54 protein-coding genes and 3 pseudogenes (1 of these 57 only partly in view) are annotated in these 55,571 nt (G+C 68.9%); 29 read left to right on the top strand and 28 right to left on the bottom strand.

Going from position 1 to position 55,571, the window contains the following annotated elements; translation table 11 throughout:
• Positions 1 to 17: 17 nt before the first annotated feature.
• The 4 genes from ABZ707_RS06385 to ABZ707_RS06400 all read right to left on the bottom strand — a co-directional run bounded on the left by ABZ707_RS06385 (position 18) and on the right by ABZ707_RS06400 (position 4,205).
• The gene (locus ABZ707_RS06385) at positions 18 to 1,130 is read right to left on the bottom strand and encodes a pyridoxal phosphate-dependent aminotransferase (RefSeq protein WP_360168715.1); all 1,113 of its coding nucleotides are present in this window, start codon (positions 1,128 to 1,130) and stop codon (positions 18 to 20) included.
• Positions 1,127 to 2,059 carry a diaminopimelate epimerase gene (gene dapF, locus ABZ707_RS06390; RefSeq protein ID WP_360168718.1) on the bottom strand — a complete coding sequence of 311 codons (933 nt, stop codon included), beginning with the start codon at positions 2,057 to 2,059 and terminating at the stop codon, positions 1,127 to 1,129. Before dapF ends, ABZ707_RS06385 begins: the two co-directional genes overlap by 4 nt.
• Positions 2,060 to 2,319: 260 nt before the next feature.
• Positions 2,320 to 3,024, bottom strand: a complete 705-nt coding sequence (locus ABZ707_RS06395; protein WP_360168721.1) for a 2OG-Fe dioxygenase family protein — start codon at positions 3,022 to 3,024, stop codon at positions 2,320 to 2,322.
• Between the two features lie 131 nt (positions 3,025 to 3,155).
• Positions 3,156 to 4,205 carry an iron-containing redox enzyme family protein gene (locus ABZ707_RS06400; RefSeq protein ID WP_360168724.1) on the bottom strand — a complete coding sequence of 350 codons (1,050 nt, stop codon included), beginning with the start codon at positions 4,203 to 4,205 and terminating at the stop codon, positions 3,156 to 3,158.
• Between the two features lie 287 nt (positions 4,206 to 4,492).
• Between ABZ707_RS06400 and ABZ707_RS06405 the strand changes: the two genes are divergently transcribed.
• Entirely contained in the window at positions 4,493 to 6,316 is a 1,824-nt protein-coding gene (locus tag ABZ707_RS06405) for a BTAD domain-containing putative transcriptional regulator (RefSeq protein WP_360168727.1), read from the top strand.
• A gap of 86 nt (positions 6,317 to 6,402) precedes the next feature.
• On the opposite strand, the gene ABZ707_RS06410 is transcribed toward ABZ707_RS06405, so the two are convergent.
• Entirely contained in the window at positions 6,403 to 7,089 is a 687-nt protein-coding gene (locus ABZ707_RS06410) for a VOC family protein (protein ID WP_360168730.1), read from the bottom strand.
• 48 nt (positions 7,090 to 7,137) lie between these two features.
• Here ABZ707_RS06410 and ABZ707_RS06415 point away from each other — a divergent pair, with 48 nt between their 5' ends.
• Positions 7,138 to 8,052: a LysR family transcriptional regulator gene (locus ABZ707_RS06415; RefSeq protein WP_360168733.1), complete on the top strand. Its 915-nt coding sequence runs from the start codon at positions 7,138 to 7,140 to the stop codon at positions 8,050 to 8,052.
• 181 nt (positions 8,053 to 8,233) lie between these two features.
• Here ABZ707_RS06415 and ABZ707_RS06420 read toward each other — a convergent pair whose 3' ends face one another.
• On the bottom strand, positions 8,234 to 9,103 hold the full coding sequence (locus tag ABZ707_RS06420; RefSeq protein ID WP_360168736.1) for an SDR family NAD(P)-dependent oxidoreductase: 870 nt from the start codon (positions 9,101 to 9,103) through the stop codon (positions 8,234 to 8,236).
• A 57-nt stretch (positions 9,104 to 9,160) separates the two neighbouring features.
• Between ABZ707_RS06420 and ABZ707_RS06425 the strand changes: the two genes are divergently transcribed.
• Together ABZ707_RS06425 and ABZ707_RS06430 are read left to right on the top strand one after the other, a co-directional pair.
• Positions 9,161 to 9,613, top strand: a complete 453-nt coding sequence (locus ABZ707_RS06425; RefSeq protein ID WP_360168739.1) for a MarR family transcriptional regulator — start codon at positions 9,161 to 9,163, stop codon at positions 9,611 to 9,613.
• Positions 9,614 to 10,037: 424 nt separating this feature from the next.
• On the top strand, positions 10,038 to 10,736 hold the full coding sequence (locus ABZ707_RS06430; protein WP_360168742.1) for a hypothetical protein: 699 nt from the start codon (positions 10,038 to 10,040) through the stop codon (positions 10,734 to 10,736).
• 193 nt (positions 10,737 to 10,929) lie between these two features.
• Here ABZ707_RS06430 and ABZ707_RS06435 read toward each other — a convergent pair whose 3' ends face one another.
• Positions 10,930 to 11,952 carry a DUF4331 family protein gene (locus ABZ707_RS06435; RefSeq protein ID WP_360168745.1) on the bottom strand — a complete coding sequence of 341 codons (1,023 nt, stop codon included), beginning with the start codon at positions 11,950 to 11,952 and terminating at the stop codon, positions 10,930 to 10,932.
• 53 nt (positions 11,953 to 12,005) lie between these two features.
• Between ABZ707_RS06435 and ABZ707_RS06440 the strand changes: the two genes are divergently transcribed.
• Positions 12,006 to 12,329 carry a hypothetical protein gene (locus ABZ707_RS06440; RefSeq protein ID WP_360168747.1) on the top strand — a complete coding sequence of 108 codons (324 nt, stop codon included), beginning with the start codon at positions 12,006 to 12,008 and terminating at the stop codon, positions 12,327 to 12,329.
• A gap of 395 nt (positions 12,330 to 12,724) precedes the next feature.
• Positions 12,725 to 14,377: a ribosomal protection-like ABC-F family protein gene (gene abc-f, locus ABZ707_RS06445; RefSeq protein WP_360168750.1), complete on the top strand. Its 1,653-nt coding sequence runs from the start codon at positions 12,725 to 12,727 to the stop codon at positions 14,375 to 14,377.
• 315 nt (positions 14,378 to 14,692) lie between these two features.
• On the opposite strand, the gene ABZ707_RS06450 is transcribed toward abc-f, so the two are convergent.
• The 5 genes from ABZ707_RS06450 to ABZ707_RS06470 form a co-directional block, all read right to left on the bottom strand.
• Positions 14,693 to 15,124, bottom strand: coding sequence for a multidrug efflux SMR transporter (locus ABZ707_RS06450; protein ID WP_360168753.1), 432 nt, complete (start codon positions 15,122 to 15,124; stop codon positions 14,693 to 14,695).
• A gap of 47 nt (positions 15,125 to 15,171) precedes the next feature.
• Entirely contained in the window at positions 15,172 to 15,492 is a 321-nt protein-coding gene (locus tag ABZ707_RS06455; protein WP_360168756.1) for a multidrug efflux SMR transporter, read from the bottom strand.
• A gap of 300 nt (positions 15,493 to 15,792) precedes the next feature.
• Positions 15,793 to 16,449, bottom strand: a complete 657-nt coding sequence (locus ABZ707_RS06460; RefSeq protein ID WP_360168759.1) for a DsbA family protein — start codon at positions 16,447 to 16,449, stop codon at positions 15,793 to 15,795.
• On the bottom strand, positions 16,446 to 16,934 hold the full coding sequence (locus tag ABZ707_RS06465; protein ID WP_360168762.1) for a nucleoside deaminase: 489 nt from the start codon (positions 16,932 to 16,934) through the stop codon (positions 16,446 to 16,448). The genes ABZ707_RS06460 and ABZ707_RS06465 overlap by 4 nt, the downstream gene beginning before the upstream one ends.
• Before the next feature lie 14 nt (positions 16,935 to 16,948).
• Positions 16,949 to 17,095, bottom strand: a complete 147-nt coding sequence (locus ABZ707_RS06470) for a hypothetical protein (protein ID WP_360168764.1) — start codon at positions 17,093 to 17,095, stop codon at positions 16,949 to 16,951.
• Positions 17,096 to 17,234: 139 nt separating this feature from the next.
• Between ABZ707_RS06470 and ABZ707_RS06475 the strand changes: the two genes are divergently transcribed.
• From ABZ707_RS06475 to ABZ707_RS06510, 8 genes are all read left to right on the top strand, one after another.
• On the top strand, positions 17,235 to 17,681 hold the full coding sequence (locus ABZ707_RS06475; protein WP_360168767.1) for a MarR family transcriptional regulator: 447 nt from the start codon (positions 17,235 to 17,237) through the stop codon (positions 17,679 to 17,681).
• 262 nt (positions 17,682 to 17,943) lie between these two features.
• The gene (locus ABZ707_RS06480) at positions 17,944 to 18,159 is read left to right on the top strand and encodes a hypothetical protein (protein WP_360169933.1); all 216 of its coding nucleotides are present in this window, start codon (positions 17,944 to 17,946) and stop codon (positions 18,157 to 18,159) included.
• Positions 18,102 to 19,607 (top strand): AMP-binding protein, encoded by a 1,506-nt coding sequence (locus tag ABZ707_RS06485; RefSeq protein WP_360168770.1) that lies wholly within the window; start codon positions 18,102 to 18,104, stop codon positions 19,605 to 19,607. The genes ABZ707_RS06480 and ABZ707_RS06485 overlap by 58 nt, the downstream gene beginning before the upstream one ends.
• The gene (locus ABZ707_RS06490; RefSeq protein WP_360168773.1) at positions 19,604 to 19,861 is read left to right on the top strand and encodes an acyl carrier protein; all 258 of its coding nucleotides are present in this window, start codon (positions 19,604 to 19,606) and stop codon (positions 19,859 to 19,861) included. The genes ABZ707_RS06485 and ABZ707_RS06490 overlap by 4 nt, the downstream gene beginning before the upstream one ends.
• A gap of 113 nt (positions 19,862 to 19,974) precedes the next feature.
• Entirely contained in the window at positions 19,975 to 20,349 is a 375-nt protein-coding gene (locus ABZ707_RS06495; protein ID WP_360168776.1) for an ectoine synthase, read from the top strand.
• Between the two features lie 82 nt (positions 20,350 to 20,431).
• Positions 20,432 to 21,586: an acyl-CoA dehydrogenase family protein gene (locus tag ABZ707_RS06500; protein WP_360168779.1), complete on the top strand. Its 1,155-nt coding sequence runs from the start codon at positions 20,432 to 20,434 to the stop codon at positions 21,584 to 21,586.
• A gap of 25 nt (positions 21,587 to 21,611) precedes the next feature.
• On the top strand, positions 21,612 to 22,298 hold the full coding sequence (locus tag ABZ707_RS06505; protein WP_360168782.1) for a transglutaminase-like domain-containing protein: 687 nt from the start codon (positions 21,612 to 21,614) through the stop codon (positions 22,296 to 22,298).
• Between the two features lie 28 nt (positions 22,299 to 22,326).
• Entirely contained in the window at positions 22,327 to 23,136 is an 810-nt protein-coding gene (locus ABZ707_RS06510) for a maleate cis-trans isomerase (protein WP_360168785.1), read from the top strand.
• A gap of 430 nt (positions 23,137 to 23,566) precedes the next feature.
• Here the strand turns inward: ABZ707_RS06510 and ABZ707_RS06515 are convergent, their stop codons facing one another.
• Positions 23,567 to 23,968, bottom strand: a complete 402-nt coding sequence (locus ABZ707_RS06515; RefSeq protein ID WP_360168787.1) for a MerR family transcriptional regulator — start codon at positions 23,966 to 23,968, stop codon at positions 23,567 to 23,569.
• 120 nt (positions 23,969 to 24,088) lie between these two features.
• On the opposite strand from ABZ707_RS06515, the gene ABZ707_RS06520 reads away from it, so the two are divergent.
• From ABZ707_RS06520 to ABZ707_RS06550, 7 genes are all read left to right on the top strand, one after another.
• Positions 24,089 to 24,802, top strand: a complete 714-nt coding sequence (locus ABZ707_RS06520; RefSeq protein ID WP_360168790.1) for an SDR family oxidoreductase — start codon at positions 24,089 to 24,091, stop codon at positions 24,800 to 24,802.
• 447 nt (positions 24,803 to 25,249) lie between these two features.
• Positions 25,250 to 25,693, top strand: coding sequence for an SRPBCC family protein (locus ABZ707_RS06525; RefSeq protein ID WP_360168793.1), 444 nt, complete (start codon positions 25,250 to 25,252; stop codon positions 25,691 to 25,693).
• A gap of 138 nt (positions 25,694 to 25,831) precedes the next feature.
• Positions 25,832 to 26,548 carry a MerR family transcriptional regulator gene (locus tag ABZ707_RS06530; RefSeq protein ID WP_360168796.1) on the top strand — a complete coding sequence of 239 codons (717 nt, stop codon included), beginning with the start codon at positions 25,832 to 25,834 and terminating at the stop codon, positions 26,546 to 26,548.
• A 208-nt stretch (positions 26,549 to 26,756) separates the two neighbouring features.
• Complete coding sequence (locus ABZ707_RS06535; RefSeq protein WP_360168799.1) at positions 26,757 to 28,211, top strand: alpha/beta hydrolase; 1,455 nt, start codon at positions 26,757 to 26,759, stop codon at positions 28,209 to 28,211.
• A 184-nt stretch (positions 28,212 to 28,395) separates the two neighbouring features.
• A complete protein-coding gene (locus ABZ707_RS06540) occupies positions 28,396 to 29,283 on the top strand; it encodes a helix-turn-helix domain-containing protein (protein WP_360168801.1) in 888 nt (295 codons plus the stop codon).
• A 364-nt stretch (positions 29,284 to 29,647) separates the two neighbouring features.
• Positions 29,648 to 30,019 (top strand): hypothetical protein, encoded by a 372-nt coding sequence (locus ABZ707_RS06545; RefSeq protein ID WP_360168804.1) that lies wholly within the window; start codon positions 29,648 to 29,650, stop codon positions 30,017 to 30,019.
• A gap of 40 nt (positions 30,020 to 30,059) precedes the next feature.
• Positions 30,060 to 30,464 carry a hypothetical protein gene (locus ABZ707_RS06550; protein ID WP_360168807.1) on the top strand — a complete coding sequence of 135 codons (405 nt, stop codon included), beginning with the start codon at positions 30,060 to 30,062 and terminating at the stop codon, positions 30,462 to 30,464.
• Positions 30,465 to 30,601: 137 nt separating this feature from the next.
• Here ABZ707_RS06550 and ABZ707_RS06555 read toward each other — a convergent pair whose 3' ends face one another.
• Positions 30,602 to 31,690: a PrsW family intramembrane metalloprotease gene (locus ABZ707_RS06555; RefSeq protein WP_360168810.1), complete on the bottom strand. Its 1,089-nt coding sequence runs from the start codon at positions 31,688 to 31,690 to the stop codon at positions 30,602 to 30,604.
• Positions 31,691 to 31,863: 173 nt separating this feature from the next.
• On the opposite strand from ABZ707_RS06555, the gene ABZ707_RS06560 reads away from it, so the two are divergent.
• From ABZ707_RS06560 to ABZ707_RS06570, 3 genes are all read left to right on the top strand, one after another.
• A complete protein-coding gene (locus ABZ707_RS06560) occupies positions 31,864 to 32,589 on the top strand; it encodes a MerR family transcriptional regulator (protein WP_360168813.1) in 726 nt (241 codons plus the stop codon).
• A 271-nt stretch (positions 32,590 to 32,860) separates the two neighbouring features.
• The gene (locus ABZ707_RS06565) at positions 32,861 to 33,661 is read left to right on the top strand and encodes a hypothetical protein (protein ID WP_360168816.1); all 801 of its coding nucleotides are present in this window, start codon (positions 32,861 to 32,863) and stop codon (positions 33,659 to 33,661) included.
• A gap of 412 nt (positions 33,662 to 34,073) precedes the next feature.
• Complete coding sequence (locus tag ABZ707_RS06570; protein WP_360168819.1) at positions 34,074 to 34,820, top strand: maleylpyruvate isomerase family mycothiol-dependent enzyme; 747 nt, start codon at positions 34,074 to 34,076, stop codon at positions 34,818 to 34,820.
• 90 nt (positions 34,821 to 34,910) lie between these two features.
• On the opposite strand, the pseudogene ABZ707_RS06575 reads toward ABZ707_RS06570, so the two are convergent.
• The 3 genes and pseudogenes from ABZ707_RS06575 to ABZ707_RS06585 form a co-directional block, all read right to left on the bottom strand.
• Positions 34,911 to 35,021, bottom strand: a pseudogene (locus ABZ707_RS06575) (GNAT family N-acetyltransferase); the annotation flags it as partial.
• 6 nt (positions 35,022 to 35,027) lie between these two features.
• Positions 35,028 to 35,295, bottom strand: a pseudogene (locus ABZ707_RS06580) (TetR/AcrR family transcriptional regulator); the annotation flags it as partial.
• A gap of 106 nt (positions 35,296 to 35,401) precedes the next feature.
• On the bottom strand, positions 35,402 to 36,175 hold the full coding sequence (locus ABZ707_RS06585; RefSeq protein ID WP_360168822.1) for an SDR family oxidoreductase: 774 nt from the start codon (positions 36,173 to 36,175) through the stop codon (positions 35,402 to 35,404).
• Between the two features lie 82 nt (positions 36,176 to 36,257).
• Between ABZ707_RS06585 and ABZ707_RS06590 the strand changes: the two genes are divergently transcribed.
• A complete protein-coding gene (locus ABZ707_RS06590) occupies positions 36,258 to 36,830 on the top strand; it encodes a TetR/AcrR family transcriptional regulator (RefSeq protein WP_360168825.1) in 573 nt (190 codons plus the stop codon).
• A gap of 178 nt (positions 36,831 to 37,008) precedes the next feature.
• Positions 37,009 to 37,347 (top strand): YciI family protein, encoded by a 339-nt coding sequence (locus tag ABZ707_RS06595; RefSeq protein WP_360168828.1) that lies wholly within the window; start codon positions 37,009 to 37,011, stop codon positions 37,345 to 37,347.
• Between the two features lie 381 nt (positions 37,348 to 37,728).
• Here the strand turns inward: ABZ707_RS06595 and ABZ707_RS06600 are convergent, their stop codons facing one another.
• Together ABZ707_RS06600 and ABZ707_RS06605 are read right to left on the bottom strand one after the other, a co-directional pair.
• The gene (locus ABZ707_RS06600; RefSeq protein WP_360168831.1) at positions 37,729 to 38,589 is read right to left on the bottom strand and encodes a hypothetical protein; all 861 of its coding nucleotides are present in this window, start codon (positions 38,587 to 38,589) and stop codon (positions 37,729 to 37,731) included.
• A 220-nt stretch (positions 38,590 to 38,809) separates the two neighbouring features.
• Positions 38,810 to 39,403: a hypothetical protein gene (locus ABZ707_RS06605; RefSeq protein ID WP_360169862.1), complete on the bottom strand. Its 594-nt coding sequence runs from the start codon at positions 39,401 to 39,403 to the stop codon at positions 38,810 to 38,812.
• 156 nt (positions 39,404 to 39,559) lie between these two features.
• Between ABZ707_RS06605 and ABZ707_RS06610 the strand changes: the two are divergent.
• Positions 39,560 to 39,821: pseudogene (locus ABZ707_RS06610) on the top strand (Tn3 family transposase); the annotation flags it as partial.
• Positions 39,822 to 39,903: 82 nt separating this feature from the next.
• On the opposite strand, the gene ABZ707_RS06615 reads toward ABZ707_RS06610, so the two are convergent.
• Positions 39,904 to 40,488, bottom strand: coding sequence for a DinB family protein (locus ABZ707_RS06615; RefSeq protein ID WP_360168834.1), 585 nt, complete (start codon positions 40,486 to 40,488; stop codon positions 39,904 to 39,906).
• Between the two features lie 298 nt (positions 40,489 to 40,786).
• On the opposite strand from ABZ707_RS06615, the gene ABZ707_RS06620 reads away from it, so the two are divergent.
• Both ABZ707_RS06620 and ABZ707_RS06625 read left to right on the top strand, forming a co-directional pair.
• Positions 40,787 to 41,749, top strand: a complete 963-nt coding sequence (locus tag ABZ707_RS06620) for an oxidoreductase (RefSeq protein ID WP_360168837.1) — start codon at positions 40,787 to 40,789, stop codon at positions 41,747 to 41,749.
• On the top strand, positions 41,742 to 42,329 hold the full coding sequence (locus ABZ707_RS06625; RefSeq protein ID WP_360168840.1) for a helix-turn-helix domain-containing protein: 588 nt from the start codon (positions 41,742 to 41,744) through the stop codon (positions 42,327 to 42,329). Before ABZ707_RS06620 ends, ABZ707_RS06625 begins: the two co-directional genes overlap by 8 nt.
• Positions 42,330 to 42,389: 60 nt before the next feature.
• Here ABZ707_RS06625 and ABZ707_RS06630 read toward each other — a convergent pair whose 3' ends face one another.
• The 8 genes from ABZ707_RS06630 to ABZ707_RS06665 form a co-directional block, all read right to left on the bottom strand.
• Positions 42,390 to 42,569 (bottom strand): hypothetical protein, encoded by a 180-nt coding sequence (locus tag ABZ707_RS06630; RefSeq protein ID WP_360168843.1) that lies wholly within the window; start codon positions 42,567 to 42,569, stop codon positions 42,390 to 42,392.
• A gap of 228 nt (positions 42,570 to 42,797) precedes the next feature.
• A complete protein-coding gene (locus ABZ707_RS06635; RefSeq protein WP_360168846.1) occupies positions 42,798 to 43,379 on the bottom strand; it encodes a lysophospholipid acyltransferase family protein in 582 nt (193 codons plus the stop codon).
• Positions 43,380 to 43,468: 89 nt separating this feature from the next.
• Positions 43,469 to 45,046, bottom strand: a complete 1,578-nt coding sequence (locus ABZ707_RS06640) for a lactate racemase domain-containing protein (RefSeq protein ID WP_360168849.1) — start codon at positions 45,044 to 45,046, stop codon at positions 43,469 to 43,471.
• Positions 45,043 to 45,933, bottom strand: coding sequence for an HAD-IB family hydrolase (locus ABZ707_RS06645; protein ID WP_360168852.1), 891 nt, complete (start codon positions 45,931 to 45,933; stop codon positions 45,043 to 45,045). The genes ABZ707_RS06640 and ABZ707_RS06645 overlap by 4 nt, the downstream gene beginning before the upstream one ends.
• A gap of 63 nt (positions 45,934 to 45,996) precedes the next feature.
• Positions 45,997 to 47,259 carry a nickel pincer cofactor biosynthesis protein LarC gene (larC, locus tag ABZ707_RS06650; RefSeq protein WP_360168855.1) on the bottom strand — a complete coding sequence of 421 codons (1,263 nt, stop codon included), beginning with the start codon at positions 47,257 to 47,259 and terminating at the stop codon, positions 45,997 to 45,999.
• On the bottom strand, positions 47,256 to 48,035 hold the full coding sequence (gene larB, locus ABZ707_RS06655) for a nickel pincer cofactor biosynthesis protein LarB (protein WP_360168858.1): 780 nt from the start codon (positions 48,033 to 48,035) through the stop codon (positions 47,256 to 47,258). Before larB ends, larC begins: the two co-directional genes overlap by 4 nt.
• Positions 48,032 to 48,931 (bottom strand): ATP-dependent sacrificial sulfur transferase LarE, encoded by a 900-nt coding sequence (larE, locus tag ABZ707_RS06660; RefSeq protein ID WP_360168861.1) that lies wholly within the window; start codon positions 48,929 to 48,931, stop codon positions 48,032 to 48,034. Before larE ends, larB begins: the two co-directional genes overlap by 4 nt.
• A 58-nt stretch (positions 48,932 to 48,989) precedes the next feature.
• A protein-coding gene (locus tag ABZ707_RS06665; RefSeq protein WP_360168864.1) for an SDR family NAD(P)-dependent oxidoreductase crosses the window boundary here: on the bottom strand, positions 48,990 to 55,571 show its 3' portion. Its footprint extends 867 nt past the window's final position; the window shows 6,582 of its 7,449 coding nt (coding positions 868-7,449); its start codon lies off the right edge, out of view; its stop codon occupies positions 48,990 to 48,992.

Raw genomic sequence — 55,571 nt, forward strand, 5'->3', positions numbered from 1 at the left:
GGGAACGGGGAGCGTCCTCACTCGCCGGACGGGCCGGACGGCGGCCCGTCCGGCAGCAGTACGGTGTCGAGTCGCCGCAGGCCCTCCCGCACCGTGTCGGTGTCACGGGCGAAGCCGAGCCGGAAGCCTTCCCCGGAGCCCATGGTCTCCCCGGGGGTCAGCAGCAGGCCGACCTTCAGCGCCCGGCGGCACAGCGTCAACGAATCCTCCCCGGTGCGCAGTTGTATCCATCCGAAGGGCGTGCCGTCCGGCGGCACCAGGTGTACGGCGTCCGGATGGCGGGCCGCCCACTCCTCCACGAGCCGCCGGCCCGGGGCGCACAGCCGGTGGTACTCCCGTACGTAGTCCTCGTGGCGGTCCAGCGCCGAGCAGGCCAGGGCCTCACACAGCACGGAGTTGGCGATGGACGTCAGGAACTTCCGTTCCGCGCACGCCTCCGCCACCTCCGGCGCGCCGTACATCCAGCCGGTGCGCAGCCCCGGCAGGCCGTACGTCTTGGACAGACCGGAGACCGAGATCACCCGGTCCTGGCCGACGGCGGGGGAGCGCGACAGGTCGATCGCGTACTCCTCGTCGACCAGCAGATAGGCGTCCCGCTCCGCCACCAGGGCGGCCAGCGCGCGCACTTCCCGTTCGCCGACCCGCCGGCCGGTGGGATTGCAGGGCGAGTTCAGCGCGATCAGCCGCAGCCGGTCACCGGCCGCGGCGGCCACGGCGGCGGCGTCGACGGTCAGGTCCGGTCCGTACGGCAGGACCGTCACCCGCGCGCCGTGCCGGGGCGGCAGGTCCAGGAGCGGCTGCCAGCCGGGGTTGAACGCGATCACCTGGTCGCCGGGCCGCAGCAGTACGTCGAACAGCAGGAACAGCGCCTCCTGCGCGCCGTGCGTGACCGTGACCGACTCGGGCCGCCCCCCGTACAGCCCGGCGATCCGGCGGCGCAGCTCCGGTGTGCCCCGGTCGGTGCCGTAGTCGAGCCGGAGGCCGGCGGGGACCGCCAGGTCGGACAGGACGCGGCTCGGCACGTAGCTGTTGCCGAGGTCGATGTCATAGCGGCCCGCCGAGTCGACGAACGTCCAACGGGCAATGGAGTAGACCGACTTCGCCGGGGTCCCGGCGTCGACGGACGTCATGCTCCGGTCCCGTGGCCCGCCGCGACACCGGCGGCCGTGCCGGGCTCGCCGTCCGGCACGGCGGGCACGCCGAGCCGGGCGCGGAACGGTGGTGCGAGGGTGCCCGCCGCCACCTGCTCGACGGGACCGGACAGGGTGACCCCGCCCCGGGCGTCGATGGCCGTCTCCACGACTCCGCCGGGCATGAGCACCCGTACCGAGCGGTCGACCAGGCCCAGGGCATGGGCCGCGCTGACCGAGGCGCAGGCGCTGCTCCCGGAGGCCAGGGTGTAGCCGGCGCCGCGCTCCCAGATCTCGATCTCCACCGTCCGGCGGTCGAGAACCCGCATGAACTGCACGTTCGTCCGTTCGGGAAAGGCCGGATGACCCGCGATTAGGGGGCCCCACTCCTGTGCGAACGCGGCGGACACCTCGGGCAGCGGGACGACGGTGTGCGGATTGCCGTTGTTCAGACAGCTCACCCGGAGCCGTCGGCCGGCCACCTCCAGCGGCTGGTCGAGGACCTGTCCCGTCAGCTCCGGAGCGGGAACGTCAGCGGCCTCGAAGCTGGGCCGCCCCAGGTCCACCCGTACGATGCCCGCGTCGAGGTCCTCGATCCGCACCGGGGTGTCACCGGCGAGGGTACGGATGACGAACTCCCGTCCCCCCTGGTGGTATTGGGACAGGTGGAGCGCGAAGATACGCAGACCGTTGGCGCTCTTGCCGCAGACGGTGCCGTCGGAGTTGAAGATGCGCAGGACGACCGGCTCGCCGGCCCGCACGGGGCCGACCGGTCCCAGCAGCACCCCGTCGGCGCCCACGCCGAAGTGCCGGTCGCACAGCAGCCGCGCGGCCCCGGGGGTGGACGGCAGGCCGAGCAGGTCGATCCGCAGGGGATCGACGACCAGGTAGTCATTGCCCAGGGCCTGGTATTTCACGAAGTCGTGCACGTGCCACCTGCTTCCGGGAGTCATGACAGTGTCCGGCCGGCTGTCGCCCGGCCGCCGGGCCGTACGCCGACATGTGACGGTCGTACGGCGTGCGGCCCCAGGCGGTTGCGGCCCCCAGCGGGCCGTCCCGGGCGCGGTACGCCCTGAGGAGTACCGCGCCGAGCGGTCCGGCCCCCCACTGAATGTAGGGGGGCGTTCCGGCAACGCGGCGACGTGCCGCAGCCGTCGTCGCGAGCCCGCCAGGGATGACGGGACAGCCCTTACATCGCCGACGGCTCGGGCGCTTCGTTCAGGGCGGCCTCGTCGTGCTCGTCGCCGTACCACTTCTCGCTCCAGCGGGAGAAGGCGACGATGAGGATGTCCCGGTGCCCGGGACCACCGTCGGCCGAGAGCACGTCGGTGACATCGTGGGCGATGGCGCGGTCGTCCAGCAGCACGGCCTGCTGGGCCTCCAGGGTCCCGGTCCAGAACGGCTCCTCCGCGCCGGGCTCCCACAGCCGGGTCAGGCCGCCGCCGACGTTGTTGCGCCGCAGGACAGCGATCATGACGAACTCGTGCCCGTCGTGGTGCACGCCCTCCGGGGTCAGCGGACCCGACTTGTCGCCGGTCGCCCGGGTGCGGTTCTGGTGCACATTGATCTGCCAGTCGTCCCGGGTGTCCAGGGGAAAGCCCTCGGCGCCGGCCCGGATGAGCGGTGTGAAGTCCACCTCGATCGGCAGGTAGCCCCGGCGAATACCACCACCGACATTGTTGAACTTCTTGTACGCGGTGTAGTCCCGGTGCGGCAGGAGCGTGAAGGTCCAGCCGGCGTCCTCAGTGAAGCTCATGCGGTACTGCGAGAACCGCTTGTAACGGGTGCCGTTGCCCATGTACTCGTCGACCGGGCAGTTGTCGTAGCTGTCCAGCACGTCCTGCTGGACCGCCGGGATCTCGATGACCGAAAAACGCTGGGCAGTCAGTGGCATAGGGATCGCTCTTCCTTCCATGAAACTTGTTTCCGGGGGTCTTTCCAGAGGCTTCCGGGGATTCCGTGACGTCCGATACCTCTGGAGTCCGGTGGAACTACCGAAGGACTGTGGTCCGGTTCGGCCGGCACCTAACGCGCGACGGCGCGGTGCTCCGCGTTCTCACCGGAAAGGCGTTCCGACACCTCGGCCAGCCGCTCGTCGAGATAGCGCGCCGAGCTGTTGAGCCGCCACAGTGCCCCGCGGGCGATACCCAGCCGCATGAATTCCGAGGGCGCCGACGGCTTCACGATGTTGTGGAACCAGCCCGCCGCGTGCTGGGAGTCGACGGTGATGTGCAGCCGGTGGTAGACGATTCCCACGTCCGGCAGGCCGAGGCGCTCCCACGCGCTCACCACCTGGACGAAACGGTCCGGCACCAGCCATTCGGTCATGCCGAGGAAGCCCACGGCCTCCGGATACCGGTACCGATACCGGCTGAGCAACACGGCGAGATTTCCGCTCAGGAGAGCCGTGCCGGTCAGCGACTCCTCCAACTCCTTCTCGGAAACCTTGAACACATCGAAGATCTGGTTGAAGAGATGGGTGTGGACCTCCGCGGGCTTTCCGTTCCCCATCTCGTCCCAGAAGTTGGACGCGATCTCCATCTTCGCCGGGCCGCTCGTCCCCACCTGCATCAACGCCAGCAGGTCGTCGAACCGGCCGTCGACTACGGACTCCTGGATCATGTAGGTGCGTACATCCGCCTCGGTGGCGTGGTTGCGGATGAAGTCCATGTAGTACGGATGCTTGAACACACGGTGCTGCCGGGCCTGTTCCTTGAGCCAGGACAGGAACTGACCTGGCTCGGATGGCAGGTCCGCCAGCAGGGCGGGGTCCACCTGGCGGTCCTCACCGCGCAGCGTCGCCCGCTCCAGCAGCCCGGTCACCTCGTGGACCGCGAGCGAGCCCTCCGCCGTCGGGGCATCCGGGATCCGCAGGATCAGATGGTGGAGGCGGGACAGCAGGAGCTGCTGGTGATAGAAGCTCTCCGGATTTCCGGACAGCGCTTCGTCATTTAACTCATTGACCGCCGCCAGTATTCTGTCGCGTTCCTTTCCCGTGAATCCACGATCCACTTCTTCGGCCGGTTTCGAGAGCCAGCCGGATATCTCCTCGACCAGCGCGAATGAGTCGTACACGCGCTCCCACCTTCGTTCGTCGTTGTATTCCGGAAGGTACTTGCAGCGACTCCCGGCCAAGTCGTCATGACGGCCCGGGTATGGCCGCAAACGGACTTGCACCGAACAGCGATCACTGAACCCAGGAAGACTCTCAGGTGGTTGTGGCGCCTGTGTGGCTGGACGGTGGCGCGTGCGCCTGGCACCATGGATGCCGCCGGAACGCCCATTTAGTGCGGGATGTCCGCTCCGTGCTGTACGCAATGACCACAGCGGTGCTTCAACGGGACGCGAGATGGGGATGCGAGATGGCGAAACAGGCGGAAAAGCCGAATTTCTTTTTACTCGGGCCGCTGCGTGTGCTGCACGGCGGAAGGGAAGTTCCCGTACCGGCCGCGAAGTTACGGATCTTGCTGGCCTCGATGCTCCTCCAGGCCAATCAGATGGTTTCAGCGGACGAATTGGTCGCACACCTCTGGGGTGAGAACCCTCCCACGGGCGCTCACACCACACTGCGCTCGTACGTCATGCGATTACGCCGGGTCCTGCGTCAGTCCTCCGACGAGCGGTCGGAGCCGATCCAAACCCTTTCGGGCGGCTATCTCATCAACGCCGACGAATCTCAGCTGGACCTGCTGCGTTTCCACAGCACGCTGGCGACGGCCCAGCGCATGGCCGCCGAAGGCGACCAGGGACGGGAGAGCGCGCTGCTGCGCGAGGCGCTGGGCCTGTGGAGGGGGGCCGCGCTGTCGAACGTGCCCTCCGATTCCCTGCACCGCGACTTCGTCCCGGGCCTCACCGAACGCCGCCACAGCGCGCTGGAGCAGCGCATCGACCTCGATCTGGCACGCGGGGCGCACCGTGAGGTGATCGCTGAACTCCAGGACGTGGTACGGGCGTGCCCATGGCGGGAGCGCTTCTGGGCGCAGCTGATGCTGGCGCTCTACCGGCAGGGCCGGCAGGCCGAAGCGCTCGACGCGTTCCAGCAGGTCAGCGAACGGCTGCGGAACGAACTGGGTATCGCCGTCGGGTCTGAACTCCGGTCTCTGCACCGGCAGATCCTCATCAGCGACCCGGCGCTCGACCTGCCCCCGCACTCCCTGAGCACGACGGCGGCCGACGCCGTCCCCGCCGAACTACCTCTGGAGACCTGCCACTTCGTCGGCCGTCAGAAGCAGTTGAGCGAACTGCGCGACCTGCCCGCCGCCGAGACGCGGGGGGCGACCCACGCGATGGTCGGCGCGCGGGTCTGTGTCGTGGACGGGATGGCGGGCGTGGGCAAGACCGCCTTCGCGGTGCGTCTCGCCCATCAGCTCGCTCCCCGCTTCCCGGACGGGCAGCTCTTTGTCGACCTCCGCGGATTCGCCGGGCCCGAGTCCCCGGTCGAGCCGGCGACCGCGCTGGAACTCATCCTGCGGTCGCTCGGTGTGTCCGGCCCTGGACTGCCGTCGACCGAGGGCGCTCGCGCGGCGCTGTTCCGGGGCCTGACGCGGGACCGGCGGATCCTGCTGGTGCTGGACGACGCCGCCGACGAGGCACAGGTCCGGCCGCTGCTGCCGGCCGCGCCCGGCTGCCGGGTCATCGTCACCAGCCGTCGCCGACTCGCCCGTCTCGACCACGCGCGACTGCTGACCCTGGACGTCCTGGCACGGGACGAGGCCGCCCAGTTGTTCAGGGCCGTCGTCGGCCCGCGCCGCGTCGGTGCCGAGCCGACCCCACAGATCGAGTCGGTCGTCCGGCACTGCGGCGGACTGCCGCTGGCCCTCACACTCGCCGGCGCCCGGCTGCGCGCCCGTCCGGGCTGGGACCTGAGCCACCTGGCGAAAAGCCTGGCCTCGGGCGACCCCCTCGGCGCCTATGGCGTCGCCCGGTCCCTCCAGCTCTCGTATGTACGCCTGTCCGCCTCCCAGCAACGGATGCTGTGCCTCCTCGGACGGCGCGAAGGACGTGACATCGACGGTCGGGCCGCCGCACTCCTCGCCGGCATCACACCCCACGAGGCCGAGACGCTCCTGGAGGGCCTCGCCGACGCCAATCTCCTCCAGGAGCCCGCCCCCGGCCACTACCGCCTGCACCGCCTGGTCCAGGAGTTCGCGGCCGGTCGAGAAGAACCAGCGTGTGCCGGTGTATGACGGCGCTGATGCGCGAGCGCGCCGGGCCGGCCCGGAGGCCGTCGTGTCGGCGGCCTCCGCGCCGGACCGGCACAGCCTGCGTCTGATCACATGACGGGAGGCTTTCCGGCGCGCAGGTCCGCCATCGACGCCATCGTTTCGGTGTCGAACCAGAGAATTTCGGTGTGGACCCCGGTCACTGGTCGAGAATCGAAGTAAGCGAAACGGCTTCCGCCGGTGGAGAAGTTTCCGGCTTGCACGGCGGGGCCGAACTCGGCGGTCAAGTCCGCGGCCGTCGCTTCGAAGTCGTGCACCTGAAAGCCCAGATGGTGGAGGCCGCCTTCCGGCCGCTCTTCGAGGAACTCGGTGTAGAGATTGGCGTCTCCATCGCGGCGGGGGCTGATGACCTCGATATTGATGTCGCCGATGTACCCGAGGGCCATGTCGACGCGCAGGTCGATCGGCCTCCCGCGGTAGGTCGTCTCCAGCAGCGGGGCGTTTTCCATAATCCAGAATCCTGCGGGACCGTACACGCGCTCCAGTTCGGCGCACTTCGACTCCAGATCGGGGGCGACGACGCACCACTGAAGGAATCCCTGAGCCAACTGATTGTGTGCCGGGCGAGCGAGATCGAAGGGGGTGAGTTTCTGCACTGTTTCGTTCATACAGATATCGTTGCGCTGTCCGAGCCATTCGACCAGCGATAGCTTTTCATCGCAGCCATGCCACAACGGCATGGCTGCGGGACAGCCCGGGGCCGGGCACTTGCCGACGCGTACCTGTCCCGTGCGCATCCGGAGTCGTTCTTTGCCCGCCCCGCGGTTCACGCATATCGTCGGGCCATGCCGGAACTGACGCTGACGGGCCTGCGGGTCGCGCTCGAAGTCGCTCGACGCGGGTCCTTCACCGCGGCGGCCGAAGCGCTGGGCTACACGCAGTCCGCGGTGTCGCGCCAGATCATCGCCACGGAGACCGCGGTGGGGGCCCCGCTGTTCGAGAGGCACGCCCGCGGGGTCCGGGCGACGCTGTCCGGCGAGGTGCTGCTGCGGCACGCGCGCCGCATGATCGCGCATGCGGAAGCGGCGGAACTGGAGATCGCGGGGCTCCGCGACCGCCTCGCGGGTCGCCTGGCCGTCGGCGCGTACCCCACCGCGGCCGCCGCACTGGTACCCCGGGCCATCGCTCGCCTGCACACGGCACACCCGGCCCTCAGTGTGAGTCTGTGGGAAGCGGGCAGCCCCGCCCAGCTTCGCCGCCTTCGCGCGGGACGCATCGAGATGGCCGTAGTGGCAATCGGGGAAGGACTTCCCGACTACGACTTCACCGGGCTGCGCGTCGAGGTCGTACGTACCGGCGCCGGCATGGGCGTGGCCGTCCACACGGCCCACCCACTGGCATCCCGGGACGAGGTGCACGTCGACGACCTGGCACAGGAAGCGTGGATCGTGGGAGCAGGCGGGGACGGCGGGCCCCAGTTCGGGGCCTGGCCCACCATTGAAGCTCCGCGCGTGGCATACGAGGCGCGCGGCTGGCAGACGCGCCTGGGGCTCGTCGCCGCTGGACTGGGTGTCTCGGTCATGCCCGGGCTGGCCGCGGACACCGTCCCGCAGGGCGTGAAGTGGCTGCGTGTCGACGATCCCGCGCCCGTACTCAAGAGAGAGACCGTGATGGTCACGGCCGTCGACGCGTCGGCCGGGGCGAGAGCGATGCTCCAAGCCATGCGCGACGAGGCCACGGAGCGCGAATCGTCCGCGTGAAGGCCCCCGGCGTTCCTGGGGGAACTGCCGGGAGCTGTGGGTCCGGATCCACGTTGCTGACGGTGGGTCGGCAGGAGGACGGCTCCCCTGTCCGTCGGAGATAGTCATCCCACGCCTGCGTCGTCGGAGGGGCCGGGTACCCCGGTGCCGGTCGGCGCCATTCCTGGGGGAGCCGCGGGTCTTACCCCGCCGCGCGGGCGGAGAGCAGCGCCACGGTCTCCTCCCACAGCTTCTTCTGTGCACCGGCGTCGCGGCCGGGCTCGGGGCACTCCAGCGGCCGGGCGTCGCGCACCGAGAAGTAGCCTCCACTGGTGCGCGCGAACGCGGGATCTGCGGCCAGCCGGACGATGATGCCGGCGCCCTTGCGCGGGTCACCGATGCGTAGCGTGTTCAGCAGGCGCCGCAGGACCTTGGAGCCGGGTAGATCACGTCCGAGACCGGTGGCGTTGAAGCCGGGGTCGCAGCAGTTGACGGTGACCTTCGTGGCGTCCAGCCGCCGCGCCAGCTCCTGCGTCCACATGATCGTCATCAGCTTGGTCCGCCCGTACAGGGCCATCGACTCCCGGCGGGTATGGGGAGCGATGTGGCGCAGTTCCTCGGCCGGTGCGATCGTCCTGGCCTGCCGGGAGGCCTCGGAGGCAACGTTGACGATGCGCGCCGGCGCCGAGGCGAGGAGCCTGCTGGACAGGGCCTGGGTCAGCACGAACGGGCCCAGGTAGTTGACCGCGGTCATCTCCGCGAAGCCTTCGGCGGTGATGCGCTGGGAGAAGGCGTGCAGCCCGGCGTTATTGATCAAAACGTCCACACGCGGGTAGTGCGCGGCGATCGCCTGCCCGACCCGGTGGGCCTGCGAGACCAGGCCCAGGTCTGCGTGGAAGACGTCGACCTGCACGTCGTCGGCCACCGCCTTGAGTTCGCTCACCAGGACGTCGGCCCTGTCGCGGGAGCGGGCCACCACGCCGACGCGGTAGCCGCGGGCCAACAGGGCGAGGGCGGCGGCGCGGCCCAGCCCGGAGGTGGCTCCGGTGATCACTGCAACGGGACGGTCCATCGCACACTCCATTAATGAGGTACCTCATGATTGCCTTGTGGGAGGATACCCGACACCATGAGCGAGTACGAAGCGATCACCATCGACCACGGCCCCGAGCAGGTGGGACTGGCCTTTCTCGCGACCGCCTACGGCATCCGCGAAGAAGTGGACCGACAGACGCAGTCGATGGCGGGACTGTCGCTGGCCCGCACCAAGGTCCTCCAAACGCTGGCCGCCCGCGGCGCGCTGCACCAGGCCCAGTTGGCGGATGCCCTCGGGCAGGCGCCGCGTTCTGTCACACAGATCGTGGAGGGACTCGAACGCGTCGGCCTGGTCGCCCGGACCGGCGACACCGGAGACCGCCGCCGCAAGACCGTGTCCCTGACGGGCAAGGGCCGCACAACGCTGGCGATGGCGGAGCAAGCGGGGACACAGGTCCTTCGGCAGCTCTTCGGATCGCTCGATCCACAGCAGATGGCAAGCCTGAAGGCACTGCTTGCCCGCCTCGACACAGCCCTGGCGCGCTGAAGGAGCCGGGCTCATTTCCCGCACCGGTCGGTGATGTGGAGGGTTTTCGCGACGATGGGGTGGTCGTGGCCTGTGCCATGAGTTCGAGGACTTCTCGTTCGTGTGGGGTGAGCCCGTCGGGGCAGTTTCGCCGTGCGCCCGGCCCGTGCGACGGGGACGCTGCGCCGGGCGGTTCTCCTGGCGATCCCGAAAAGCTCAGGACGAGATGAGAAGGACCGGCCCGCTCGGGGCAGTTGGCGGCGGGCTCCCGGTACGGCGGCGAGAGCGGCCACACCGGACGAGGGCCGCAGGTGGGGGAGGCGTACTCCGTGCTGTCAAATATGGCGTGATCGCGCGTTATGCCCGCCCCTGAACGCCAGCTACCTTCCCACCAGCCGCCCCCCAGCGCCGCTATGTCCTGAACAGACGAGCCGGAGGGACCTTTATGCCTGACCCGTACACCGCTGACTTCCTGGCGGACCCGTCGTCGTACCTCGGGCGGCAAACATGTGTGCTGAACCTCCAGGGGGCGGACCCGGGCGGCCGGCCCGCGGTCCGGGCCGCCGCCTCGGTGGGCGCGCCGGTCCCGGGCGGCACCGCCTACACCCAGTCCCCGGGGGTCTTCCCCCGCATCAATGTCCACCCCGTGCCCACGCAGCGGCTGCCCGGTCAACCGGTACAGGCGGTCACCCTGGAGGCCGCGGATGTCGACCAGCACGTGCGCTATCTGCCGGACGCGGCCGACGCTCTCACCCAGATGACCCTTGACGCGGCGGCCGAATGGGTGTTCACCGGGCCACTGTCCGGCTGCCATGTCTACGTCGCCACGGTGGCCGGGGCCACGGTGCTGTATCACGTCAACGACAACACATCGCTGGACAACATCGGTACCAACAAGCAGATCAAGGACCGTCGGCTGAAGAACGCCCTTCCGGCCGGCACCCTGCCCACCCACCGACTGATCTGGCGGCAGTACCGCACCGTGGACACCCCGTTCGAGGCGTTCGCCTTCGGCCGGCGGGTGGGCGGCAACTGGCGGTTCTTCTATCACCGGGTGCTGCTCGACGGACCGGACACCTCCGGGGTCACCGCCGCACTGCCTCCTTTCAACCCCGCGTTGGGGGCCTACTGGGCCGCTCTGTGACCTGCTGAGCCCTGCCACCCGGTTCTGGTAAGCAGCGCGCCGCCGCCCGGTCACGGTTGCGGCGGCACGCCGGCGGCCGGGACGCCACACCGTTCCGCGGGCTCAGACATCCGCGTCGTGCCCGTGGCGCCGATGGGAGATCTTCGCGACGGCGGACGGTGCGGAGGGTGTCACGGCCTCGCGCCCCGCGCGCTCACTCCGGTACGACGTACGGGAACCGGTCGGTCTGCTGACTCTTGGTGGTGGCCGGGGTGAGTCCACTGGGGACGGCCATGTTGGTGACCAGGGACAGCATCGCCTCGGGCGCGTTGTCCCCGCGGGTGCGGCCGTTGCGGGTGGCGAAACCGAAGGACGCGGGGGTGCCGACCACATAGGGAAGGACGTCGGGGAGGAGCTGCCCCGCGACGGTCTGCCCGTAGCCCGTGGGGTCGGCCGAGGTGCCGGTGGCCGCGACCACCTTGGCAACCCGGTCGGCGATCGCCCGGCCGTCGGCGGCGACGTCCTCGGACGGGTGACGCGTGTTGGAGGGGTTCGAGAAATCCGTGTCGCCGGGCCAGAAGATCGGCCACATCATCGGATTGCCGCCGCGGTTGATCTGCCGCCAGCCGCCGGCGTCGGTTGCCAGCTTGGTCGCGCACCACACACCGGTTCGTGTCCCGGGCCGCAACTGGTCCTGGCCGTGCGGGATTTCGAGGACGATCGCTTCCACCGTGGTACCGGCGAAGGTGTTCTGCGCCTCCCGAGGGTTCCAGGAAGACAGGTCCACCGCAGTGCCCTTCCCCACCGCTCCGTTGATGATGGCGAGGAGGGACAGGTCGACGTAGAAGGCTTCCTGAACGCGCCCGGCCCACGCGCGCACACCGCCGGAGGTCACCGTCTCGCCGGTGCGGCCTTCCAGTACCGGCTCGCCCTCGGCGGAGTCCTCGCGCGCGTCGGCGCCGGTCAGGGTGTGCAGCCGCAGGGGTTGCCGGCCGTTCGCGTCGGGCTCGCCGAAGGAGAACCGATAGGTCAGGGTTTCCTGGTCGGCGCCGTCGAAATGCACCTTGATCTCATAGCGCGCCTCGTGGTGGAAGCCCGGTTCCGCGTAGACGCCGGTGATGTTGGAGTTGACGTCCATGACGAACACCGTGCTGCCCTCGCCGGGGAAGACGTAGAGGTCGTCAATGAACAGCTGGCCGTTCTGCGCCGCCAGCGGGGTGTCGAGGTGATGAGACATGGATCGTCCGTTCTCGTCGCGATCTCGGGTTGTCGGTGATTCGGCTGCGCAGGATGGACAGCGAGGCGTTGCGACGCGCTCGCCGCGCCGAAGTGCGGCTCTCGGGAACCGGCGATGTCCTGGTGGGCCCGCAGCGCGGAACCCGCACCCGGCGCGTGGTCCTGGGCGGCACCGGGCCGGTCGGCGATGCGGCCGACTCCACCGCGCTCGGCCAGGGGCGGCCGGGTCGCGGCGTCTTTGTGTTCCGCCCCTTCGGCGAACTGCGGACACCCACATGCCATGTTATATCCCATTTGATCGATATTATCGGTATGCCGGAAATGGTTGATCGAGTGATGGTCGCCGCTCGGTGGTGTCAGAGTGAGTGCCAGACGTGAGCCGGCATCAGAGCGTGCCGCGGCCAACCGCTTCGCCGGCCGGACACCACTCCCTCACACGGAACACTCCCAGGTCGCGGACCGCGTATCCGGAGGTCGGGACCCGGGAGTGCGTCAGTGTGATGGTGGCGCTCCGGGTGATGCCGAAGCCGGCCCCGACGCGGCCGCATCCACGACGACCGCGCCCCAGCCGGATCCCAACGAAAGACCCAAAAGGACGTCCCGGTGAACGAAGACGCCGCGGCTCACGGACTCGTGACGCGCATGGTTGAGGCGAGACGATCCGTCTTGTTATGGTGGGGGGTATGGCTTTCCTCTTCTTCGTCTGAGTCCGGGCACGGCCGATGCCGCCGTTTCTGCCGCCCGTAGACCCTTCGCATGCCCAGGGAACCCATATGCGCGACCGCGCCCATTCCGCCGTGCCCAGCGTCGCCCCCGCTGCCGTGGCACAGTTGTCCGTCAAGGACGTCACCAAGTCCTATGGCACCCGGACCGTCCTCGACCAGGTCTGCTTCACCGTCCGTCCGGGCGAGAAGGCCGCCGTCATCGGTGAGAACGGCTCCGGCAAGTCCACCCTGCTGCGGCTGCTCGCCGCAGCCGAGAGGCCGGACGCGGGGGAGATCACCGTCCGTTTCCCCGGTGGAACCGGCCACCTCGCCCAGACCCTCGACCTCGACGCGGACCGCACCGTGCAGGACGTCGTCGACCTCTCCCTCGTCGAACTGCGCGCCATGGAGAGTCAGTTGCGAGCGGCGGAGAAGTCCCTCGGCGAGGCGGCGGAAGAGGATCTCGCCGCGTACGGCGAACTGCTGACCGCATACGAGGAACGCGGCGGATACGGGGCGGACGCCCGTGTGGATGCCGCGATGCACGGGCTCGGGCTTGCTCAGATCGCCCGCGACCGCCTGCTCGGCTCGCTGTCCGGCGGTGAGCAGTCGCGGCTCGCGCTCGCCTGCGTCCTGGCCGCCGCCCCCGAACTGCTGCTCCTCGACGAACCGACGAACCACCTCGATGCGGCGGCCGTGCGCTGGCTGGAGGAGCACGTGCGCGCACACCGTGGCACCGTCGTCGCGGTGACCCACGACCGCGGCTTCCTGGAGCGCGTCGCCACCACGATCCTCGAAGTCGACCGGGATGCGCGGACGGTGTTCCGGTACGGCGACGGCTGGGCCGGTTACCGCGCAGCGAAGGCGGCCGCCCGGCGCGGCGCGGAGCAGCGGTACGCGGACTGGGCCGAGGAGGTGGCCCGTATGGAGGAGTTGCTTGAGGCCGCGGGGAGGCGGCTCGCCACCACCGGCCGCGACCCGAAGCAGGGTTTCGGCAAGCACCGCCGGTCCAGCGAGGCGAAGCTCGGCGGGCAGGTGCGTTCCGTCCGGGAGCGCCTGGCCCAGTTGCGGCGCGACCCGGTGCCGGAGCCGCCGGCACCGCTGCGTTTCCCAACGGCGCTGTCGGTGGCGGACGGCCCAGCCCAGGGCCCTCTTGCGGAGTACGACGGCGTACGGGTCGGCGAGCGGCTGCGTCTGGACGGGCTCCTCGCGCTCGCGCCGGGGCAGCGGCTGCTGGTCACCGGCGAGAACGGCGCGGGCAAGACGACACTGCTGCGCGTCCTGGCGGGTGACCTGGAGCCGGACGCGGGCACGGCGCGCCGCCCTGCCCGGGTCGGCTACCTTCCGCAGGAACTGCCCGCGCACTCCACACGGCTCCCGCTGGCCGCCGCGTTTGCCGCCGGGTGGCCCGGGCTGCCGGACGAGCACGCCGAACAGCTCCTGGCCCTGGGCCTGTTCCGGGAGGAGGACCTGCGCGTCCCGGTCGCCGCCCTGTCCGTGGGACAGCGGCGGCGGCTCCAGATCGCCCGCCTGGTGACCCGGCCCGCGGACCTCCTCGTCCTCGACGAGCCGACCAACCACATCGCGCTCGACCTGATCGAGGACCTTCAGGCGGCGCTCGCGGCGTACCCAGGAGCGGTGGTCGTGGTGTCGCACGACCGCGACTTCCGCGCGGGCTTCCCGGGGGAGCGGCTCCATCTGTGCGCCGGCCACAGGTGCTGACCCCGTCGGATCGGTGCGGTGCGTCGCAAGGCGGAGCATCGGCGTTGTCGGTACAGGAGGGAGCCGACGCTTCCCGTCGGCTCCCTCCTCCGCCTTGCGATCCACGGCACCGGACCCCGCTCCCTCACCCAGCCGGATCCAAACGAAAGACCCCAGCGGTGAGCGCACGTGTCACATCGAAGTCCTGCCCGGTGGGTACCCCGCCCGCGGCCCGGACCCCGACCATGGGCCCGATCGTGGACACCCCTGGCAGTGACGCGGCCCCGGCCGACCGTCGTCATGGCCGCTGATCCGGTGGACCGGGCGCAATTGCCCTCAGTACTTCGCGCCTTGGGCCTCCTGCGGCCTGGGGTCGATCCCCTCGGCGCCCTGCGGCCTGTCGACGGGCTCCTGGGTGTTCTGCGGCCTGTCGGCGAGCTTCAGCCAGACCACTCCGACAATGATGACGCCCAACCACACGGCCTGGGTCGGGGTGAGGACCTCGTCGAAGAAGACGGGACTCAGCAGGGCCGCACCGGCTGACCCGATGCCTGCCCAGACGGCATAGCCGATTCCGACGTCGATGGTGCGCAGGGCGACGCTCAGTGCCCAGAGCGTCAGAAGGAAGAACACGACGGCGACCAGCGACCAGGACAGGCGGGTGAAGCCGTGGCTTCCGCCGACGGAGAGCGCGTAGCCGACTTCGAAGGCTCCGGCAAGGAGAAGCATGAGCCAGGAGTTGGCTGAGGAGCGGTCGGTGTGGGACATGTACGCGGGTCCTTTCGTGAAGATGGGGCAGGGGACTTCGGGGATCGTCAGGCGGCACCACTGAGCTGGAGGCCGACGACCCCGGCGATGATGGCGACGATGCCGAGTGCCTTGCTCCAGTTCAGACGCTGGCCGAAGAACAGCGCTCCGAGAAGGGTGATGCCGATACCGGCGGTGGACGTCCAGATGGCGTAGCCGACGCCGACGTCGAAGGTCAGCAGCGCCTTGCTCAGGAAGTACGTCCCGATGGCACCGCTGAGCAGGGTCACGATGGTCCACTTGCGGTTCTTGAAGCCTTCGGCCTTGCCGGCCGCGATGGCGACGGCGATCTCGAAGATGACCGCGACAGCGAGGTAGAGCCACTGCATGGGAAGTCCTTTCGTTCGATGGAGGCCGGCCGGCGTTGCGGCGCCGGCCGTCGTGGAGTCCGCCGTACCGCGTGAACGGTGGTGGGCACGGCGAAGCGGTGGTCCGCCAGGACCCCGGGTGGAGTCGGGACCTCCGGCCTGGGATCAGCCGGCACGGCCCCGGATCGTCGGTACCGCCGTGCGGCGGTCGCGCGGGTCGAGCGCCGTGAACCCGATCGCGGTCGGGCGCGGCGCACTGCTGTCACCACACACACCCGCGGAAAGCGCAGGAGGTGTTGGGCAACTGACCGTCACGTGCCGTCAGCACCCGTCCGTTCCGCAGGCAGCCCCGCGGGCGACTGCCTGTTCGGCCTGGGTGTCGAGCACGGCCTTGCGGATCTGGGCCGCGGCGGGGACACCCTCTATGCGGTGGCGTTCGCCGATGACGATGGTGGGGGCGACGGAGACGCGGTACGCCTCGGCGGTCCGCAGTGCCTCCTGATGGGTCTCGGTGTAGGTGCCGGCCGTCAGAGCCTCGCTGAAACCGGCATCGTCAAGGCCCAGTTCGGATGCGATGTCGGTGAGAACGTCCAGTCGACCGATGTCCCGGTTCTCCTGGAAGAAAGCCCGCAGCACACGCGGTGTGTATTCCGCGGCCCTGCCGTGTTCGGCCGCGTACTGGTAGCCCTCGAACGCCAGCCGGGTGTAGGGCTGTGGTGAGACGGTGGGCAGGGTGATGTCCACGTTCATCCGGCGGGCCATCGGATAGACGGAGCGGGCCCAGATCGCCGGCAGGTACTCGTCCTCCGGCCGTAGTGTCGGGGTCGGGTGGGGCCGCAGCTCGAACGGCATCCACTCGATCTCGACGTCGAGGTCGCGGGTGGCCTCGTGCAGCGGGGTCTCGGCAAGCATGCAGAACGGACAGACATAGTCCGACCAGACCTTGATGCCTACTGTGCCGGCTTCCGTCTCAGTCACATCCGCCTCCGGTTTATGGCGAGGTACTCTTCGAACGGTTTCGTCCCTTCCGGGATCCGCAGCGAGGTGACCTTGATCCGCCAGGCCGCCGGGTCCTCGGCGAAGATCGAGTACGAGCCCGAGTAGTCGAAGCCGTATCGTGCGGCCGTCCGGCGGTCGACCGCGTGGACGATGTGGGTGACGTTGAAGTACAGCGACGCCATGTAGCACAGGGCGCAGGGCTCGCCGGAGGCGATCAGGGTGGCCCCGGCGACGGTGTGCAGCCCGTGCGTGGCGGCGGCTTCGCGCAGCGCGACCACCTCGGCATGCGCGGTGGGGTCGTTGTCCTCGCGCACCCGGTTGAAGCCGGTACCGAGGATACGGCCGTCATTGACCACCACGCCGGAGAACGGGATGCCGCCCTTGGCGACGTGCTCCCGGCTGATCTGTACCGCCTCACGGACGTACTCGGTCAGCTCGCTCTCTGACATCTCGGAATGGGACATCTTCGCTCCCTGACTCAGAAGGTGGTGGGACGGAGCAGGATGACGCCGCCGATGACCGAGGTGAGGGAGATCAGCCGGGAGGCGGTGATCTTCTCCTTGAGGTTGACCGCGCCCGGCCGGCCCCAGTCCCCGGCAGAGGAACCGTCGGCAGCGCGAGCCATGGTGTCGCGTAACGGGATACTTGCTTGTACGTGCATGTTTTTCGTTTCCATAGGACTCGGCGGAAGAATCGAGGGATCGGATAAAGCTTGCATGAGCATGTATCTTGGTGTCAACCGCTGCCTGAGAGGAAGCTGCCTCATGACCACGATCTCCTATGTGCCGGCCGCCTCGTCCGACCAGGCCGTGTGGGCCAGAGTCCTCACCCTGCACGCGCATGTGGAGCGCCGGCTCACCCAGGCCCTGCAGCGCAAGCACGGAATCGGGCTGTCCGAATTCCGCGCCCTGGAGTGTCTCGTGCAGGCCAAGGACGGCGAACTGCGCATGCAGGAGCTCGCCGACAAGGTCGGGCTCGGGCAGAGCTCGGCGACCCGGCTGGTCGGCCGGCTCTTCTCGGCCGGCTTCGCCTTCCGGGACCTGTGTCCCGACGACAAACGCGGTGTCTACGCCGTCGTCACCGACGAGGGCAGGCAGCGCTATGCCGACGCGCGCGGCACCTACGCCGAGGTCCTCAGTGCGGCGTTGAACACCGCCGGTGCCACTCCGGAGCTGGCCGGTACGGTCCAGGTGCTGCGCAGCGCCCTCTGAGCGGAACCATCGCCTCCGTCCGTCTCCGCGCCCGGAAACCGTCTGCCGAAAGCCGTCCCCCGGGACGGCTTTCGGCGTTTCGCTACCCAGTCGAGCATGCCCGGGTGAACGCCCGGTTCCCCGGGGCCCACTCTTCGGTAAGTGCCGCGACACCTCGATGGGATGAAAGGCGTTGCGTCAACTTGGAACACACATAGTTCATCGAGCAAGCTCGAACTGACTCCCCCTCAGTGATGTGCATCACTGAGGGGGAGTCAGTTACATGCTTGACTCTGCATGCATCGCCGGTACGGTTGGTCACGGCTCGATCACACGGGGGAGTGATGCGGGGTCGGCCGGGCAGATGGCCGCCGGGCTCCGCGAGTTCTTCTGGCGCGACTTCAAGCGCCGCCACCCTCCTTGGGGCATGGCCACTTTTGCATGGACAGGTTCACGAATGGGGGAGCTGTGCCATTACCACGCCTATGTGATGTTCTGACCGCGCATGCCCGGCGCCGGCCCGATCAGGTGGCCCTGATCCGGGGCGAGCGACAGGTGACGTACCGCCGACTGGTCGGCCTTGCCGAGGAGTTGTCGGGCGCCCTGGACGGTCTCGGGCTCGACCGGCGGCAGCCACTGTATGTACCCGCGTACAAGACGCCCGAGACGATCGCCCTGCTCATCGGCGCCTTCCGGGCCGGCTACGCGGTCCTGGCGCCCTCGCCAGAACTGGGCTCCTCCGCCCGTGCGGCGCTCGCCGCGCAGGCTCGGTGTTCCCTGGCGCTGACCGTCGACGACCAGGGGGTGCTCCACACCGCCCCGGTCGTGCCGGACGAGCAGGCCGCCAGGGATTTCGACACCGTGGACCCCGCCACCGCATCCCTGCTGCTCACCACCTCCGGCTCCACCGGTACGCCGAAGATCGTGCCCATCCCGGGTGACGCCTTCGACCGCTTCGCCGACTGGGCGACCGACCGGTTCCGCCTCACCGAGCAGGACACCCTGCTGAGTTACGCACCCCTGAACTTCGACCTCTCCCTGCTCGACGTGTGGACCGCGCTGCGGCTGGGCGCCCGAGCCGTCCTGGTCGAACAGGAACTCAGCACGGACGCACGTCACCTGCGGGACCTGGTCACCCGGCACGAGGTCAGCATTGTCCAGGGCGTCCCCATGCTGCACCGGCTGCTCACGCAGGACGGCGCCGTCCATCCGACGGTCCGCACGGTGATCTTCACCGGGGACGCGCTGCCGCAGGCGCTGCTGCGGCAGCTCGGCACGGCCTTTCCCGGCGCCGGTTTCCACAACGTCTTCGGGTGCACCGAGACCAACAACAGCTTCAGCTACGACGCCGACCCCGCGGCGGCCGGCGAGCAGACCCCCATCGGCCGGCCGCTGCCCGGGGTGCGGGCCCTGCTGCTCGACGGCGAGGGACAGGTCTTCGACGGTCCCGGCACCGGTGAACTTCTCGTGACGACGCCGTTCCAGAGCTTCGGATACCTGCAACGCTCCCGCAACGAAGGGGTGTTCGTGCCCGCACCGGACGGCGGCGACGAAGTCTTCTACCGCACCGGCGACCTCGTGACCCGGGACGCCGACGGCCTGCACTGGCTGCGGGGGCGTACCGACTTCCAGGTCAAGGTCCGCGGGGTGCGGACCAATGTGCAGGAGGTCGAGAACGTCCTGGCGGCTCACCCCGAAGTCGCCGAGGCCGCCGTTGTGGCGATCCCCGACCTTGAGGCCGGCTACCGGCTGCACGCTCAGGTGACCCGGCGGCCCGGTACCGCACTCACCTCACTGCGGCTGCGCTCGCACAGCGCCGAGCGCCTGCCACGCCATGCCATCCCGTCCTCGGTGCACGTGGGCGACGCCCCGCTGCCGCGTACGTCCACCGGAAAACCGGACCGCAACCTCATCAAGGCAGCACGACAGAAGGGAAATCCCGCATGAGCTCCCTGGCGGACGAGATTCGCGGCTATGTCGTCACCGAATTCCTCGACGGAGAGGAAACGGCGGACCTGACCGGCGAATTCGACCTCATCGACAACGGTGTCGTCGACAGTCTGGGCGTGGTCCGGATTGTCTCGCACCTTGCCCGGACCTACTCGATACAGATCGACGACATCCCGTTGATCCCGGACAACTTCCGCAGCATCGACGCCATTTCGGCGTTCGTCGAGAATACGACAAAGACCGCCGTCTGAGCCGGCGCCCGGATTTCTGCGGCAGACAGAAAATCGACAGACAGAAAAGCAGAAAGCCGGAGAAAGCTTCCCAGAGAACTGCCGGAAAACTTATCACATACAAGGAGACTGCCATGATCGTCCGTAGCATCAGCGAGCTCGTCCCCGTCGAGTGGGGCAACGGCACCAGCCACCGACTGCTCACCGAGGCTGACGGCATGGGCTTCACTGTGTGCGAGACCGTGGTCCGCAGGGGCACCATGAGCGCCCTGCAGTACCGCCGTCATCTTGAGGCCTGCTACTGCACGGGCGGCTCCGGCGAGGTCGTCACCGTGTCCGGCGAACGCTACAAGATCACGGAGGGCACGATATACGCCCTCAACGAGAACGACGCGCATTACCTCAGAGCCTCCGACTACGAAGACCTGAGACTGATCTCCGTATTCAGCCCAGCGCTGCGCGGCGACGAGCAGCACACACTGACTTCCGACGGCTTCTCCCAGTACTGAGTTCCGCGATCCGGGGCCCGCTCCGCCAACAGCGGCGCGGGCCCCGGCACCGACCAGCGACGTACCGGAAGGCAGCACACGTATGACACCCGCACTGTCCGCACCGCGGACCGCCGGCACCGGACCGGACCTGTACACCCTTGCCGCCCCCTGGGCGGACGAACTCAACCTTGACATCGAGGAGTGGGACGCCCGAGCGGAGTTCCCCTGGGAGAAGTGGAAGGCGATCCAGCGCTCGGGACTGCTCGCCGTACCGTTCGAGACCCAGTACGGCGGCCGAGGCGGCACCCTGACCGACACGATGCGCGCCCTGGAGGGCCTCGGACGCACCTGCCGCGACGCCGGCCTCAGCTTCTCCGCCTCCACGCAGATCGTCAGCGTCGGCGTCCCGCTGCAGGCGTTCGGCTCCGAGGCGCTCAAGTCCCGCTTCCTGCCCGGCGTCGTCACGGGCGATCTGATCACCGCGCACGCCATCACGGAGCCCCGCAGCGGCTCCGATGCCCTGAACATCTCCACCACCGCGACCCGGGACGGCGACGACTACGTCATCGACGGCGGCAAGATGTTCATCACCAACGCCCCGATCGCCGATCTCTTCCTGCTGTACGTACGCACAGGCAAGCCCGGTCCGTTCGGCCTGAGCGTCTTCCTGGTCGAGCGGGACGCCCCCGGCCTCCGGGTCGGTGAGCCCCTCGACAAGATGGGGCTGCGTACCTCCCCGCTGAGCGAGGTGACCTTCGAGGGTCTGCGCGTGCCCGCCACCCGGCGCATCGGCCAGGAGGGCGCCGGCTTCCTGATCCTCGACCATGTGATGAAACGGGAGATCCTCTTCTCCTTCTCCCTCACGCTCGGCGAGATGGAGCACCGTCTGGAGCGAGTGCTCAAGTACGCCAAGTCCCGCCGCCAGTTCGGCGAACCGATCGGTGCTTTCCAGGGCGTCGCGCACAAGATCGTCGACATGAAGATCGCGGTGGAGACCGCCCGCAAGTGGCTTACCGACACCGGCGCCAAGGTGGAGGCGGGCCAGGAGGCCGCGATCGATGTCGCCGCGACCAAGACCGTGGTCAGCGAGGCCAACAAGCGCACCGCGCTCGACGCCGTCCAGATCTTCGGCGGCCAGGGTTATCTCACCGCCACCGGAATGGAGCGGGAGGTCCGCAACGCGGTCGGCGGAACCATCTACTCCGGCACCAGTGAGATCCAGCGCAACCGCATCGCCTCCCTCCTGGGCCTGTGAGCCGGGAACAGACGAAAGGGTCACCATGAACACAGTCACCCCGGACGACCTCCGACGGCTCACCGCGCCCACCGACTTCCTCGACTACGAGAGCGACTCCGTCCAGTCCTTCGTCGACGAGGCGGTCACCGACCGCGGCGCGGACAAGCGCGGACTGGCCGTCGAGCTCTACTACGCCGTCCGCGACGACGTCTTCTACGAGGTGTACGGCGCCGAGCTGTCCCCACGGGGACTGCGGGCCAGCCACACCGCCTCCACCCGCAAGGGCTTCTGCCTGCACAAGTCGGCGCTGTACGCGGCGGCCTGCCGGGCCGTGGGCATCCCCGCCCGTGTCCACTACGGCGATGTGCGCAACCACCTCGCTTCCGACCGGCTGCGCGGCCACATGGGCGGGGACGTCTTCTTCCACGGCCTGAACTCCGTGTACCTGGACGGCAAGTGGGTCAAGGCCACCCCGGTCTTCAACAAGATCCTGTGCCGGCTGTACGGGATGAGTCCGCTGGAGTTCGACGGTACCGCTGACAGCCTGTACCACCCCTTCGACGACCAGGAGCGCCACAACATGGAGTTCCTGGTCGACCACGGCGGCTTCGACGACGTCCCCTACGAGTTCGTGATGGCGAACATGCGCCGCAAGCACCCCCGCTTCCTGAACGCCACCGGTACCGGCACCGTCGCCGGCGGCTCGCTGGCCGCCGAGGCGTCCGGCTGACCCGGCCCGACGACGAGGAGACACCCAGATGAGCACCATCCAGGCTCAGAAGGACGGCTGGGAGGCGCGGGCGCGCATCGGCGTGGTCGTACCGCACGCGGACGTCGGCCCGGAGTCGGAGTTCCAGGCGATCGCGCCCGAGGGCGTGTTCGTGCACGGCTCACGCGTCCACTTCGGCGCGATGCGGGCCGGCGGCGAGATGGACCCGAAGATCCCGCACGATCCGGTGCGGGCCTTTGTGCAGCCGCCGCACATCGACGACGCGGTGGAGCTGCTGGCCGCCGCCCCGCTCGACGCGATCGCGCTCGGCTTCACCAGCTCCGCCTACGTCCTCGGAGCGAGCGGCGAGAAGGGCTTGTTCGCCCGGCTCGCGCGGCACACACGGGGCCTGCCGCTCACCGGCACCACCACGGCGGCCGTGGCCGGCTTCACCGCACTCGGCGCCCGGCGGATCGCCCTTGTCAACCCGCCGTGGTTCGACGACCGGCTCTCCGGGCTCGGCGCCGACTACTTCACAGAACAGGGCTTCGATGTCGTCCACCACGGCCCGTGCGGGCTGCCCAGCAACCAGAAGCTGATCACCCCCGAGGCGCTGTCCGAGTGGATCCGCGCCACGGTCGCCGAGCACCGGCCGGACGCGGTCCTGGTGGCGGGCAACGGTATCCGCGCGGTCGGCGTCATCAGTGCCCTGGAACAGGAACTGGACTTCGCGGTCCTCACCGCCAACCAGGTCCTGTTCTGGCACGCCCTGCACCTGGCCGAAGCGGCCGAGGCGGCCCGCGCGATCACCGGATACGGCCGGCTGTTCGACACCGAGCCGCCGGGCGGCGCGGCATGAGCCCGTCGGCGGCCGACCGCGCGTGGCGACGGCGCCTCGCCACGCACCGCACCACCGTCCGCACCAGCGCCGGTGACCCCCGGCGGCCCGTGCCGCCCACCGGAGGTTCTGGCCCCGGCCCCGCGGTGTGACGGACGTTTCGTACCGCCCCGGCCCTCCACCACGTATGACGGAGGCCGGGGCGGGACGAGAAAGCTCCGGGCCGTCGCCCCCCGTCGCCGGCAAGGTCCACCTCAACCTGGCCCATGCCCTCGTTCACCTCGGTGAAGACGCCGAGGCCGCCGACGAGTACCGCTCCGCGCTCACGCTGGAAGGCCGCATGCCCTTGTCCATGGTGGAGGAGGCCCGCGCAAGCCTTGACGCCCTTGCCGCCGGCCGGCCGTTGCCGCCGACGCTCAGTACGAGCGGCTCTCTCGGAAACGCATCGGCTTCAGGCTGAGGCGGGGCCTCCAGTGAGCGCCTCGTCGAGCGAGGACGGGCACGACTCCGTGTCCGGGTGGGTGGCGAGATTGATCAGGACATCGAGCCGGCGGCCCGCGTCCTGCAACTCGGCGACCTTGGCTCTGATACGGACGCGCTCGTCGAGCACGCGCTCAAGCAACTGGGGACCGACGTGGCGGGCGTCGATGGCCGGCAGCAGGGTTGCCATCAGACGGCTGCCGAGTCCGGCCGTGTAGAGCTGCCGGATGAGTTCCACGCGGTCCACGGCCGACTCCGGGTAGACGCGCTGGCCGCTGGCCGTGCGCTGGGGACACAGCAGGCCCTGCTCCTCGTAGTAGCGCAGGGCGCGCGTGCTGACACCGGCCCTTTCGGCCAGCTCGCCGATACGCATCCGGCTCCTCCTTCTCGTGCTGTCGCCTGTCACGACTTGCCCTTCACGTTGACGTCAGGTTTTAGCGTAGGCGGCACAGGGCGGACGCAAATCTCCCACCGCCCATTGAAAGGGAAGAACATGGACATTGCCGGTTCCATCGCGCTCATAACAGGGGCCAATCGCGGGATCGGTCGGCACTTCGTCGATCAACTGCTGGTCCGGGGAGCCGCGAAGGTCTACGCCACAGCTCGGCGCCCGGAGCTGCTCGACATCTCCGACTCGCGGGTCACACCGCTGTACCTGGACCTGCTGGACGAGAAGTCGATCGTGAACGCCGCCGCGGCGGCACAGGACGTCACGTTGCTGATCAACAATGCCGGCATCGCGACCGGGGCCAACCTCGTGACCGACGACCTGGACACGATCCGGCAGGACCTGGAGACCCACCTTTTCGGCACGCTCCGGGTCATTCGCGCCTTCGCTCCGGTCCTCGCCGCCAACGGCGGAGGAGCGGTCGTGAACATCCTCTCCGTGCTGTCATGGATCGCCACTGAGGGGACGGGTGCCTACTCCGTGGCCAAGGCGGCGGAGTGGAATATGACCAATAGTGTGCGCCTTGAGCTTTCCGATCAGCAGACCCTTGTCCAGGGCGTACACCTGGCAGCCGCGGACACCGACATGATGGAGGGACGTGACGCTCCCAAGATCGCCCCGGCCGACGTCGCACGAGCCAGCCTCGACGGCGTGCAGGCCAGGGCCATCGAGGTGCTGGTCGACGACCCCAGCCGCTTCGTCAAGGCCGCCCTCTCGGGCGACCCTGCGCAGTTCTACAGCCGTCCGTCGGGGTCCTGACTCCTTCGCGGCCCTGCTCAGACCCCTGAGCAGGGCCGCGGGCAGACCACGCCCGCCAGGACCGGAAGGGCGTCACCGGGCGATGCCGTATGGGGCGATGAGCGACGTCGTCCTCAGCCGCGGTGTGTGAAGGGGGCCGAACCACCGGGCCTGCCACCCCCCGTCCGGCGCCTACGCGTGACCGCAATCTCGCGCATCTTTGTCGCCACTCTCACGCATTCCCACCAGGAGTCCCTACCGTTAATGTTTGGCACCGGCGTGCGGAAAACGGATCGGTGACACCTGCGAAATTCGCTGCTTCTCCGTCGGCCATCACGGCGAAGCCCGGCGAAATTGCAGGTGCCCACTGGCGCGAGGTGAAAGCACCGCTGCGTCGGCTCGTTTCGGCGCCATAGATTCTTGAATTGTAAGTGGTTGGGCTCTCGAAAAGTAATGGAAGTGATGAGGGTGAAGGGTTCTTACGATGTGAGGGCCGGGTCGAAGGCGCCGTCGTCGAAGGTCTGGTCCCTGCTGTTGGACGCTCATAGCTGGCCGCAGTGGGGGACCGTTGAAGCGCTCGTCCTGGAGAGGTCGGCAAATCTCTCGCCGAAGGGGCGCGACGAGGTCGGTGCCGTAAGGGCGTTTCGTACAGGACGCGTTGTCACGAGCGAGCGCATCACTGAATTGCGCCACCAGCAGGTTTTCGCCTATGAGGATGCCAGTAATCCGTTCATGAAAAACTACTCCGCGCGCATACTGCTCAACGAGGTGAGCGGGGGCGGCGTCGAAATTCGTTGGCTTGGTGAGTATGACGTGGCGTTCGGCATGCACTTCATGCTTCGTCCCCAATTGACGCGAACCATGCAGCGCATGGTCACGGGACTGGCCAGAGCTGCCGAACGTTCCTCGTGATTCTGGCAGTCGCCGACCGGATCGGGGAGGGGGCTGAGCAGAGGGGTGGTGTCCGTCGTTTTGACTGTGCCGCTGCGGCATAGTTTTAACTGGCTCTGTTGGCGCGTCCGCGTCACGGAACCGAAGCCTGGGGATGTAGTGGGTTGGAGCACTCGTCAGCTCGCTGAGCTCGCCGGAACGACACTGCGCGCGATACGGCACTACCACGACGTCGGGCTTCTCAGTGAGCCAGAACGCCGGGTCAACGGCTACAAGAGCTACAGCGTGGCCCATCTCATCCGTGTCCTGCGGATCAAACGTCTGACCGGACTTGGGCTCTCGCTGGCGCAGATCGCCGAGTTGGGTGATGCCGACGAACATCCCGATGAGGCCCTGAGGGGGTTGGATGCCGAACTCGCCGCCACCATTGAAAGGCTGCAACGAAGACGCACCGACATCGCCCAGATTTTGCGCCACGCCGCACCGATCGACCTTCCGCCCTATCTGGGCGGGGCCGTCGCCCGCGCAGGCGTCTCACCGGCCGAGCGTTCGTTGACCGTCGTCATGGCCCAAGTCCTCGGGCGGCCGGTCCTCGATGCCCATGCGGAGACGCTGCGCACGGGCGAGCCCGATCCCGCCCTGGTCGAGTTCGATCACCTGCCGGCCGACGCGGACGAGCAGACCCGCCAGGATCTGGCGGAGCGCATGCTCCTGTCGCCCGCCATCAGGAAGATGCTCACCGAGTTCCCGAGCTTTCAGTCTCTCAGCGCCGATGCGCCGCACGGAGAAGAGGTCGCCCGGCGCGCACTCGCCCTGGCCGCGTTCGAACTCTACAACCCCGCCCAGATCGACGTTTTAATCCGGATGAACTGCTGAGTGCTGTCACGTGATCCCTGGCGGGCCGGCGACGACGGCCCCGGGGCTTCGCCACGTCGTCGGAACGCTCCCTCATGCCCCGTACGAGGACGCCCCTCCGCCACCGGTTCACGATGCCTTGGCCCGTTCCCCTGCCACTTTCACCCCACACCTGCCCACCCAACCTGCGGGCCCCGGCACTCGGGTGCACTGCCTAGGAGGACGTAACGTGCGCATACCCCTGTCCCTCTCCCTCGCCGCCGCTGTAGCGGCAAGCGTGATCCCGGTCGGGTCGGTGGCGGCAGCCCCGAGCACGGTGCGTTGGGGCCCGTGCCCGGCGGATGTCACCCTGCCCGGCCTGGAGTGCTCGACGGTCGACGTCCCGCTGGACTACCGGCATCCGGACGGCAGGAAGATCAAGATCGCGATCTCCCGCCTGGCGAGCAAGAAGCCCGCGCAGCGCCGCGGCGTGCTGCTGACCAATCCGGGCGGCCCCGGAGTGGCCGGCCTGGACTTCCCCGCCATTCTGGCAGCGACCGGCCTGCCGCAGAGCGTGCGCGACACCTACGACGTGATCGGCTTCGACCCACGCGGTGTCGGTCACAGCACACCGGTGACCTGTGATGTGACGCCGGAGCAGCAGGCGCGGGGCAACTTCCCCAAGCAGGCGAACACCGGGGGCGACGTCGCGCGGGAGGCCACGTACGCGAAGACTCTCGCCAGGCAGTGCGCCACGTCGAAGACTGCGTGGATGCTGCCCCACACCACCACCGCGAACGCCGCACGTGACATGGACCGGATCCGGGCCGCACTGGGCGAGCCGACGATCTCGTACGACGGTGCGTCCTACGGCACCTACCTCGGCGCGGTGTACACGACGCTGTTCCCCGAGCGCAGCGACCGGTTCGTGCTCGACAGCAACCTGGGCCCCGACGGTTACGACGTGACGGCCATGCGGCTGTTCGCCCGCGGCCTCCAGGACAGGTTCCCCGACTTCGCGAAGTTCGCCGCCGCCCACCCCGAGTACGGCCTGGGCGCGACACCGGGGCAGGTGACCGCGAAATACTTCGACCTCGCCCTGCGACTGGACGGCAAACCGGTTCAGGGGCTCGACGGCACATTGTTCCGCGGGGCCACATTCGGGCTGCTCTACAGCGACGCGTCGTTCTCCACGTTGGCCGAGATCTGGCAGGCGCTGGACACGGACAAGCCCCTGCCGGCCGAACCCCCCGGGACGCCCGCACCGGACCTGGACAATTCCGTGTCCAGTCGTCTCTACACGCTCTGCGCCGACTCGCGCTGGCCGCGATCCATCGGGGCCTACCGGCGCGCCGTCGCCTTCGACGGGGTCCGGTATCCGATGCTCGGCGGGATGACGGCGAATATCGGGCCGTGTGCGTTCTGGCCGACCGACCCCGTCGAGCCGCCGGTGCGCATCGGTGACCGGGGCCCCTCGAACATCCTCATGGTGCAGAACCTGCGCGACCCGGGTACACCGCTGGCCGGTGCTCGAAAGCTGCGAGAGGCCCTCGGCGGCCGGGCCAGGATGGTGACTGCCGACCAGGGCGGCCATGGCGTGTATCCCTTCGGCAAGAACACCTGCGCGAACAACGCGGTGACGACATTCCTGACCACGGGACAGCGACCCGCGCACGACCTCGCCTGCGCCGCAGAACCCAACTGACCGCCGGCAGCGCCACCCGGTGCAGGAGAAGAGAGCCTCCTGCTGCCCACTCATTCCTGCACCGGGCCTGCCACCGCACTGTCGGCGTGACGTCGACGTGCTGGTGCGCAGTCGCTCGGCCGGCGCACCGCGACTCGGTCCCGACCCGTTCTTGAGCCTCCGCCGATGTCGGTAAACTCCCACTGTGTTCGATTCGCCTGACTTCGATGTGGCGCCCTACGGCGACGTTGACATGCCGCGGTATGTGCGTCGCAGCTACTGCAGTTGGCACGACGCCAACTGGCGATCGCTGCTCGTGCAGTGTTTTACGCACGCTCGCCAGGTCGAACACCTGCTGCTCCCCGGAACCTCCGACCTGCATCTCGTGTTGTGTACTGCCGGAGAAGCCATGATGCAGGTCACCTCCGGAGGGTCATTGGCCAAGCGCCGTTGGCGGGCCGGGCGGCTGGAGCTCATGGTGCCGGGCCGGCCGACAGTGCGCAGTTACGCGGCGACATCGGTCCTGTCCACCATTCAGGTGCATGTGCCGCAGGCCGTCATCAAGGTGACCGCCGATCAACTCGGCGGGCACGAACCGGACTTCGAGGCGCTGTCCGCCGGACTGGGCGCGGGCGATCCGGTCGTCGAACACCTCGTCCGGTCACTCCCGTCCCAACGGGAGGCGGGTGACTTGTATGCCGAGTCGGCTGCGGCGTTCCTCGCCGTGCACCTGTTGTCCCGGGGCGGGGTGCCACGCGTTGCGGGGAATGAGCACGCCGCCGTCCGCAAAGGCATTGCCATCATGCGGGACCGCCTGGCTGAACCGCTCACCCTCGCCGACATCGCGGCTGAAGTGCACTTGAGCGTCTACCACTTCGTACGCGTCTTCCGGAACGCCACGGGTGCGACGCCCCATCGGTTTCTCACCCGGCTTCGCATCGAGCTGGCCCAACGACTGCTGTCGGAGACCAGCCTCACCGTCGAGCAGGTCGCCCGACGGTGTGGCTTCGCCGGCCCCAGCGCCCTGTCGTCGTCGTTCCTGCGCCACGTGGGTGTCCGGCCCTCGGCCTACCGCAAGATGATCGCCGTCTAAGGGGCGTCCCGTCATCCCCGGCGGGCTCGCGGCGACGGCGACGGCCGCGGTCGCCGCGTTGTCGACGTGGGGGCAGCCCTGCCGCGTCAGATCGGTCGGACGTGGAACAACAAGCTACGGGGGTCCTCGGGTGCTCGGCGCATGCGAGGAGTGCCTCCTGAACAGCTCGCTGGTGTCGAGTCACCGAGCATCAGGAGGCCCTGGTGTCGCAGGGTATCCGGCATGGCGATCACCGGATACGACTGAAACTCACAGGGCAGAGATGACCTGATTAATGCTTCTGACGTTCGGATTCCCTCCTTAGCGTCGCAGCGATTGCCGTCGAGCGTCGCATTATGAGCCGCGACGCGTCAGAGGGGGAAAAATGAGAACTGCGCGAACGCTTGCGCGTGCCGCCTGTGCCGCCATGGCGCTGGGCGCCGCCGTCTCGCTGGGCGCCGGGGCCGCTTCCGCCGCGCCCGCCACCACCACCGCTACCTGCGCCTACCCGTACGTGTGCTTCGAGCGGTTGTCTGACGGGACCATCATCGGTCGCTTCCAGGACGTCACCTCAACCTGGCAGTCACTGCCGTCCCAGCCGAGCAACGTCAAGATCGTCAACACCCGTCGCGACGATGTCGCCTACATCCGCTACGCCAATGGATCCCAGGCCTGCGTCGCTCCGAACAGCACCCTCACCATCACAGGTTATGTGCTGACGGGCATCCGCATCTCCTCTTCCGCGACCTGCGCCTGAGCCGCGCCATCATCGACCGGGCACCGACCAAGGAGGAGACATGAAGACATTTCGTCGGACCGTCAAGCGAGTGGGGTGGGCTGCGGTAGTGGCCACCGGGCTCCTTGCCACCTCTGCGGGGACGGCGGTCGCCGCCCCCGCCGTTCCCACGGCCGCAGCCGCCCCGGCGCAGGCCGCGGCGAGCTGTGCGTACCCCTACGTATGCCTGTTCAAGGACGGCGTCAAGATCGGTCAGTTCCAGGACGTCACCTCGGGCTTCCAGAACCTCCCGTCCAGGCCTGTCGGGACATCCAGCTCACCCATTGTCGTCACCAACACCCGTCACGACGATGTCGCCTACATCCGGTTTTCCACTGGCACGACCGTGTGCCTTCCCCCGGAGTACACCACCAGCTTCACGGGAACGCTGACGGGCATCCGCATCTCCTCCTCCGCGACCTGCTGAGGTCGCTCAGGGGGTGAGTCGCAACGCGCTCGCGCGGCCGTCCAAAGGCGTCACTGCCGAGTGAAAGCCTTGGACGGCCACTCTCCCGTGTGACTGTCTTGCGATCCACCACGGATGACGGGACACGCCCTCATTATTTAGGCATCCGAAACTGCGAGAGCCCGGTGCATTTCTCTTCTGGCTGTCGCGGCTGCCTGTGCTTGTTCGTCCAGCCCCTCTCGGTTTCCGGTGGCTTGTGCGCGGGTCGCCCGGATGCCGAGCGCGCTCACCTCCGCCTGGTAGCGGCCTGTGGCGTGAGCCGCGGCCCGACCTGAGCGGCGTCGCATATGTTTCCTCCAGCGGCGGCGTTCTTTGAGATTCGCGAGGGGTGCCACTTCTTCCGGGGAGATGTGTCCGTCACGCGCGAGCAACGGCAGCGATGCGGCGATCATTCTCCCTTCGCGCTTGCGGAGCACAAGCGCGAGGATCAGCAGCGTGAGGAATACGGGGACCAGGACGGCTCCGTAGATTTTGTAAATCAGGAGTGGATCGTCTCCGGCGAGAGAGGTCCAGTCCCATACACCGTGCAGCGTGATCGCGACAAGCAGCCCTGCGAGGGCAAGTCCGACGCGCGCGGCTCCGCTGCGCCTGCCGGCCGATGCGGCGATGCCTATCCCGGACAAAGCGACCATGAGGGGGTGGAAGAACGGCACCATCACCGCGCGCAGGAAGAGGCTGATGGCGAGTACCCCGACCGCGTGTCTGTCGGACGTGTCCGATTCGGCGAAGGTGGTGACGGCGCGGCCGAGGTAGAGAATGTTTTCCGTGAAGGAGAAGCCGGCGCCGACGAGTCCCGCGTAGACGATCCCGTCGAGCAGGCCGGTGAGCTGCCTGCGGCGGTAGATCAACAGCCACACCAGAAACAGGCTCTTGAAGACTTCCTCGGTGACAGGCGTAATGACGAGCGGGCGGAACCAGTCACCGAAATCGGTGCTCACCGTGGTGTCGGCAAGGGTTTGGAGTCCTTCTTGCGACCAGATCGCGGAGAACGCAGCCACCGATCCACCCCACGCGAATGCCGAAACAAGTCGGCGCGGCCGCTCACGCGCCCAGCGGTCCAGCCACATAAAAGCACCCACGACGGGGAGGGCGAGGAGGGCGGACAGTATGAGCCCGGCAATCACCCCGTCCAGCCCGATCTGAGTGGCCACCCAGGCTATCGAGGCGATCCATGCGGCGCCGGCCACCGGGGGCCAGAGTATCCACGCCCGACTTCGTCCCGGCCTCACTGCTGTTTGCATTCTGTTCCTTCTCGGCATCTCACCACCGCCGTACGCGGTCGCTCTTCCAGGAGACACTGTGCCGTTGCGGCATACTCAAGTCAGAGATGGCCAGGAGACAGAGAGGGGCAAGGACCAGCATGGGCTGGAGCACGCGGGAGGTGGCGCAGCTCGCCGGCACGACCCTGCGCACCGTCCGGCACTACCACGAGATGGGCCTGCTCGACGAGCCGGAACGACTGTCGAACGGCTACAAGGCCTACCGTACTGAGCACCTCGTGCGAGTTCTGCAGATCCGCCGTCTCACCAGAATGGGTTTCTCGCTCGCCGCTATCGCGACCATGGAAAGCGATTCGGAGGATCTGGAGGAGACCCTGAATATGGTGGACGCGGAACTCGCCACCACGATTCAACAGCTTAAGGAGGCAAGGAAGGAGATCGCCAAGCTGCGCCGTCAACCGGTGCCGACCGACCTTCCCTTTGATATTTCCGCCGCGGCGACCAAAGCGGGATTGTCGCACGCGGACCGGTCATTGTTCGCTGTGCTGTCCCAGGTGATCGGCGGTGACAGTACACAGCACTGGGAAGCTCTTTTGCAGGACTACGAGCGAGACGATGCGACCGACGAGTTCGACAGGCTCGCGCCGGATGCCGATGAGGAAACCCGTGAACGGATCGCTCAGCGCATCAGTCCGCAGATGCTCGCCCTTGTCGAGAAGCACCCGACGCCACCGCACACCGTCGAGCACGCGGCGGCCGGTCAGCAAGCAGCAACCGACGCCGTGATCAAGGCGATGCTCGACCTCTACAACCCGGCGCAGCTCGATGTGTTCGTACGTATCTGGAAAGCGACTGGTCTGATCTGAGCCGGCTGGGACCGAGTACACAGACACGGTCACCACGTCATGGCTGCGGACGTTCGGTAAGCACGGCTGATGAGGTGGGCGCCCTTCGGCGTGTCAGCGAGATGATCGGCCGGCCGTAGACCGGGGGCATGCGGCAGGGTGCGCGCCGCTCAGCGGGCCGCCGACTGAGCGCCGGTGACGCATCACGCTGCGCGTCGTCCCACTCGTTCGGGCCGTATCTCGTGGCTGCGTTCGGGAGATCTCCCGGCGCCGGCCGGGTAAGTTTTCGTCCATGTGGTCGACGCTCGGGGAATGGCTTGTCTTCCTGACAACGATCTTGCTCATTGTGCTGGGTCTGGCAGCCGGCACGGGCCTCACCAAGTTGATCTTCGAGGGGATCGGGGCTCTCTCTTCCGCCTACGAGGCCAGGGAAAGGGACGGACGACGGGGACTGGGGGTGGTCTGGGCGGCGTGGGTCCTGCGGCTCGTCGCTGTGGTATTGGTGCCCGTGCTGGGCGTGGCGCACGTGGCGGCCGTTCTGTGGCTGCTCAACGCGAGCACGGCGACACGCCTGCTGCTGGCACTGCCGTTGGCTGCCATCGTCATACCGCTGTTCTTGTCTCCCCTGTTTCTCTGGGACCACGGTGCTGTGGGCATGGGAGGGTCGTCACTCATGGCGCTGGCAGCGTTCGCGCTCCTGGCCGGCTTTGTCGCCGGGGGATGGTCAGTCCAACTGGGGCTCCTGCAGTGGCGGGGGAGCGAGACCATGTGCTCGGTGTCCCTCGGCGATGACCAGGGCACCTCCGTTCCAGCGGGCGGGGGTGCCGAGAGCTGGTTGTACACCTATGAGTTGGACTGTGCCGCGGCCGATGCCCCGGTCGCGATGAAGACGTATACGCCGGTGTTGGGCGAACGTACCCGCGTGGTGTACGACCCCTCGGGTTTTGCCGGTGTAGCCCATGAGGCCGAGTTGGACGACCTGACCTTCAGCGGGTGGTTCGCGAGCGGTGCCGTCGCCTTGTGGACGGTGTTGAGCCTTGGCAACGTCCTGACGGGCATTCCTCTCGTCCGGAACCCGAACGCCTGGCCTTAGGGCGTTTCGAAAGTCACGCCTGGCCTGTGACGCCTGGCCCGCACGCTCGCCGCGTTGTCGGAGTCATCCCAGTGCGTCCAGGCTAGTTGTCCCAGTACGTCCAGTACGCGAACGATCCTCCGCCTTGCGATCGCACGCACCAGACGCCGCGAGCTCCGCGCCAGGGGGCGGACGGCGCTACTTTCGCAACACGCCCCAGTACTGCAACGGTCGAGGCGTCACGTGCGTCGAAGGCGGTGGAGCCGTGAGACCGGCTCCACCGCCCTGAACTTTCGTATACTGGTGGAAATCGCGCATTCCGGCCGTGTGATATTCCCGCGGAACGTGAGCCGGCAGCCCGGTCGGTGACGAGGAGACCCGGCTCGGCCGGTTCGCGACTGGCGCCGTCTCTTTCTTCCAGCAGGAGGTTCTCGTGTCTGATCGCCGGAACGGCGACGTCACTTCCGCCATGGCCGGTTTGACGGCCATGCGGCGGGCGCAGAGCCGCCTCGACGGCCTTGTCGCGGCCACCGGCGACGGGTGGGACGACGAGCCGAGCTTGCTGCCCGGGTGGAAGCGGCGGCACGTCGTAGCACACCTGGCCCGCAATGCGGATGGTGTCGTCAACCTGTTGACGTGGGCGGCTACGGGGATTGAGCACCCGATGTACGGGAGCCCGCACGAGCAGGCCGCACGTATCGAGGAAAGTGCGCGCCAATCTTATGCCGAGCTACGGGAGGACTACAGGCTGTCGGGGGAACGGTTTTGGCGGGCGGCCGGGGATATGCCGACGGCGGCGTGGTCCGAGCGCGTCGCACCGCGTGCCGGGATCTGGCTGACCGCTGCGAAACTTCCGTGGCTGCGCCTGGGTGAAATCCTCATCCACGCAGTGGACTTGGACTGCGGATTCACGTTCGCAGATGTGGTTGCCCTCGCGGGTGAGCACATCGACGGCTTGTGTGCCTATGTTGTGGGAGTCTATGCGGGGCGTCCCGGCGTGCCCGCTGTTGAATTGACCATGTTCCTGCCGTCCGGGGAGAAGCGACTGTACGCGTTCGGCGAGGGCCGGCCTGCTCGGATCAGCGGGTCGGCGGATTCGGCGCTCGCGTGGCTCACGGGCCGCAGCACAGGTGATCATCTGGACGGTCCGGTCCCCGCTCTGCCGACATGGCTGGTGTAGATACTCCGGACACGGTGAGAGCGGGGGCATACGGCCTGACGTGTGTCGAGAAATGCGATGAGCGGAGTGATGGCTCTGCTTCGCTTGCGGCCTTGCGTGGAGTTCGACGTGATGGCGCATGTCGTCGTATTCGAGCTTTTGCCGTTGAAGTCCTCCCACTGCGAAGTCTGCGGCAACGGCGACCCGGCAGGACGCGGGTGACTCGGCTGCCAGGGTGCGCGGGTCGTGCGGCGTGACTATCTCGCCCCGCTTTACCGCGACCCGCAGCACCTCGGCGAGCGCGTCCTGATGGGCGTCCTGCATGTCCCGCACGGTGCGCCGGACCGTCGCATCCTCCGGCAGGCGTTCGCAGGCGGCGTTGACTGCCAGGCAGCCCCGGCCGTGGTGCTCCACGGCGATCCGGATCCGCTCGACCAGCATCGTGCGGATCCGCCGACCGGGCGTCCGTCCCCTCCTTCAGGCTGCGCAGGGCAGCGAAATTCCGGCCCTCCGCGCCGCCGGAGCCCCGCGCGGCGTCCACGATCGGTGACGTCAGGCTGAGTTCATGCTGTGCCTCCTCGATTCTTGTGCGGAAATGTGGCTCAGACCGTGGGGATGATGCCGCCGTCGACCCGGAACTGAGCACCGGTGAGCCATTTGGCGCGGCCGGACGCGAGGAACGCGATCATCTCTGCGACGTCCTCGGGCTCGCCGGGGCGTCCCATCGGCACCTTCAGGTGGTCCACGATCTGCCGCTTGACGTCATCGATCCCGATGCCCTGGTTGTCGGCCATCTGCTGGAGATGGCTGACCGCTCCCTGGGTGACGACAAAGCCGGGCAGAACGCACACCACGCGCACGCCGTGCTCTCCCACCGCTGTCGCCAACTCTCGGCTGTAGGTGTTGAGTGCCGCCTTCGACGCGGCGTAGGACGCTTCGGCGGGCTGGGGGAGGTGGCTGGCGATGGAGGAGACGTGCACCACGACGCCGGAGCCGCGCTCGACCATCCCGGGGACAAGGGCCCGGTCGAGACGGACCGCGCTGAGCAGGTTCATCTCCAGGTCCGCGAGCCAGGACGCGTCGGACCGCTTCAGGGTGGGCATCGGTCCGGTGGCGGCTCCGGCGTTGTTGACCAGGACGTCGATGCCCCCGACGCGGTCCAGCACGCGCCGCGCGAGGTCCGCCGCCCCCTCCGCGGAACGCAGGTCGGCGGGAATGAAAGTGGCGGGCACGTCTTCCGGGGGCGCGGTTCGTGAGGCCGTCAGCACGGTGGCGCCGGCTGCGGCAAAGCGACGGGCCGTCGCCTCCCCCAGCCCCCGGCTGCCGCCGGTCACCAGCACTCGCAGGCTGTCGAGCCCCTCGTTCTCGGTCGTCACGGGCGTACTCCTTCAGTAAAGTGAACCCGACTCCGGAAACTGTACACGCAAGCGGAGTCGGACTCACCTTATGGAGGACCCGTTGCCGTCATCACGTCCGCTGCGCGCCGATGCCCGCCGCAACCGCGAAGCGCTTCTCGTCGCGGCGCGTGAAGCGTTCCTCGCCGACGACGACGCCTATGTGGAGGAGATCGCCCGTCGAGCCGGTGTGGCCGTCGGCACCCTCTACCGCCATTTCGAGACGCGCGAAGCACTCGTCGCGGAGGTGTACCGCCAGGAGGTCGCCGAGCTCTGCGCGACCCCCGGCCGGCTGCTCGCGCAACACGCACCGGACGAAGCCCTGCGCGCCTTTCTGCTGCTGCTCGTGGAGCACGCGGCAGTGGGCAGAGGGATGGGTGAAGTGCTGGAGAGCATCATGGCGACCGACTCGCCGGTCTTCGACGACGCGCGCGACCAGATGGCCCGCGCCCTGGACGAACTGCTCGCCGCGGGCGTCGCGGCCGGTCTCGTCCGCAGCGGCATCAGCGGGCGTATCGTGCTGCGCGCCCTCGGTGGCATCTGCGGGTTGCGTGCCAACGGCTGGAAGGACGACGCGGTACGCATCGCCTCGATCCTGTACGACGGGTTGCGCTACGGCGCGGCGGATCAGGGCTGAGGGCGTGCGGAGAAGCAACGTGTTGCTTCCCGCTCCGGGCTCGTTGGCGTGGTGTGCGCAGCCGGGGTGAAATCCTCGGCCAACTCGCTGAAGCCAAGGGGAGTGCCGGTTCTGAAGCAGGTGTTCGTCGTAGGGTGAGAGGCGGCCGAAGGAAGTCAATCACCAAGGGGGCCACGTCATGACGCGGTATCTGATCTCGTTCGACGACGGCGCGATGAACTTCCCCGAGGAGGAGCTGCCCGAGGTGGCCAAGGCCTCGCACGAGGTGGTGCGTCAGGCTCGGGACGCCGGTGTGTGGGTCTTCGGTGGTGGACTGCAAAGGCAGCAGGCGAGCGTCGTGGCCACCGACGGGACCGTCACCGACGGCCCCTACCCGGAGACCAAGGCGGTGGTCGGCGGGTTCTCGGTCATTGATGTGCCCTCGCGTGAGGATGCGCTGGAGTGGGCTGCCAAGATGGCTGCCGCGTGCCGCTGTGCCCAAGAGGTCCGGGAGATCCTGCCCGATCCGACCGACTGATCGAAGACGACCCGCAGCGGCCGGGGTTCCGGTTCGGAAGCGGCTTGTGACGTGGGAGTTCGGCACGCCGGGGGCCTGTGGGTGACGCGGTTGCGCGGCACGGCTGACGGTGGCCGGGGCGTGGGCGGCGGTGGTCGAGGTGTGCTGTCGTTCGCAGGATGCGGCCGTCCGGCGCGGAAACCACCTACGGCATGCGCAACCTCGGCCACAGCGGCAGGGGCAACGGCGGAATCGGCAGCGGGGGCCGCTTCGAGGCACGTGACGTCGTCGGCTCGCTGATGTGCGCGCGCCTCGGGACTGGTGGGCTCGCATGTTGAGGTGTCGCGTATCCACCGGCGGCCTCCTGCTTGGTCACCGTGAGTTGTCGGTGGTGCCTGCTGATCACTCTGCGCCGTCGTGACCGGGCACGTAGGGCGGGATCGTCCAGCGCATCGTTGTCTGGCCTGTGGGGCCAGGCTGAAGCGTCACGGGATAGACCTGTCCGAAGCCGCGTTCGCCGCGATGTCTCATCGAGTGGTCGCCACTGTCCCAGTTGATCCCCAGAATTGGGCAGCCAGCGACCTCGATGGCGCCGATCTGAAGCGGGTGGGTCCAACTCGCGCGGTTGAAGCGCTGGAAGTCGGTGTGCTCATCGACTGCGACCATGACACCCCGCCCCTGTTCGTCACCTTTCCAGTCGTTGAGGGCGTCGCTGAGCTTCCTGGCGTTATCGAGCGGGAGGTCGAGCCACCCTCGCACGTGACTGCCGTGTCGCGGGATCAGTTCCCCGCCGAACTGACGATGGGCGGCCTCCGCATAGCCTCCCCAGTAGGCGACGTCGGCAAGGCCGTCGGTTGATGGATGGTCGTCTCCGGTCCAGGAGTCCAGGGCAAGCGCGTCACCGAGCACCATGCCGCAACGGTCGACCGGTAGGTCGCCAAGGATGATCGGCTCGTCCCCTGCGGTGCCGGCCCATGGCAGACCGAGATCGATCTCAAGGACTGCGATGGTTGGTCCGCCGTCGAAGGGCGACGCCGCCGTGCTGGCTCGCACCATCAACGGCCTGTCACTGGCGGCGCGAACTGCGGCCATCTCACACAACCGCTCGTGGACGTGTCCGCCGCCGATCGATGCCGCGGCAATTGCGCGCTCGGACAGCGGTCGGCCAAGCTGCGGCCAGTAGTCGATCCACGACGCCATCCCCAACACGAGGACTCCCGACGGCGCCGTCACGACTCCCAGATCAATGTCAGTCTCAGCCATCCGGCGATTGAACCTTCCTTCTGCTCTCAGGATCAAGGTTCGGCCGCTTCAGCGCCTGTGGTCACCCGGGGCATAACGGCTCCAGGTTCCGTCAGCCTCGGTGACCAGGCCCTTGGGATGCCCTACTTCCGCACCAGTGCCAGACGACTCCCCCCGAACTCCGGCAGTGACTGACGACCACCGCACCACCGGCAGCCTCGCACAGGATCACGCAGTGGATTCAGCTGTGAGGCGGCAAAACCTCGATGACCGTGGCCGTGCCGGCGACAGGCCGGGCCTCGTACATCGTGATCACGTCACCGCACGTCAGATGTCTCCACTGCTCGGGGCTCAGAGGGGCCAGCCGAACGTCGGCGGTCTCTCCCGGGCCGAGCTCCTCCGCGAACTCCACCCACAGCCGTGCGACGCTCAGCTCTCGTTCTCCATCGGGGGTGCGGTTGCCGATGTCCCACATCGGTCTGAGTCGGCCGTCCCCGGCAGAGGCACTCCGGCGCCCGCCCTTCCTTGCCTCTGGAAGACTCAGTGTCGCCCTGACCGTGCCGTGCCGGACTTCCCAGCCCCGCCACTCACACCAGCGGCGGCTGCGGTCGAGCATCATCTGCCGGGCGGCCTCGGCGAGAAGCTCCCAGAAGGCCAGGGAGATCGGATGGACATCTCCGAACTCGGTGAGAAGGCCGAGCACCATCTCCCACTCCTGGCGCCTGACGTCCTCGCGAACATCCCCGACCGTCACACCGTTCTCTGTCATGGCGTCCTTGGGCAACAGATCAACAGCTTGCCGAAGGAGTGTGAACGCGTCATCCATGAGCCGGATCCTCCCCGGCCTTGGGCACCTTGTCACAGTCGAGCACCAGGACCCACCGGCACGACACGCCCGGATACCCCCGGGTGCGAAGCTTTCCGCCCACTACTAACGGCAACTCGGCTGCGCTCCGGCCCACCAGGCCGTCAGCCGGGCTGGTTCGGATAAGACCAGATCGGAGCGCTGGGGCTCGTGCTGAATGCCCTGGTCCTGTTCACCACGAAGTACATGGACGCCGCCGTCACCCGGCTGCGTGCCGACGGCTTCGACGTCCGCGACCAGGACGTCGCCCGCCTCTCCCCGTTCGTCCACCACCACGTAATCGTTCAAGCTCCCCGACCTGCCCGGCGGGCTGCGCCCGCTGCGGGACCCGGACGCGCCCGAGCTGGACGAGGACGACAGGCGTGGGCTGAACTGCCATATCGAGTGACGCGGGCATATCACGTGGCCGGGCGCTCGGAAATCGCAAGCGCCGGTAGGGGAGCTGATGTCAGGCCGCCTGGCTTGTCCAACTAAGCCTTGATTGGTGCGGCCGATCTGGCGGCCTGCTCGATCTTCGCGCAGTAGGCTGCACGGGCGTCGTCGTCGATCTGCTTTTCGTGTTCGGCGCGCAACCCGGTCCGGCCGTCGAGGCCCTCGCGCAGGATGTCGGCATGCCCGGTATGCCGGATGGACTCGCTGAGGACATGGACCATGATGGCGAACAGGTTCGTGTTCGGATAAGGCTCCGGCCACCATGGCACGTGGCCGGGGGTGTCGAGGGGAAGCGCGTTGATCGTCGCGTCCGAGTGTTCCCAGGTGCACCGGTAGAACCCGATGATCTGATCGCGGGTCTCGTCCTTGGTCGCCCACAGATCGCTGCCGTCGGAGTCCTGCCACCGGGGCAGCGGTTGCGGAGAAGGGCGGCCGAAGACCTCGCCGAAGTACCTGGCCTCGACGGTGGCCACGTGTTTGACCAGGCCGAGGAGGTTGGTCCCGGTCGCTGTCAAAGGTCGGCGGGCGTCGTATTCGGACAAGCCGTCGAGTTTCCAGAGCAGCGCCTCGCGGTCCCGCCGCAGTCTCCCGTGCAGGTTGTCCTTCGCGAATTCATCGATCATGCGGCATGAGCCTGCCATGGGCTACTCGTGGTCTCAAGATCCAGCAGGGCCGCCGAGGCCAAGGGCAACAAGGCCGGATGCCGCCCGGCCGTCCCAGCCGCGAAGACCGAGGACGTGCGCCCCCGGCACACGCCCGAGGGGAGTTGAAGACGCCGATACCGAAGTTACTGGGCCCCTCGTGCTCCTCCATCACCCTCGGCCAAGGCCGGCCAGTTGGGCCGTAACTCCGGCGGAGCAGCCGAGTCGTCGACCCTCGCTTGGTAGACAGACTTGATGTTCTGTGTAAAGTTTGTCTGGAGTGCAGGTGGTACGAGAGGAGTACGTCAGCGTGTCGGCGTGGACATTCAGTGACATCCCCGATCAGACGGGCCGGACGGTGGTCGTCACGGGCGCCAATACGGGAATCGGGCGCGAGGCGGCGACGATGTTCGCACGCAAGGGGGCCCACGTCGTGCTCGCCTGCCGCGACCCGCGCAAGGGTGATGACGCCGTCAAGAGGATCCGCGCCCTGAGGCCGTCCGGCTCGGTGCGGGCCGACCTGCTCGATCTCGCGGATCTCGACTCGGTTGGGGCGTTCGCTGAAGCGTTCCGGGCCGGCCATGACCGCCTTGACGTGCTGATCAACAACGCGGGAGTGATGTGGTCTCCGCTGTCACGCACCAAGCAGGGCTTCGAGTTGCAGTTCGGCACCAACCATCTCGGGCATTTCGCCCTAACGGGTCAACTGTTGCCCCTGCTGCTGCGCACACCGGGGGCACGGGTGACGACGATGAGCAGTCTGGCTCAGAAGTTCGGTCGCATTGACTTCGACGACCTGGACTGGCGCCGGCGCTCCTACTCCAGCGGCGCGGCCTACAACCAGAGCAAACTCGCCAACATGATGTTTGTGCTGGAGCTTCAGCGCCGGCTCGAAGCGTCCGGCAGCGCCATGGTCGTGACGGCGGCGCACCCGGGTTGGACCTCGTCCGAACTGACGCGTCACTCGCATTCCGTGATCAGGCGGGTCAGCCCCGTGGTCGGCCTGAAGCCGGAGATCGGGACGCTCGGACTGATGCGTGCCGCCACCGATCCGACCGCCTCAAGTGGCAGTTACTGGGGGCCGGGGCGCTTCTTTGAGACCAGAGGGTATCCGTCCTCGGCCAGAATCAGCCGCCGCGCCGAGGACATCACGGTCGCCGCCCGCCTCTGGGAGGAAAGTTCGGTCCTCACGGGCGTCGCCTACGCGTTTGTCGGCCGGACGGAGCGTGCGACCGATGTCTGACACCGAGGAGCCGGCCGTATCGGCACGGCAGGAGGGCATCGTCGCCGCCGCGACTGCCGTCTTCCTGCGTTTTGGCTTGCGCAAGACAACGATGGACGACATCGCCCGAGAGGCAGGTATCTCCCGGCAGGGGCTTTACCTGCACTTCGCATCGAAGGACGCGGTGTTCCGACGCGTGGTGGAAGACATGCTGTCCGGCATGCGGGACTCGGTCAGGCACGCGCTTGAGCGGGACGATCTCCCTGTCGCGGACCGGTTGGCCGAGGCGTGCGAGGCGTTCCACGGTCTGACCGTTGGCAAAGTCGAGCTACGCCAATTCAGCGAGCTTCTGCAGGCGGCCGACGCGTTCGCCGGGCCGCGCATGAGCGGGATGGAGCGGGAGTTCGTCGCCGACATGGCTCAACTGCTGGGGCGGACCGGACACGCCGCGATCTGGGAGAAGGACGGGATCTCCGCAACAGATCTCGCCGAGCACCTCTTCGCCGCCTCGGCAGGAGCGAAGTACGAGTCGGCAACGGTGGAGATCTACCGGGCGCGGGTGCGTGTCGCCACACGTGTCGTCACTCGGGGAACCGACTGACGCGCACCGGCGAACGGGACGTTTCGGGTCGGGCTGCGGGGCGCGCCGGCGGATCAGCGCTCAGGGGCGCGCGGGGACGGGCAGCCGGCTCAACCCGCCGTCGGCGGCGAACGCCCGGAAGGCGTCCCCCACCACATCGGACACATGGCCCTGGTCGCCGACGGTCACCCAGCAGCCGGCGAGACCGGTCAGGCCGAAGGACATCCCGAAGAAGTTGAGCGGGATCCTCTGCGCGGCCATGGCGGCCTCCCCTGTGATCGTGGACGCGTGGTGGACGGAGAAAACAGCAGCGCGATCGTGAAACCGTGGATGGCTGCTCGGGTGTGTGGTTCGCCCGTCCGCGAGGACACTTCTCGCGGCCGTACTCGCGTCGGACTCGGCCATGCCGGCGACGACGCGAAGAGGGCGGCGCCGGCTCCGTAGGGGCGTGAACCCCTTGGGAGCGTGGGGAGTCCGATCCGGCCGGCGTTACAGCTCGCTGATCCGTTGCCTCATCCGGTCCCTGAGCGCCTGCCACGTTTCGCCGGCTGTCGGCGCGATGGGGTGTCCGAAGCGGATGCGGACCCGTGTCCTGGCCGGGGCGGGGAATCGTGCGCCGCGGGGTATGACGGTGTGTGCGCCGGACAGGGCGACGGGAACAGCCGGCACACCCGTCTCCACGCAGAGTCGGGCGGCGCCGCTCTTGAATGCGCCGAGCCGCCCATCGGGGGACCGGGTCCCCTCGGGGTACAGGAGCACGTTCCATCCCTCGTCGAGAAGGTCCATGGCGACGCCGCACACCGCGCGGTGCTTCCCGTGCCGCTGGACGGGAAAGGCGTTGAACAGCAGCGCCGTGGTCACGCCGGTCAGTGACGAGGTGAAGAAGTAGTCGGCCGCCGCACCGACCGCCGTGCGAGAGGCGATGCTGCGGGGAAGGGCGCCGAGGATCAGGGGCGTGTCGAGATGGCTGGTGTGGTTCGCGACGAACACCGCCGGGCCGTTGAGCGTACGCAGATGATTCCTGCCCTCGATCCGGGGGCGTGCGCAGCCCCAGACACAGGGCTTGAGCATGGTGTGCCGCATTGTCTCGCGCAGGAGTCTGGCCGGGGTGGTGCGGGCCCAGGCGGTGGGGAAAGGCCGTGACGTTTCGGCGGAGACATTCACCGGACATCCGCCATGGTGATGGGCGGGGTACGCAGGCAGTTGATGCTCGGGCTGGCGCCCACGGTGTGTGAGGCGATCTCCAGCGCGGACGACAGGTCGGGCGCCGCGTGGAAGCCGAGGCGGGCGGCGGTCTTCGGATCGCCACCGACAAAGATGATGTCACCGAGATGCTGCATGGCGTGTGCCCCCCAGTACCACATGTAGAACGGGTGCACACCGTGGAACGCGTAGCTGGTGCGGTACAGGTGGATGTACCAGGGATCAGTGGCGAACTTCGCTTCGAACTCGCTCTCCATCTCCGCCGGATCCGTGGTCACCGAGAGCACTTCTTCGAAGAAGTCGATGTAGCTCGGGTGATGCACCGGATGGAACGCGTGGGGCAACGGGTGGTAGAAGATCCCGACGCCACCCTGCCGCACGATGGGCTTGTTCAGATAGAAGTTGAACAGGTACCCCAGGGCCATGCACATGGCCAGCACCGGGTTCATGATCGAGTTCACGTTGTACGGCCCCGCGTACGGGACTCCGAAGACACCGATGTCGGCCTGCCCGTCGACCCGGGTGACCTGCTGGCGATGCACATTGCCGAGGGTGATCGGGTGCACCGCGCTCGGGGTGCCCGCGTTGATTCCCGTGACGCCGTACGGGGCTTTGATGGCGTTGAGCACATGACGCCGCAGTGTGGCCGGCATGGCGCGAACGCCGTGACGGACTCCGAGGAATCCCGTCCTGTCGGCGAGGTTCCACTCCCACTCGTGCTTGCTGAGGAAACCCATGGAGGGGGGAAAGGCGGCGCCGTTGACCGTCGTCTCGATCGTGAAGATCTTGAGGTGGCCGCCGATCACGTCGTGCATGCGGTGGAAGGAGTGGTGCAGGGCGGAGTTGGCGGGGTCGTTGAACGAGCGGGAGTGCCGCAGGGTATGTGTGTTGTGGTGGTGGCGCAGGCTGCGGTAGCTGGCCAGTCCGACGGCGACCGACTTGGGGCCGCCGTTCAGGGCGATCAAGTTGACGTTGATGTACACCAGGAGGTCGCTCTCGGCGGCCCTGCGATTGATCTCGACATCCTCGGCGGCACCGGTCATCCCCAGGTGGGTCAGGTTGTCGTGGTCCTCGGCGTCGTGATTGCGCAGGTGACCGGGGAAGTACGTGCGGAACACCCGCTCGCCCACGACGTGTTTGAGCTCCGCGGGGGTCATCCTGCGGTGCAGCGCGTTCGCCGCGATCAGTTCGATGTCCTCCACCCCCAGCCGCGTTGCCATTTCCACGACGTGCTCGATGACGCGCCCGCGTACATCAGGGCGGCACATCGAGGGAAGCGGGAGCGACACGTCGTCGAAGACGATGGTCAGCCGCATACCCGGGCTGAGTAATTGAGGCAGGGGTTCGATGCCGTGGGGGTGGAGCAGTGCGTGGTCGATCGCCGCGTCGACGTCCTGGATGCCGGGGAGGGAGGCCGGCGGGTAGATGACCCTGCTGCCCAGCGGCAGTCGCTCGGCGCGGATTCCCTCGCCCTCGAAGAGAATCACGGGGGGAGTGCGTTCGTCGACTTCCCGCACGATACCGGGCTGGTTCATGGTGTTCCCTTGTCGTTGTCCGTGGCGTCGCCGCCGGGCGTGGTGATGTGGTGTCGATGGGGAAGCGAGGCGGCCACGGCGAGCGCTTCCCACCGCGTGGTGGTGTGAACGCCCCAGTGGGCGACGGGCCATCGCCGCTCCGAGGCATGGCGCCGCAGCCGTCGGTCAGGGTTGACGGCGCACGGGTGCCCGACCGATTCCAGGAGGGCTCGGTCCGAGGAACTGTCCGCGTACGCGTAGGAGCGCGTCACATCCAGACCGTGGCCGGCGCAGTACTCCCGCACCCACGAGCCGCGGATGTCACCCACGACGGGCGTCGAGGAGATCTGTCCGGTCATGATCCCTTCTCGGGACGTCATGCGGCAGGCGACGATGTCGTCGAACAGAGGCCGCAGTGGTTCGACGAGAAGGTCGAGGCTGCCCGTGACGAGTACCGTGCGGTGTCCTGCCGAGCGATGCGCCCGGATCCTTCGCACGGCTTCGGGCCTGACCCGGTGCAGCAGTGCGTTGCCGACGGCCTCACGCACCAGGGCCCGCAGGGTGTCCTCGTGCGTCCCCCGGTAACGGCGCAGGAAGCAGTGGACGAACTCGGCCCGGCCCCGGTGTTCGGCCAGCACATAGCGTGGGGCGTCGCAGACCAGGCTCAGCAACTCCAGCGGCCGGCCCCGGCGGGGCAGGGTCGCCAGCCGTGTCCAGACATACGATTCGACGAGGTTGGACGCGAGAATCGTGCCGTCGAGATCGAAGACGGCGGCGACCCGGCCGCCGGCCGCCAGGGGCCCGGGCGGTTGCTCGTCCGCCGGGGCTCGCAGCGGCCCATCGGCGTTGACCAGTCCGGTGGGGTCGCCGGGCCGGGCGGCCCGCGCGGCTCGTGCGGTCCAGATCATCTTCCACCTCGGTGTGAACCGCCGCTCGACGGCGGCGGTGACGGTACGGGGCCGGGCCGGCGGTCACCCCTCAACGGGCTCCACCGGTATGCCATGGGCTTGTCGGCAGCCGCTCACCGCTGCTTCGCAGACGGTGCGGAGCGGCCAGTCCAGGGCGAGTGCCGCGCGTTCCGCCTCGGACACTTCCGGCTGCAGGGTGAGGTGGCCGTCCGGTCCCTCCGCGATCTTCACGGTCACCGGCTGCGCCTGGCCCGGGGGGCCGACCGGCACCGTGACGGAACGGCGGGGGAGTGTCATGCGCTGGTGTGCGGACCAGCGGACTCCGAGCGTGGGCGTGTGCCGGAACAGTGCCTCGGTGACAGCTTGACGTACCTGCTCCGAACAGAGCGCGGTGACGACCTGGCCGGGCCGGCCGTGCCGACCGACGATGCCGGTGGTCCAGCAGTCCCAGGCACCCGCCTCCCTCAACGCGCGCAGCACCGAGGGCCACAGGCGGGGATCCATGTCGTCGACCGTGCTCTCCAGGGACAGCACCTCGCCCCGAAGCGGCCCCGTGACCGCTGTGGACTCCCCGATCACGACTCGGGTGATGTTGGGACGGTCCACGGTGTCCCGGGAGCCGCCTCCCGTGCCTACGGCACGTACCGTCATCGGCGGCAGCGCGCCCGGAACGGCCAGAGCGGCCACCAGCGCCGCCCCGGTGGGGGTGGTGCGTTCACCCGTCAGATCACCCGACGTCAGCCGTAGTCCGGCCTGGGCGGCGATGTTCAGGACCGCGGGAACGGGGACGGGCATGCGTCCGTGCGCACAGCGCACGGTTCCGCTTCCCGCCGCCAGCGGGGAGCAGGTGCTCACCGCGTGGTCGTCGAGCAGCCCCAGATCTTCCAGGGCGGCTGCGCAGCCGACCACATCCGCCAGCGCGTCGTAGGCACCCACTTCATGGAAGTGCACCGTGTCCGGGGTCGTGCCATGGGCCTCGGCTTCGGCCTCGGCGAGAAGTCCGAACACCTGGTGTGCGAAGGAGTTGGCCCTCCTCCCCAGGCCGGTCGCCCCGGCGCAGAGGTCCAGGACGTCCCCCAGGCGCCTCTCCCGGTCCGGCAGGTCCGGTGTCCTGACGCTCACCCGGGCGCAGGCGAATCCACCGCGCCGGGCCCGGTCCACAGAGAGGCCGAGGCCGGCGACCCCGAGAGAGCGCACGGCTTCGCCCACCACATCGATGTCCGCACCGGCGTCGACAAGGGCGCCCAGCAGCATGTCCCCCGCCACCCCGGCCGTGCAGTCCAGAAACGCGACACGGACGCCAGGACCGCCTTTCGAAGACGTCATCGCGCACCCCTCGCGGCGACAGGCTCACCCGGTGGCCGCCCTTCGCCCGTCTGAGCGTTGTCATGGCCGTACATCGCGTTGAGGATCCTCAGGGCGTGCGCGGCGGCGCCGAAGCCGTTGTCGATGTTGACCACCGTCAGACCGGGCGAGCAGGAGGCGAGCATGGCGGCCGCGGCGGCGAGCCCCCCGGCGGCCACCCCGTAGCCGACGCTCGTCGGCACCGCGATGACCGGCGCCGGCACCAGTCCGGTCACCACACTGGGCAGAGCGCCGTCCATGCCCGCCGCGACGATGACGCAGTCGGCGGTGCGCACATGGGGCAGTTGGGCGAAGAGCCGGCCGATGCCCGCCACGCCGACATCCTCGAAGAGCCGGGCGCCGGCCCCCAGAGCGGCGAGCGTCGCCAGCGCCTCCCTGGCGACCGGCAGGTCCGTCGTGCCGGCCGTCAGAACGGCGACCGTCCCCCGGGGAGCGGGCAGTTCTCCCAGCGTGACGGTACGGGCGACACGGTCGACGTGTACCGGACGGTCACCGAAACGCGTCCCCGCCGCGTCGAGCACCGCGTCCGGGCACCGGGTGGCCAGCGCGGGACCTCCGGGGTCACGTTCATACAGTTCGGTGAGCAGCCGCAGTGTCTGTTCGACCGTCTTGGACTGGGCGAACACCACCTCCGGCAATCCGGTCCGTACGCGCCGCGAGGTGTCGAGACGGGCGAAGTCCTCGACCCGGGTGACCTCGAAGTCCCCCAGCGATGCCCCGTATGGGTCCTCAGTCATGAGCCCGGCCTTTCTTCCGTGCCGCCGCTGAGAGCGGCAACGGTGCTTACTCCGCCTGACCGGTAGGGGGCGAGCGAGCCCGTCGCGGTGCGGGTGATGGGACCGATACGGCTCAGCAGTTCAGCGGCCAGGCCGGCCCGGTCGCTCAGCCACTGAAGGGCACCGGTGTCGAGGTCCACGCGGAAGCTCTCCGCGAAGATCCTCACGCGCAGGTCCCGGACGGGCACATGGTGTTCGGCCAGGAAAGTACGTACGGCTTCCTCAGCGCGCTCGACGCGCTCCAGCCTCTCGCGGGTGACGGGTACGCCGACGGCGATCCTCGACGCCAGACAGGGCGAGCTGGGCTTCTCGGCCACCGGCAGTCCCCAGGCCCTCGCCACGGCTCTCACCTGTGCCTTGCCCAGGCCGGCTTCGGCCAGGGGCTCCACGACGCGCAGCTCCCTGGCGGCCCGCAGCCCCGGGCGGTGGCCGGAACGCCGGTCGTCGCTGTGGGTGCCGGTCGCCACATGCGGGAAACCCCGGGAGGCGGCCTCGGCGGTCACCCGCGAGAGCACGGTCTGTTTGCAGAAATAGCACCGGTCGCCGGCGTTGGCCCGGTAGCCGGGCACCGCCAGCTCGTCCGTTGTCAGAACAGCCAGCTCAACGCCCAGATGTTCGGCCGTGAGGCGAGCCGACCGCAGCTCGTCACGGGCGAGGGCCGGGGAGTCCGCTGTCGCCGCCAGAGTCCTGGCCGGCCCGAGTGCTCGCACGGCGGCGGCCAGCACCACGGTGGAATCCACTCCTCCGGAAAAGGCGACCACCACACTGTCAAGGCGGCTCATCGCCGCCAGCAGCGCCTTCACGTCCCCGTCGGGGCGGCTGGTCTCCTGATCCTGAATGATCGCGTCCGCGTTCATGGGTGTACGAACCTCACTTCGACGACGAACCTCACTGTCGACTCGACAGGGCCCCGGGTCAGGATCCGGCCAGGGCCCGGTCGAGGCGTTGGGCCAGCCCATGGACGCTGCCCGCGGCCATCAGCTCCATGACGGGGAGGTCACAGCCGAACGCCCGGTGCATCGCGACCTTGAGCTGCGTGCCCATCAGCGAGTCCAGGCCGAGGTTCGCCAGATTCGCCGCGCGGTCGATACGGTCCGGGGTGGTCTGCAACACGGTGGCCGCCAGTTCCGTCAGAGTGTCGGCGAGCAGAGCGGCACGTTCCTCCGCGCTCTCGGCCCTGGCCAGCCGTTCCCTGAAGTCCTCCGCCCCCGCAGGGCCGGAATGGCTCTCCGCGTCGTCCAGTTGCCTGGCGAACCGCGGTGTGAGCAGGGCGGGCAGCACCTTGGCCAGCCGCCCCCAGTCGATCAGGCCGACCACTGCCGATTCGTCACCCCTGCTCAGGAAGCGGCTCACCGCCCGGCAGGCGGTGGCGGGCGGGATCAGCCCGATGCCGGAGCGGGAGACCGTGTCCGACATGACACTTCTGGCGACGTATCCCGTCTCGCCGATACCGCCCCAGGCCAGTGCTGTGCCGGGCAGACCAGCGCTTCGGCGAGCCCGCACCAGGGACTCCAGGAAGAGATTGGCGGCGGCGTAGGGGGCCTGATGACTGTTGCCGACGAGAGCGGCCACGGAGGAGTAGACGACAAAGAAGTCCAGCGAACGCTCGCGGGTGAGCGCGTCCAGCACCGCGCCGCCCTGTGCCTTCGCCGCGTACACGGAGGCGTACCGCTCGGCCGTCAGCTCCGCCAATGGGGCGTCGTCCAACCACATGGCGGCATGCACGACGCCGCGCACCGGCCGGCCCTCGGCGTCGGCGTTCTCGAAGATCGCCCGGATCGCCCGGACGTCGGTCACATCGGCGGCGTGCGCCACCGCGTGGACACCCTGCGCCCCGAACTCGTCGAGGAGCGGCGGTGCTTCCGGCGAAGCCGCACCGCGGCGGCCCACCAGAGCCAGGGAGCGCGCACCACACCTCACCAGGTGTCGAGCCGTCGCCGCGCCGAGACCACTGAGCCCTCCGGTGATGAGATACGTCGCGCCGGGGTCGCAGGTCAACGGCTCGTCCGGCTCCTCCAGGCGCACCGGCTCGTTCGCGTCGAATGTGACCACGACCTTGCCCAGGTGCCGGGAGTGCCGCAGGCTCCGCAGGGCCTCGTCGACGCGTGGGGCCGGGTAGGTCTGGTGGGGCAACGGCCGGTACACGCCCCTCGCCACCCTGTCGGTCACCGTCGAGAAGGCCGCCGCGGCCGCCTTGGGCTCGTCTGCGACCAGCCGGGTGATGTCGACTCCGAAGTAGGCGAGATTCTTACGGAAGGGACGTAACAGCAGGGGCTGGTTGCCGTAGATGTCCCGCTTGCCGAGCTCGACGAAGCGGCCACCCGGGCGCAGGCATTCCAGGCCGCGGGTGATGGCCTCGCCGGCCAGTGAGTTGAGTACGACATCGACGCCCCGGCCCCGCGTGATGTCCTGGACCTCGTCGGCGAAGGACAGGCTGCGGGAGTCCAGGACGTGCTCGACACCGAGCATCCGCAGGAGATCCCGCTTGGCGGGGGTCCCGGCGGTGGCGATCACCCGGGCGCCCACCTGGGTGGCGTGGCGCAGGGCGGCGAGACCGATGCCGCCGGCGCCCCCGTGGACGAGCAGGGTCTCCCCGGGTGCGAGCCGGGCCAGGTCGTCCAGCGCGTGCTGCACGGTGAGGTGGACGGCGGGGATCGTCGCCGCCTCGCTGGGGAGCATGCCGTCCGGCATACGGCCGGTCTGCTCGGCCCGCACCCGCACGTGAGAGGCCAGGGTGCCGTGTCCGAAGGCGAAGACCCGGTCCCCCTCGGAGATCCCGGCGACCCCCGGGCCGACCGCCACGACGTCCCCGGCACATTCGAGACCGAGCGCCGGACCGCCGTCGACCGGGGGCTCGGCGCCGGGCGGCAGCAAGCCCGCGGCGAGCATCACGTCGCGGTAGTTGAGCGCCGCCGCGCGCACCGCCACGATCACCTCGCCCGCTCCTGGCACGAGGTCCCCGGCCGGTACCCAGGCGAGCCGGTGCCCCAGCCCTGGTTCGCGGAGTTCGAGTGCGTACGGCCGTCCGTCACGGTGCTCGTCGGTACGGGGAGCACAGTCGGTCAGCCGTGGCACGAACCGCCCTCGCCGGGTGAGCACGACCTCGTCCTCGTCCGTGGGCTCCAGTAATTCCCGTGCCAGCCTGACGGCGTCCCCGGCTGTATCCCGTGACCGGGCCAGCGATACGCGTCGGACTGCCAGCCCCGGCCGCTCGTTCGCGAGGACCCGCCCGGTGCCCCAGACGGCGGCGCTTCCCGGGACGCCGCTGCTGTCCGGTGCGGGAAACAGCCCCGTCGCCGCGGTGACCAGATACAGCGCGCTGGAGCCGTCCTCTCCCATGGCCGCGGCGGCCCGGACGAGTCCGGTGCGGTGGACGGCCTCGGCCACCGGAGCGCTTCCGGTCCCGCCTTCCCCGTCACCGGTGTGTTCGGTGTGTTCGGTGTCGAGGTCGAAGAGCAGGACGGTGTGGCCGGCGGGGGCGCCCCCGAGAGGCAGGCGGTCGGGCCAGGCCGTGCCGGCAGGAGGAGCCGTGAGGACCGTGGCCTCGACAGGGCCCGCAGCTCTCAGCTCGGACACCAGGGCGTGCGCGAAGGCGCTGTCCGGCTTTTCGGTGACGACGTTCCACCGGCCACCCGGGGTGCCGGAGGGGCCTGGCCGCGCGGCGGGAGACGGGCGGTTCCGGCGTGCCAGGAGAAGTGAGTAGTCGTCCCTGAATTCCGGGCACGCGCTGCTCACCTGTGAGATGTCGTCGAAGCCGCACTGTCGCAGCAGCGGCGCCCAGTCCTCCCGGCGCAGCAGCGGACTGCTGCGCAGTTGGGTGTCGGTGAAGGCCCAGAACCCGTCGAGCAGTCCGAAGCAGGGCCCGAGGACTTCCTCGTCGTGGCTCTCGGTCGCCAGGAGCAGGCCGCCATCGGCGAGCAGGGAGGCGGTCCGGTGCAGTGTGGCCCGCAGATCACTGGTCGCGTGCAGCACATTGGCCGCCACGACGATGTCGTAGTCACCCTCCTCGTAGCCCTGCTCACCGAGGTCCTGCTCCAGGTCGAGGGTGTGGTACTCGACGAAGTCGTAGGCCGAGAACCGGGCCCGGGCCCCGGGGAAGAAGGCCGCGGACACATCGGTGTACAGGTACCGCGTGAGATGCGGGGGGAGGAGGGGGAGAAGGGCACTGGTGATGCCCCCGGTGCCGGCGCCGACCTCAAGGACGCGCAGGGGACGGTCGGAAGGCCATGCTTCGACCGCCTTGGCCAGGGCCGCTCGCGCGTAACGGCCTTGCAGCCGGGCCTGCGGAGTGTCGGTGTAGAACGCCTCGACATGGTGCCGGTCGGCTTCCGAGAAGAGCAGTTCCCTGGGGTCGACCTCCCCCCGGAGCACGGCGGTGAGGTGGGTGCCGCACCTGGTGTAGACGGCGAGGGCCGAGATCCACTCCGGGAACCGCGCCACGCAGTCCTGAGCCATGGGGAGCGGGCGAGGGGTGCCGGTGAACCGCCGGCGCGGCGCGTCGGTGCCCGGGGAGCCGACAAGCTCCAGCAGACCCGCCTGCTCGGCCATGCCGACCAGCAGGCGCGTATACGAGGCGTACTTCGGCTGTACGGCCGCCAGCAGGTCGGCCACGGCGAATTCCTGGACCGCAGGAAGCAGTTCCCGGAACGTGGCGGTCGCCCAGTGGCCCACGGTCTGCTTGATCCGCGGAACGAATGCCGCGTAGCGACTGCCGAGGGTTTCGTCCAGCGCGGCCCGCTCGTCGGCGGTCGCGGCGGTGAGCGCGCTCGGTGCGGGCAGGGGGGACGGGCCGGGGGCCCGGTCGCCGGCGCGGGGGGCGGCCCGCAGGACGGGGGTCACCTGCTGGAGGTCCTGGGCCGGTCCGGTGGTGACGCCGTGCAGGCGGCATCCTCGCAGCTCGGCGGCGACCACTCCGTCCTGGTTCGATACGGTCACGTCCAACAGGGCGTACCGAAGGCTCAGTTCACGTACGCGTACATGGATCAGGCCACACTGCGGCAGGCGGCCCCAGAGGCGTGCCGAGCCGATTGCGGTCGGGAGGTACATCCGGTCGTCCGCCACAGCGGCCAGGAGCGGGGAGGCAGCCTGCAGCGCGGTGTCCAGCAGCGCCGGGTGGGCCTCGTAGCCGGTCTCCTCCGGTGGTGCGGGATCGGTATAGGTGGCCAGAACCTCGCCGTCCCCGACCCGCAGATGGGTGAGTCCCTGGAAGCGGGGGCCGTAGTCCAGGCCCCTGCGGGCCGCCTCCGCGTAGTGGTCCTCCGCCTCCACCCCGCGCTCGCTCGTCCGGGAGCGCAGCAGGCCGACGTCCAGTGGGGCCGGCGGCCGGGAGAGCAGGCGGCGTACCCGGCCGCGGGCGTGTGTCTGCCACTCGCCCGACGTGCCGGTCCGGGAGGCGATCCGTGTGACACCGTCCTCCTCGGACAGCGAGGTCTGCAGCACGACCTCGCCGGTCTCGTCGTCGTGCGGCAGGACCAGGGGCCGGAGGATGTCGAGGTCGGTGACTTCGGCGGCGCGGCCCAGGGCGTGACGGCCGGCCGCGAGAGCGGCCTCCACATACGCGGTGCCCGGCATGACGACGGCGCCGCCGACCCGGTGGTCGTACAGCCAGGGCAGGCGAACGCCGCTGACACTCTGGTGCCAGGCGGGTCCGGCCACGGCGGCCCGGCGCCCCAGGACCGGATGGACAACGGTCCTGTCCTGGGGAACGCGGGTCCACCAGTCCGGGGACCCGTTCCAGTGGCGCTCCCGCTGCCAGGGGTAGGCGGGCAGGGACACGACCCGTCCCGGCCGGGAGAAGTACGCGGCGCCGGTCCGGATCCCGGCCGCCAGCAGGTGGGCCGCCGCGCGTCGTACCGCCTCGGGGCCGCTGTGTTCACGCCGGCCGGTACCGGCAACCGTCCCCGCCGGGGCCATCCGGCGCAGGTAGGGGGTGAGGACGGGGTGCGGGCCGATCTCGACGAAGGCCGTGCAGCCCTCGTCGGCGAGATGACGTACGGCATCCGCGAAGAGCACGGGCTCGCGGACATTGCGCCACCAGTACTCGGCGTCGAGCTGTTCACCGGGAAGGGGACCACCCGTGACGGTGGAGACAAACGTGATGCCGGGCGAGCGTGGGCTCAGGCGTCCCAGTGGTGTCTCAACGAGCTGTCGCACCGGGTCCATGGCCGTGCTGTGAAAGGCGTAGTCGAGGTCGAGTTCCCGGAAGAAGATGTCGCGGGCGGCCAGTGTCCGGCCCAGCTCCTCCAGCGCGGCGGGGTCGCCGGCGAGCGTGATGTCACGTCCGCTGTTGACCCCTGCCAGCTCCAACCGCCCCTGATATGCGGCGAGTTCCTTCTCCGCGTCCGCCCGGGACAGCCCGGCGGCCGCCATCCGGCCCCGTCCGGCGGTCAGAGCCTGGGCGCGACTGCGTTCGGTCACCACCAGGCAGGCGTCCGCCAGATCGAGGACGCCGGACACATGAGCGGCCGCGATCTCTCCGACACTGTGCCCCACGACGGCGTCGGGCCTGACCCCGTACACCTCGTCGAGCATCCGCACCAGACCGATCTGCACGGCGAACAGCAGGGGCTGCGCGACCTCGGTCAGCCGCAAACGCGGCTCCTCGCGGGACAGTTCCTCGATGACCGACCACCCCAGACGCGGCCTCAGCTCGGCGTCGACGGCCTCAAGGGCGGTGCGAAAGACCGGCTCGGAACGCAGCAGATCCGCGCCCATGCCGGGCCACTGCGACCCATTGCCGGAGAAGGCGAAGGCCACCTTGCCCGGACGGCCCTGGGCCGCTGTCGCTCCCGACACCGGCTCTTCACCCCGCGCGGCGCCGTGCAGGGCCTCGGCCGCCTCGGCCGGACCGCTCGCCAGCACGGCGATGCGCTGCTCGTGGTGGCCGCGCCGCACAGTCGAGGTGTAGCAGATGTCGTAGAACTCCTCGGGATCCGCGAACTCAAGTCGCTGCGCCATCCGTCCGGCCGCCTCCCGCAGCGCCCCGGTGGTACGGGCGGACACCATGACCGGCGTCAGGCTCCCCCTGGGAGCCGCGTCCCGCGCCTCGTTCTCCACGGGTGCCGCCGCCAGCACGACATGGGCGTTGGCCCCGCCGAACCCGAAGGAGTTGACCCCGGCGAACATCCGCCCCTCCGCCTTGACCGGTTCCGTCCGGGTCACGGGGCGTACGTTCCAGCCACCGAAGTCGATCGTCGGATTGGGCGGTTCGGCGTGCAGGCTCGCCGGTACCCGCCGATGGCGCAGCACCAGCAGGGCCTTGAGCAGCCCGGCGATTCCCGAGGCCGCCTCCAGGTGCCCGACATTGCTCTTGACCGAGCCGATGGGCAGCGCGCCGGTGCGCCGGCCCTGACCCAGGGAGCGGCCGACGGCCTCACATTCGACGGGGTCACCCACCTGCGTGCCGGTCCCGTGCGCCTCCAGATAGACCAGTTCATCCGGTGTGATCCCGGCACCGCGGTAGACCTCGCTCAGCAACGCCTGCTGGGCGGTGGCACT

This window comes from Streptomyces sp. NPDC006923, assembly GCF_040635655.1.
In the GTDB taxonomy this organism is placed as follows: domain Bacteria; phylum Actinomycetota; class Actinomycetes; order Streptomycetales; family Streptomycetaceae; genus Streptomyces.

Excerpts from the sequence above, each read along its gene's own strand:
- ABZ707_RS06385 (WP_360168715.1), bottom strand. The coding sequence starts at position 1,130 with ATGACGTCCGTCGACGCCGGGACCCCGGCGAAGTCGGTCTACTCCATT.
- ABZ707_RS06395 (WP_360168721.1), bottom strand. The coding sequence starts at position 3,024 with ATGCCACTGACTGCCCAGCGTTTTTCGGTCATCGAGATCCCGGCGGTC.
- ABZ707_RS06405 (WP_360168727.1), top strand. The coding sequence starts at position 4,493 with ATGGCGAAACAGGCGGAAAAGCCGAATTTCTTTTTACTCGGGCCGCTG.
- ABZ707_RS06410 (WP_360168730.1), bottom strand. The coding sequence starts at position 7,089 with ATGCGCACGGGACAGGTACGCGTCGGCAAGTGCCCGGCCCCGGGCTGT.
- ABZ707_RS06415 (WP_360168733.1), top strand. The coding sequence starts at position 7,138 with ATGCCGGAACTGACGCTGACGGGCCTGCGGGTCGCGCTCGAAGTCGCT.
- ABZ707_RS06420 (WP_360168736.1), bottom strand. The coding sequence starts at position 9,103 with ATGGACCGTCCCGTTGCAGTGATCACCGGAGCCACCTCCGGGCTGGGC.
- ABZ707_RS06425 (WP_360168739.1), top strand. The coding sequence starts at position 9,161 with ATGAGCGAGTACGAAGCGATCACCATCGACCACGGCCCCGAGCAGGTG.
- ABZ707_RS06430 (WP_360168742.1), top strand. The coding sequence starts at position 10,038 with ATGCCTGACCCGTACACCGCTGACTTCCTGGCGGACCCGTCGTCGTAC.
- ABZ707_RS06435 (WP_360168745.1), bottom strand. The coding sequence starts at position 11,952 with ATGTCTCATCACCTCGACACCCCGCTGGCGGCGCAGAACGGCCAGCTG.
- ABZ707_RS06440 (WP_360168747.1), top strand. The coding sequence starts at position 12,006 with ATGGACAGCGAGGCGTTGCGACGCGCTCGCCGCGCCGAAGTGCGGCTC.
- abc-f (WP_360168750.1), top strand. The coding sequence starts at position 12,725 with ATGCGCGACCGCGCCCATTCCGCCGTGCCCAGCGTCGCCCCCGCTGCC.
- ABZ707_RS06450 (WP_360168753.1), bottom strand. The coding sequence starts at position 15,124 with ATGTCCCACACCGACCGCTCCTCAGCCAACTCCTGGCTCATGCTTCTC.
- ABZ707_RS06455 (WP_360168756.1), bottom strand. The coding sequence starts at position 15,492 with ATGCAGTGGCTCTACCTCGCTGTCGCGGTCATCTTCGAGATCGCCGTC.
- ABZ707_RS06465 (WP_360168762.1), bottom strand. The coding sequence starts at position 16,934 with ATGTCCCATTCCGAGATGTCAGAGAGCGAGCTGACCGAGTACGTCCGT.
- ABZ707_RS06470 (WP_360168764.1), bottom strand. The coding sequence starts at position 17,095 with ATGGCTCGCGCTGCCGACGGTTCCTCTGCCGGGGACTGGGGCCGGCCG.
- ABZ707_RS06475 (WP_360168767.1), top strand. The coding sequence starts at position 17,235 with ATGACCACGATCTCCTATGTGCCGGCCGCCTCGTCCGACCAGGCCGTG.
- ABZ707_RS06480 (WP_360169933.1), top strand. The coding sequence starts at position 17,944 with ATGCTTGACTCTGCATGCATCGCCGGTACGGTTGGTCACGGCTCGATC.
- ABZ707_RS06485 (WP_360168770.1), top strand. The coding sequence starts at position 18,102 with ATGGACAGGTTCACGAATGGGGGAGCTGTGCCATTACCACGCCTATGT.
- ABZ707_RS06490 (WP_360168773.1), top strand. The coding sequence starts at position 19,604 with ATGAGCTCCCTGGCGGACGAGATTCGCGGCTATGTCGTCACCGAATTC.
- ABZ707_RS06495 (WP_360168776.1), top strand. The coding sequence starts at position 19,975 with ATGATCGTCCGTAGCATCAGCGAGCTCGTCCCCGTCGAGTGGGGCAAC.
- ABZ707_RS06500 (WP_360168779.1), top strand. The coding sequence starts at position 20,432 with ATGACACCCGCACTGTCCGCACCGCGGACCGCCGGCACCGGACCGGAC.
- ABZ707_RS06505 (WP_360168782.1), top strand. The coding sequence starts at position 21,612 with ATGAACACAGTCACCCCGGACGACCTCCGACGGCTCACCGCGCCCACC.
- ABZ707_RS06510 (WP_360168785.1), top strand. The coding sequence starts at position 22,327 with ATGAGCACCATCCAGGCTCAGAAGGACGGCTGGGAGGCGCGGGCGCGC.
- ABZ707_RS06515 (WP_360168787.1), bottom strand. The coding sequence starts at position 23,968 with ATGCGTATCGGCGAGCTGGCCGAAAGGGCCGGTGTCAGCACGCGCGCC.
- ABZ707_RS06520 (WP_360168790.1), top strand. The coding sequence starts at position 24,089 with ATGGACATTGCCGGTTCCATCGCGCTCATAACAGGGGCCAATCGCGGG.
- ABZ707_RS06545 (WP_360168804.1), top strand. The coding sequence starts at position 29,648 with ATGAGAACTGCGCGAACGCTTGCGCGTGCCGCCTGTGCCGCCATGGCG.
- ABZ707_RS06550 (WP_360168807.1), top strand. The coding sequence starts at position 30,060 with ATGAAGACATTTCGTCGGACCGTCAAGCGAGTGGGGTGGGCTGCGGTA.
- ABZ707_RS06560 (WP_360168813.1), top strand. The coding sequence starts at position 31,864 with ATGGGCTGGAGCACGCGGGAGGTGGCGCAGCTCGCCGGCACGACCCTG.
- ABZ707_RS06565 (WP_360168816.1), top strand. The coding sequence starts at position 32,861 with ATGTGGTCGACGCTCGGGGAATGGCTTGTCTTCCTGACAACGATCTTG.
- ABZ707_RS06595 (WP_360168828.1), top strand. The coding sequence starts at position 37,009 with ATGACGCGGTATCTGATCTCGTTCGACGACGGCGCGATGAACTTCCCC.
- ABZ707_RS06600 (WP_360168831.1), bottom strand. The coding sequence starts at position 38,589 with ATGGCTGAGACTGACATTGATCTGGGAGTCGTGACGGCGCCGTCGGGA.
- ABZ707_RS06615 (WP_360168834.1), bottom strand. The coding sequence starts at position 40,488 with ATGATCGATGAATTCGCGAAGGACAACCTGCACGGGAGACTGCGGCGG.
- ABZ707_RS06625 (WP_360168840.1), top strand. The coding sequence starts at position 41,742 with ATGTCTGACACCGAGGAGCCGGCCGTATCGGCACGGCAGGAGGGCATC.
- ABZ707_RS06630 (WP_360168843.1), bottom strand. The coding sequence starts at position 42,569 with ATGGCCGCGCAGAGGATCCCGCTCAACTTCTTCGGGATGTCCTTCGGC.
- ABZ707_RS06635 (WP_360168846.1), bottom strand. The coding sequence starts at position 43,379 with ATGCTCAAGCCCTGTGTCTGGGGCTGCGCACGCCCCCGGATCGAGGGC.
- ABZ707_RS06640 (WP_360168849.1), bottom strand. The coding sequence starts at position 45,046 with ATGAACCAGCCCGGTATCGTGCGGGAAGTCGACGAACGCACTCCCCCC.
- ABZ707_RS06645 (WP_360168852.1), bottom strand. The coding sequence starts at position 45,933 with ATGATCTGGACCGCACGAGCCGCGCGGGCCGCCCGGCCCGGCGACCCC.
- larC (WP_360168855.1), bottom strand. The coding sequence starts at position 47,259 with ATGACGTCTTCGAAAGGCGGTCCTGGCGTCCGTGTCGCGTTTCTGGAC.
- larB (WP_360168858.1), bottom strand. The coding sequence starts at position 48,035 with ATGACTGAGGACCCATACGGGGCATCGCTGGGGGACTTCGAGGTCACC.
- larE (WP_360168861.1), bottom strand. The coding sequence starts at position 48,931 with ATGAACGCGGACGCGATCATTCAGGATCAGGAGACCAGCCGCCCCGAC.